Origin of the sequence: Nisaea sp., from assembly GCF_017640745.1 — a bacterium.
Classification (GTDB): Bacteria; Pseudomonadota; Alphaproteobacteria; order Thalassobaculales; family Thalassobaculaceae; genus Nisaea.
The window spans coordinates 1-56,690 of sequence record NZ_JAEPQA010000024.1 but is presented as its reverse complement, the minus strand read 5'-3'; the positions used below and the strand labels follow the sequence as shown (position 1 = coordinate 56,690).

At 64.0% G+C, this 56,690-nt stretch carries 52 protein-coding genes, 2 tRNA genes and 1 pseudogene (1 of these 55 running past the window's edge); 37 read left to right on the top strand and 18 right to left on the bottom strand.

Annotated elements, in window-relative coordinates; translation table 11 throughout:
* The 3 genes in view from JJ959_RS16285 to JJ959_RS16275 are tightly spaced (at most 5 nt apart) and all read right to left on the bottom strand, a layout consistent with a single transcriptional unit that may run on beyond the window.
* A protein-coding gene (locus tag JJ959_RS16285; protein ID WP_292885797.1) for an SHOCT domain-containing protein crosses the window boundary here: on the bottom strand, positions 1-382 show its 5' portion. Its footprint begins 17 nt before the window's first position; 382 of the gene's 399 nt are visible here — the first part of the coding sequence; the start codon lies at positions 380-382; the stop codon falls past the left edge of the window.
* A gap of 5 nt (positions 383-387) precedes the next feature.
* A complete protein-coding gene (locus JJ959_RS16280) occupies positions 388-1,416 on the bottom strand; it encodes a hypothetical protein (protein WP_292885795.1) in 1,029 nt (342 codons plus the stop codon).
* Complete coding sequence (locus JJ959_RS16275) at positions 1,413-2,297, bottom strand: hypothetical protein (protein WP_292885792.1); 885 nt, start codon at positions 2,295-2,297, stop codon at positions 1,413-1,415. Before JJ959_RS16275 ends, JJ959_RS16280 begins: the two co-directional genes overlap by 4 nt.
* Before the next feature lie 389 nt (positions 2,298-2,686).
* On the opposite strand from JJ959_RS16275, the gene JJ959_RS16270 reads away from it, so the two are divergent.
* Positions 2,687-3,505, top strand: a complete 819-nt coding sequence (locus JJ959_RS16270; protein WP_292885789.1) for a ChaN family lipoprotein — start codon at positions 2,687-2,689, stop codon at positions 3,503-3,505.
* Positions 3,506-3,559: 54 nt separating this feature from the next.
* On the opposite strand, the gene JJ959_RS16265 is transcribed toward JJ959_RS16270, so the two are convergent.
* From JJ959_RS16265 to JJ959_RS16235, 7 genes are all read right to left on the bottom strand, one after another.
* Entirely contained in the window at positions 3,560-3,943 is a 384-nt protein-coding gene (locus JJ959_RS16265; RefSeq protein WP_292885786.1) for a cytochrome c family protein, read from the bottom strand.
* 157 nt (positions 3,944-4,100) lie between these two features.
* Positions 4,101-5,228, bottom strand: a complete 1,128-nt coding sequence (locus tag JJ959_RS16260) for a DUF1513 domain-containing protein (protein WP_292885783.1) — start codon at positions 5,226-5,228, stop codon at positions 4,101-4,103.
* Positions 5,229-5,232: 4 nt separating this feature from the next.
* Positions 5,233-6,327, bottom strand: coding sequence for an imelysin family protein (locus JJ959_RS16255; protein ID WP_292885780.1), 1,095 nt, complete (start codon positions 6,325-6,327; stop codon positions 5,233-5,235).
* Between the two features lie 13 nt (positions 6,328-6,340).
* Positions 6,341-7,834 (bottom strand): di-heme oxidoredictase family protein, encoded by a 1,494-nt coding sequence (locus JJ959_RS16250; protein ID WP_292885777.1) that lies wholly within the window; start codon positions 7,832-7,834, stop codon positions 6,341-6,343.
* 143 nt (positions 7,835-7,977) lie between these two features.
* On the bottom strand, positions 7,978-9,267 hold the full coding sequence (locus tag JJ959_RS16245) for an imelysin family protein (RefSeq protein WP_292885774.1): 1,290 nt from the start codon (positions 9,265-9,267) through the stop codon (positions 7,978-7,980).
* A gap of 159 nt (positions 9,268-9,426) precedes the next feature.
* On the bottom strand, positions 9,427-9,708 hold the full coding sequence (locus tag JJ959_RS16240) for a hypothetical protein (protein WP_292885771.1): 282 nt from the start codon (positions 9,706-9,708) through the stop codon (positions 9,427-9,429).
* Positions 9,709-9,817: 109 nt separating this feature from the next.
* Entirely contained in the window at positions 9,818-11,224 is a 1,407-nt protein-coding gene (locus tag JJ959_RS16235; RefSeq protein WP_292885768.1) for a pentapeptide repeat-containing protein, read from the bottom strand.
* Between the two features lie 23 nt (positions 11,225-11,247).
* Here JJ959_RS16235 and JJ959_RS16230 point away from each other — a divergent pair, with 23 nt between their 5' ends.
* Positions 11,248-12,363 carry a hypothetical protein gene (locus JJ959_RS16230; protein WP_292885765.1) on the top strand — a complete coding sequence of 372 codons (1,116 nt, stop codon included), beginning with the start codon at positions 11,248-11,250 and terminating at the stop codon, positions 12,361-12,363.
* Between the two features lie 13 nt (positions 12,364-12,376).
* On the opposite strand, the gene JJ959_RS16225 is transcribed toward JJ959_RS16230, so the two are convergent.
* On the bottom strand, positions 12,377-13,579 hold the full coding sequence (locus tag JJ959_RS16225) for a pentapeptide repeat-containing protein (protein WP_292885762.1): 1,203 nt from the start codon (positions 13,577-13,579) through the stop codon (positions 12,377-12,379).
* Positions 13,580-13,825: 246 nt separating this feature from the next.
* Between JJ959_RS16225 and JJ959_RS16220 the strand changes: the two genes are divergently transcribed.
* The 8 genes from JJ959_RS16220 (at position 13,826) to JJ959_RS16185 (ending at position 19,760) form a co-directional block, all read left to right on the top strand.
* A complete protein-coding gene (locus JJ959_RS16220; protein ID WP_292885759.1) occupies positions 13,826-14,266 on the top strand; it encodes a TIGR01244 family sulfur transferase in 441 nt (146 codons plus the stop codon).
* A 142-nt stretch (positions 14,267-14,408) separates the two neighbouring features.
* On the top strand, positions 14,409-15,023 hold the full coding sequence (locus JJ959_RS16215; protein WP_292885757.1) for a PAS domain-containing protein: 615 nt from the start codon (positions 14,409-14,411) through the stop codon (positions 15,021-15,023).
* Positions 15,024-15,095: 72 nt separating this feature from the next.
* A complete protein-coding gene (locus JJ959_RS16210; RefSeq protein ID WP_292885754.1) occupies positions 15,096-16,232 on the top strand; it encodes a TIGR03364 family FAD-dependent oxidoreductase in 1,137 nt (378 codons plus the stop codon).
* Between the two features lie 18 nt (positions 16,233-16,250).
* Complete coding sequence (gene phnX, locus JJ959_RS16205; protein ID WP_292885751.1) at positions 16,251-17,066, top strand: phosphonoacetaldehyde hydrolase; 816 nt, start codon at positions 16,251-16,253, stop codon at positions 17,064-17,066.
* A gap of 150 nt (positions 17,067-17,216) precedes the next feature.
* Positions 17,217-17,816: a DUF2062 domain-containing protein gene (locus JJ959_RS16200; protein ID WP_366817075.1), complete on the top strand. Its 600-nt coding sequence runs from the start codon at positions 17,217-17,219 to the stop codon at positions 17,814-17,816.
* A gap of 31 nt (positions 17,817-17,847) precedes the next feature.
* Complete coding sequence (locus JJ959_RS16195) at positions 17,848-18,789, top strand: acetamidase/formamidase family protein (protein WP_292885745.1); 942 nt, start codon at positions 17,848-17,850, stop codon at positions 18,787-18,789.
* Between the two features lie 16 nt (positions 18,790-18,805).
* Positions 18,806-19,270, top strand: coding sequence for a hypothetical protein (locus tag JJ959_RS16190; RefSeq protein WP_292885742.1), 465 nt, complete (start codon positions 18,806-18,808; stop codon positions 19,268-19,270).
* 7 nt (positions 19,271-19,277) lie between these two features.
* The gene (locus tag JJ959_RS16185) at positions 19,278-19,760 is read left to right on the top strand and encodes a gamma-glutamylcyclotransferase family protein (RefSeq protein WP_292885739.1); all 483 of its coding nucleotides are present in this window, start codon (positions 19,278-19,280) and stop codon (positions 19,758-19,760) included.
* A gap of 15 nt (positions 19,761-19,775) precedes the next feature.
* Here the strand turns inward: JJ959_RS16185 and JJ959_RS16180 are convergent, their stop codons facing one another.
* The gene (locus tag JJ959_RS16180; RefSeq protein ID WP_292885736.1) at positions 19,776-20,363 is read right to left on the bottom strand and encodes a 3'-5' exonuclease; all 588 of its coding nucleotides are present in this window, start codon (positions 20,361-20,363) and stop codon (positions 19,776-19,778) included.
* Positions 20,364-20,789: 426 nt separating this feature from the next.
* Between JJ959_RS16180 and JJ959_RS16175 the strand changes: the two genes are divergently transcribed.
* Positions 20,790-21,557, top strand: a complete 768-nt coding sequence (locus JJ959_RS16175) for an SDR family oxidoreductase (RefSeq protein WP_292885733.1) — start codon at positions 20,790-20,792, stop codon at positions 21,555-21,557.
* 132 nt (positions 21,558-21,689) lie between these two features.
* Entirely contained in the window at positions 21,690-22,931 is a 1,242-nt protein-coding gene (locus JJ959_RS16170) for an FkbM family methyltransferase (RefSeq protein ID WP_292885730.1), read from the top strand.
* Here JJ959_RS16170 and JJ959_RS16165 read toward each other — a convergent pair.
* Together JJ959_RS16165 and JJ959_RS16160 are read right to left on the bottom strand one after the other, a co-directional pair.
* The gene (locus JJ959_RS16165) at positions 22,928-23,383 is read right to left on the bottom strand and encodes a GNAT family N-acetyltransferase (RefSeq protein ID WP_292885727.1); all 456 of its coding nucleotides are present in this window, start codon (positions 23,381-23,383) and stop codon (positions 22,928-22,930) included. The two genes, JJ959_RS16170 and JJ959_RS16165, sit on opposite strands and share 4 nt — an antisense overlap.
* Before the next feature lie 49 nt (positions 23,384-23,432).
* Positions 23,433-25,682 carry an adenylate/guanylate cyclase domain-containing protein gene (locus JJ959_RS16160; RefSeq protein WP_292885724.1) on the bottom strand — a complete coding sequence of 750 codons (2,250 nt, stop codon included), beginning with the start codon at positions 25,680-25,682 and terminating at the stop codon, positions 23,433-23,435.
* 153 nt (positions 25,683-25,835) lie between these two features.
* Here JJ959_RS16160 and JJ959_RS16155 point away from each other — a divergent pair, with 153 nt between their 5' ends.
* From JJ959_RS16155 to JJ959_RS16100, 12 genes are all read left to right on the top strand, one after another.
* Positions 25,836-27,455: a GspE/PulE family protein gene (locus JJ959_RS16155; protein ID WP_292885721.1), complete on the top strand. Its 1,620-nt coding sequence runs from the start codon at positions 25,836-25,838 to the stop codon at positions 27,453-27,455.
* A gap of 1 nt (position 27,456) precedes the next feature.
* Positions 27,457-28,482: a type II secretion system F family protein gene (locus JJ959_RS16150; RefSeq protein ID WP_292885718.1), complete on the top strand. Its 1,026-nt coding sequence runs from the start codon at positions 27,457-27,459 to the stop codon at positions 28,480-28,482.
* 22 nt (positions 28,483-28,504) lie between these two features.
* Positions 28,505-28,957, top strand: coding sequence for a type II secretion system major pseudopilin GspG (gene gspG, locus JJ959_RS16145; protein ID WP_292885716.1), 453 nt, complete (start codon positions 28,505-28,507; stop codon positions 28,955-28,957).
* Positions 28,954-29,319, top strand: coding sequence for a type II secretion system protein (locus JJ959_RS16140; protein ID WP_292885713.1), 366 nt, complete (start codon positions 28,954-28,956; stop codon positions 29,317-29,319). Before gspG ends, JJ959_RS16140 begins: the two co-directional genes overlap by 4 nt.
* Positions 29,316-29,873: a prepilin-type N-terminal cleavage/methylation domain-containing protein gene (locus JJ959_RS16135; RefSeq protein ID WP_292885710.1), complete on the top strand. Its 558-nt coding sequence runs from the start codon at positions 29,316-29,318 to the stop codon at positions 29,871-29,873. The genes JJ959_RS16140 and JJ959_RS16135 overlap by 4 nt, the downstream gene beginning before the upstream one ends.
* Entirely contained in the window at positions 29,870-30,616 is a 747-nt protein-coding gene (locus JJ959_RS16130) for a hypothetical protein (RefSeq protein ID WP_292885707.1), read from the top strand. Before JJ959_RS16135 ends, JJ959_RS16130 begins: the two co-directional genes overlap by 4 nt.
* Before the next feature lie 66 nt (positions 30,617-30,682).
* Entirely contained in the window at positions 30,683-31,693 is a 1,011-nt protein-coding gene (locus JJ959_RS16125) for a PilN domain-containing protein (RefSeq protein WP_292885705.1), read from the top strand.
* Complete coding sequence (gene gspM, locus JJ959_RS16120; protein WP_292885702.1) at positions 31,690-32,232, top strand: type II secretion system protein GspM; 543 nt, start codon at positions 31,690-31,692, stop codon at positions 32,230-32,232. Before JJ959_RS16125 ends, gspM begins: the two co-directional genes overlap by 4 nt.
* A 1-nt stretch (position 32,233) precedes the next feature.
* Complete coding sequence (locus tag JJ959_RS16115; RefSeq protein ID WP_292885699.1) at positions 32,234-32,749, top strand: hypothetical protein; 516 nt, start codon at positions 32,234-32,236, stop codon at positions 32,747-32,749.
* A complete protein-coding gene (gene gspD / locus JJ959_RS16110; protein WP_292885696.1) occupies positions 32,746-34,803 on the top strand; it encodes a type II secretion system secretin GspD in 2,058 nt (685 codons plus the stop codon). The genes JJ959_RS16115 and gspD overlap by 4 nt, the downstream gene beginning before the upstream one ends.
* 14 nt (positions 34,804-34,817) lie before the next feature.
* Positions 34,818-35,957, top strand: coding sequence for a zinc-dependent alcohol dehydrogenase family protein (locus tag JJ959_RS16105; RefSeq protein WP_292885693.1), 1,140 nt, complete (start codon positions 34,818-34,820; stop codon positions 35,955-35,957).
* A 4-nt stretch (positions 35,958-35,961) separates the two neighbouring features.
* Positions 35,962-37,044 (top strand): hypothetical protein, encoded by a 1,083-nt coding sequence (locus JJ959_RS16100; protein WP_292885690.1) that lies wholly within the window; start codon positions 35,962-35,964, stop codon positions 37,042-37,044.
* A gap of 42 nt (positions 37,045-37,086) precedes the next feature.
* On the opposite strand, the gene JJ959_RS16095 is transcribed toward JJ959_RS16100, so the two are convergent.
* Positions 37,087-38,409 carry a multiheme c-type cytochrome gene (locus JJ959_RS16095; RefSeq protein WP_292885687.1) on the bottom strand — a complete coding sequence of 441 codons (1,323 nt, stop codon included), beginning with the start codon at positions 38,407-38,409 and terminating at the stop codon, positions 37,087-37,089.
* Between the two features lie 69 nt (positions 38,410-38,478).
* Entirely contained in the window at positions 38,479-38,832 is a 354-nt protein-coding gene (locus JJ959_RS16090) for a hypothetical protein (protein ID WP_292885684.1), read from the bottom strand.
* Between the two features lie 42 nt (positions 38,833-38,874).
* Between JJ959_RS16090 and JJ959_RS21360 the strand changes: the two are divergent.
* From JJ959_RS21360 to JJ959_RS16040, 10 genes and pseudogenes are all read left to right on the top strand, one after another.
* Positions 38,875-39,138 (top strand): annotated as a pseudogene (locus JJ959_RS21360) (prepilin peptidase); the annotation flags it as partial.
* Positions 39,139-39,168: 30 nt separating this feature from the next.
* Positions 39,169-39,672, top strand: coding sequence for an A24 family peptidase (locus JJ959_RS16080; protein WP_292885678.1), 504 nt, complete (start codon positions 39,169-39,171; stop codon positions 39,670-39,672).
* A gap of 165 nt (positions 39,673-39,837) precedes the next feature.
* The gene (locus JJ959_RS16075; RefSeq protein ID WP_292885676.1) at positions 39,838-42,231 is read left to right on the top strand and encodes a cyclic nucleotide-binding domain-containing protein; all 2,394 of its coding nucleotides are present in this window, start codon (positions 39,838-39,840) and stop codon (positions 42,229-42,231) included.
* A gap of 2 nt (positions 42,232-42,233) precedes the next feature.
* Positions 42,234-43,061 carry a hypothetical protein gene (locus JJ959_RS16070; protein WP_292885674.1) on the top strand — a complete coding sequence of 276 codons (828 nt, stop codon included), beginning with the start codon at positions 42,234-42,236 and terminating at the stop codon, positions 43,059-43,061.
* A 7-nt stretch (positions 43,062-43,068) separates the two neighbouring features.
* Positions 43,069-44,778 carry a cytochrome c3 family protein gene (locus JJ959_RS16065; protein WP_292885672.1) on the top strand — a complete coding sequence of 570 codons (1,710 nt, stop codon included), beginning with the start codon at positions 43,069-43,071 and terminating at the stop codon, positions 44,776-44,778.
* A 32-nt stretch (positions 44,779-44,810) separates the two neighbouring features.
* Positions 44,811-45,221, top strand: coding sequence for a hypothetical protein (locus JJ959_RS16060; protein WP_292885669.1), 411 nt, complete (start codon positions 44,811-44,813; stop codon positions 45,219-45,221).
* 19 nt (positions 45,222-45,240) lie between these two features.
* Positions 45,241-47,151, top strand: a complete 1,911-nt coding sequence (locus tag JJ959_RS16055; RefSeq protein WP_292885666.1) for a heme-binding protein — start codon at positions 45,241-45,243, stop codon at positions 47,149-47,151.
* Entirely contained in the window at positions 47,136-48,917 is a 1,782-nt protein-coding gene (locus tag JJ959_RS16050; RefSeq protein WP_292885663.1) for a hypothetical protein, read from the top strand. Before JJ959_RS16055 ends, JJ959_RS16050 begins: the two co-directional genes overlap by 16 nt.
* 11 nt (positions 48,918-48,928) lie before the next feature.
* The gene (locus JJ959_RS16045) at positions 48,929-52,705 is read left to right on the top strand and encodes a hypothetical protein (protein ID WP_292885660.1); all 3,777 of its coding nucleotides are present in this window, start codon (positions 48,929-48,931) and stop codon (positions 52,703-52,705) included.
* Positions 52,706-52,784: 79 nt separating this feature from the next.
* Positions 52,785-53,432, top strand: coding sequence for a c-type cytochrome (locus tag JJ959_RS16040; protein ID WP_292885657.1), 648 nt, complete (start codon positions 52,785-52,787; stop codon positions 53,430-53,432).
* Positions 53,433-53,438: 6 nt separating this feature from the next.
* Here JJ959_RS16040 and JJ959_RS16035 read toward each other — a convergent pair whose 3' ends face one another.
* Positions 53,439-54,911, bottom strand: coding sequence for a hypothetical protein (locus JJ959_RS16035; RefSeq protein WP_292885654.1), 1,473 nt, complete (start codon positions 54,909-54,911; stop codon positions 53,439-53,441).
* Between the two features lie 147 nt (positions 54,912-55,058).
* On the bottom strand, positions 55,059-55,874 hold the full coding sequence (rlmB, locus tag JJ959_RS16030; protein WP_292885651.1) for a 23S rRNA (guanosine(2251)-2'-O)-methyltransferase RlmB: 816 nt from the start codon (positions 55,872-55,874) through the stop codon (positions 55,059-55,061).
* Positions 55,875-56,072: 198 nt separating this feature from the next.
* Between rlmB and JJ959_RS16025 the strand changes: the two genes are divergently transcribed.
* The 3 genes from JJ959_RS16025 to JJ959_RS16015 all read left to right on the top strand — a co-directional run.
* A tRNA-Tyr gene (locus JJ959_RS16025) sits at positions 56,073-56,157 on the top strand.
* Positions 56,158-56,266: 109 nt separating this feature from the next.
* Positions 56,267-56,340 (top strand) — tRNA-Gly (locus JJ959_RS16020).
* A gap of 100 nt (positions 56,341-56,440) precedes the next feature.
* The coding region (locus tag JJ959_RS16015) for a GTP-binding protein (protein ID WP_292885648.1) at positions 56,441-56,690 on the top strand (250 nt) is incomplete at its 3' end.

The window sequence follows — 56,690 nt, the reverse complement described above, 5'->3', positions numbered from 1 at the left end:
TCAGCAGCTTGGCCTTGGTTTTGTCGTAGTCGTCCTGCGTGATCAGGCCCTGATCGAGCAGCGCCTTCAGTTGCTGCAGCTTGTCTCCGAGTCCGTTTGCCGCCGGAGCGGAAGCGGCCGGCGAGGCACGGAACCCCGGTTCGGCCGCGACCGGTTGCACGGGGCGATTCCTGGCTGCTTCGCAGAGTGGTCCGATCGCGCCGATCCAGGGCTGCAGATTGGCTTTTCGCTCCGTCATCACCCAACTGGCGCAGGCGGTGTCGAGTGCGGAGATCGTCGCGTCGTCGAGCTTCGTGAAATCCGGCGCCGGAAGCTCGGCGGCGTTCGATGTGCCGGTCAGAATACCGAGGGAAATTGTGAGGCCGAGGATGGCGGTCTTCATCCGTGTCACTCCGCGCATTGGATATGTCCGCATGCCTGTTTGCACCGTTGCGCCGCCGCCTGCATATCGTCGATCAGGTTGCAGGCATAGACCCGCGCGTAATTCTCCATTGCGTTGCGGCAGGTTCGCGTCTTGAAGGTGAGAGGAACCGTATTGCTCACCCCGCTCGCGCAGGTGATCCGCACTTTTTCGGTCGTGTAGCCGCCTGCTGCCGGAGTCGGTGTCTGGCCGGCGTTCGCCGTCGTGGTGGCCGCTGGTCCTGGGCGTTTGGAAGCGACCAGATCGTTCAGCTGGGTGGTCTGTCCCTTGCTGAGCACGTCACTCGCAAACGCGCTGCCGATCTGGATCATATCGCCGGTCGGGATGTCGGCGAAAGCGAGGCCTCCGGCGCCGAGCCCGAGCGCGAGGAGCTGACCGAAGGAGAAGCCGCTCGCCGCCGCGGCGCGGTCCTCGGCCTGCCGTTTGCGGATCATCGCTTTCGTCCGCTCCACGGCGGCCTTGTTGTCCCGTTCGAACTGGGCCAGCCACTCCGGGTCCGCATGGCTCCAGGCCAGTGGTTTCGTCGAGGACTGTTCGGCCTTGAAGATGCCAGTTCTCAGGCTGCCGTCGCGGAGCATTTCCGTCCCGACAAGGATATAGGTCCCTTCCGACGTAACCTCCGTTGCCGCCTGTCTTCGTTCCGAGCGAGGATCGAAGAAGAAATAGAAAGTCCCCGCATAGCGATCCTGCAGACGGTTCACGAACAGTCCTGCGTCGAAGGCCCATTGCTGCAGGCGTCCGGTCGCCGGGGAAACGACTTTCCGGTACCGCCCGACATAGATGGACTGCGCGATGAAGGAGACACCTGTCTTCGTCTCAGGTCCGTCGGCGCGCAGTTCGTGGGTATGCTGGCGCTCGATCCGAGGCGCCATCTTCTGGCTGGTCTGGCGGACCTTCTCCAGGGCATCGGGACTCAGTTGATAGATCTCCTGGGCGTTTGCGGCGGAGACCGGAAACCAGAGCAGGGCGAGAGCGATAAGGGCTCGTATGATCACGGTTCGGGGCACTCCATGCGCTCGACCTTCTTGCCGTCCTCGAAACAGGTGAAGTTGGGCGCGGGCCAGATTGCCGGACCGTGCAGGACCAGATCCGACTGGCGCCGGAAATAGGTCCAGATGACGCGGTCTCCGTCCAGATAGCTTTCGTAGCGCAGGCTGCCCGCCTGCTTGCGCCGGGTCAGGGTTTCGTACTTGAAGTATCCCGGCAACGCGGCGATCTGGAAGCTGGTCCCCGGACCGGTCTCGCGGTTCTCTTCGTAGAAACCGTAATCGAAAATCGTGAGTCCGGTCGCCGGGTATCCGGTGTCCTTCTCCAGAAATCCATTGTCGTTCAGATAGCTGAGGAAAGTCGTCGCCGTCTCGGCCCGGCGGCACTCGCCGTTGCGGATGGAGCCGCGATATTGGCAAGTTTCCCTAAGCTTCACCTCGAAGATGCGAAAGATGCGATTGCCGAACTGGCCCCTGGGCTGGATAGCCACAAAACTGGCGACGACGGTCGCCGGACCCTCGATCATTCCATCGGAGCAGCTGCCGTCCAGTACCCGGATCTCGTGCCGGTCGAATATCGGGAGCACCGTCTCCACGTCCCAGCTCTGCTTTGAAAGCACATAGCCCGGGATATTCCAGCTGATGTCGCGAATGAAGGAGCCCTCGACAAATTCCTTTTGCTGCTCCCGGCTCATGCCGCATTCGATGCCGGTTTGCCCGTCGGCGAAAAAACCTGCCGGATCCCGCTCAAGTCGCGCCCGGTCTTCATCGAATTGGCTGCGATAGGCTGCGAAATCGGGTGTGTTGAGAGGCGGGAAATTGCCCGCAATCGCATCGGCCGGAAGATTGAAGAAGCACGATAAAGCGACGGCAAAGAGGGCGATGAGCACGCACCTCTTGCGTTTCCGTTCCGGTAGGGGAAGAGACAAGCAGGAAACTCCGGACGCTGACTGGGAGGCAAAAAGGATCGCCGATCTTGCGGTCAGTCGAGAATGGGGGCAAGCCTTTGCGCGATGGAAAATGCGTAGTCGCAACGAAACGCCCACCCGTCTGGCCGGAAGGGGGGCTCGATCCAGAGGCAAGCGGCAGGGGCTGCGGATTCGGGCACCTTCTGACATTTCGTCGCAGCGCCCTATCTCTTCTTCCGGGCTATCTGTTCCGAGGCGACTGCAGGAGGGGAAGCGGTGTGTTCTTAAACCTGATACCTGGTCGTCTGCCCGTCCTGCTGCTGGCGTTTGCACTCGTTCCAATGCTCGCGTCGCCGTTACCGGCGGGCACGATGGATCCCGAGGCATATCTTGCCCGGGAACTCGCATCGCACCGCCTCGTGCTGCTCGGCGAAAAGCACGACAATCCCGAGCATCATCGGATCCAGGCGCGTCTGCTCGCGCAGATGGTCGATCTCGGGCGCCGGCCGGCACTGGTGTGGGAAATGGTCCCGCGCGGCAAGCAACCCGCCATCGATGATCTGGCGGCCGGCGGCAATGCCGATCCGGACCGGTTCGCCGACGCCGTCGGCTGGGCGGAATCCGGATGGCCGGACTGGAAATATTACCGGCCGATAGCCGAAGTCGCGCTGGCGGCCGGATTGCCGATGGTCGCCGGAAATATCGACCGCGGGACGGTCAGGCAACTGGCGAGTGATCCCGAAAGCGCCGATAAGGACCTGATGGACGCGCTCCGCCTGAACGACCCCTTACCTGAAGCGGTCAGGGATGCGGTTGAAGAAGAGGTCTATCGGGGGCATTGCGAGCTGGTGCCGCGCGACCGGCTGGAGCCGATGATCCGGGTTCAGGTCGCCAGGGACGCGAGCCTTGCGGAAGCGATGGTCCGCGCCGCGGCGATGGCGGACGGCGCGGTGCTGATCGCCGGCGGACAACATGCGCGCCGGGATATCGGTGCCGGCTATCACCTGATCCGCCGGTTCGGTGCGCTGGAAGTCGCATCGCTGGCGCTGCTCGAGCGCGATGCCGATAACCCTGCCATCCCCGATGCCGCGCTCTCCCGGAAGTTCGATTTCGTCTGGTTCACGGAGCAGGCGCAGCCCGACCGGGACTATTGTGCCGAACTGGCAGCCAGGTTCGGAAAGCACAAATAGAAACCGCGCCACCGGCGGACCGGCAGCGCGGCTCGGAATTTCGGGACGCCGCGGTTACTTCGCGGTCTCGGCCTTCAGGTAGGCGATCACGTTCTCGATATCGTCCTCTTTCTTGAGGCCGGCAAAGGACATCTTGGTGCCTTTGATATAGGTCTTCGGGGATTTCAGATATTCGCTCATGGTCTCCTCGGTCCAGACGAGACCCTCTTCGCCCTTTTCCGTCATTGCCTTGGAATATTTGAAGCTTTCGACGGCGCCGGCCTTGCGCCCGAAGATCCCGACAAGGTGCGGGCCGACCCGGTTCTTTTCCTGGTCAGCGACGTGGCAGGCCTTGCACTTGTTGAAGACCTTCTTGCCCTGGTCCGCGTCGCCGGAGGCGAGGGCCGGGCTGGCGATCAGGGTCAGGACGGCGGCGGCATAGGCGGCTTTGCGCAACATTTCTCTCTCCACAGTTTCTGGCCGGTGGCTCGGTAACGGACGGGATATAGGCAGGCTTTCACACTCAGCCCAGTCGGCGAACTGTCGCACCGCTTTCCGATGCCGACGTTGCATACACTTGCCGATATGACTGGCCGCGTAAAGCCGTGACCGTGTCCTAGATGTGCCGATCAGCCAGGGTCATGTGATTGTCGAAGGCGAGGCCGGCAAAACGGCGCGCACCGTGTTCGGCGATCGTTCCGTCCGGTCCGGCCACACGGGTCAGCAGGCGGCCGAAACCGGTGGAGAAGCGGAAGGCGCCGGGGTGGGAGTCGGTGGCGATTCCGGCGCTGTCCCGGACCGTGTTGAGCATCATCAGCTTGCCGTCCGGGATGGACCAGATCGCGATCCTGTCTCCGCGGGGGAAGGTGCTGGCGCCGAACCGGCCGGAGCCGTCGATCGCCACATCTGCGCAGTAACCCTGCAATTGCGGCGTCAGTGTTTCCGGCGCATCGAACAGAGTGCATGTGCCGTCGGGCCCGACATGTCCGACCAGCGGCGGCGCATCGGTCTTGGCACCCTGATACTGCATGCCGAAAAGCACGCTGCCGTCGGGACCGGAATCGAGATGGCGGATGCTGTTCTTGTGCAGCTCGGAAGGCAGCTCGATCCGGCGGATGAAGGTGCCGTCACGTGCGTCGACGAAGGTCAGGTTCGGCTTCATGTCAGCGATGTTCAGCTTTGCCCGTCCGCTGTCCGGATGGGTGAGGATGCCGCCATTTGCAATCGCCATGACGGTACCGCCCGGCAGCAGCGTCAGATCGTGCGGACCGATGCCGAAACTGTCCCATTCGCCGGCGCGCCGGTATCCGTCGCGGCAGTCCCAGATGCCGATCACGCCGCGGCCGCGATCGAAGTCGTTCTCCGTCGTGAAGAGCAGTTTCCCGTCCGGCGAGAAGCCGGCATGACCGTAGAAATGGCGGCCTTCAGGTGCATTGACGAATTCGCGGAGCGTCCCTGTCGCGATATCCACCGCCAGCATGAAGCGCCCCGGGCGGCGGGCCATGTGCACGGCCGTTTTGCCGTCGGGCGAGAGCGTCGTGGCGTGGCCACGTCCCGGAAGCGGCAGTTCGAAGGTGATTTCCCCGTTCTCGGTGCAGCCGACGAGGACAAAGCTTCCGTCGCTCCTGCGGGCTGCGGAAATCAGCAGGCCATCGTCGCCGCTGCCTGCGGTCAGCGGCTTGGCGAACAGCGCCGTCGCACCCGAAGCGGCGAGGCCTGCGAGGAAATTGCGGCGCGTAATCATGACGTCAGTCTCCGTCCCGGCTGTTGAAACCGGGCGAGATATCGAGCGCGACGGCAAGATCGGTCCCGGCGAGGGCGGCAAGTTCCTTGAGCCCGGCGCGGATGGTCTGCAGCTTCTCGCGGCCCTCGGTCGAGCCGAAAGCGTCGTAGAGCGGCATTCCGATCGTCGAAATATCCTTCGCAATCCGGGTGAAGAGTACCTTGATCCGGTCCGCGAGGGCGTCTTCCCCGCCGGTTCGGAGGGCGGCATCGAAACCGCCGTTCAGGTAGAGGTCCTCGATCCCGCTGACCGACGCCGCCAGGATCTCGCGCGAGAGACCGCTGCGCCAGGCCTCGGCGAGTTTCGGCCGCGCGGTCTCGACAGTCGAGCCGAGAGGATGGCCGAGCCGGGTGTCGCGGTTCGCCTCGATTTCTCCAAGAAGGCTCTGCAGCAGATCGACCGGAACCTGATAGGTTTCGCTATAGGGACCGGTGCCGGTGCCGGCCTCGGCGATCAGATGGGCATAGCCGTCGTTCGGGTTCCAGTTGGTGATAAGCTCCGCGGAGATCGTGGCCAGGTTCCGGGCGATCGCGCGGGTCAGCGCACAGCGAAAAGCCCCGTTGGCACCGGCATAGCCGTCATGGCCCTCGGCCAGCAATCTCTCCAGCGCGGGAAGTCCCTGGATCGCGACGCTGGTGGCGGTGAAGCGCTCCGGGGACAACGCAGCACTGTCGGCGTCGGCGAGGGTGCGGCTGAGCTGCTTGCCGATCTTGTTGCGCGTGTCCGGCCAGAACTGGATCCGGTAGGCTCGGTCGAGATAGGTGATCGGGCCGAACTGGATGTGACGAATGCCGGCCCAGCTGAGCCAGAAATCGCGAAAGGCCCGGTCGAGCGCGAAAAAGGCCGCAGCATCCGGGTCCGCGCAATAGGCGTCCGCGTCGCCGGCGAGCGTGGCACCGGTTTCGGCGAGGTGCTTGTAGCGCGGAAGAATATGGTTGGTGACGCTGGCCGCGGCGATGGCCGTGTAATTCGTCTCGGCATCCTGGGCGCGTGCGCCGTCCGGTTGCGGAAAGAAGGCCATCGAGAGGGCGATGGCCGCTGAAGCTGCGATGCGTATCATTTCTTCCTCCTCTTCAGAGGGAATTCAGGAAACGCAGCAGATGCTCGCGCTCCTGCTTGGTGAGGGCGGTCACCCGGTCGCGGGCGGCCGCGGCCTCGCCGCCGTGCCAGAGGATGGCCTCCAGCAGGTTCCGTGCGCGTCCATCATGCAGGAAATAGGTATGACCGTTGACGGTCTCGGTAAGGCCGATGCCCCAGAGCGGCGGCGTGCGCCATTCCCGTCCGTCCGCGTTTCCGTCGGTGCGGTTGTCGGCGAGACCGTCGCCCATGTCGTGCAGCAGCATGTCCGTATAGGGCCAGATCAGCTGGAAGGATTGTTCCGGGCGCAAGGGATCGCGCGGTGTCACATATTTCGGGCGGTGGCAGGCAATGCAACCGGCCTCGTAGAAGATCTTCTTGCCGGCCAGCACCGACGGATCTCCGACATCGCGCCGTGCGGGGACTGAAAGATTGCGGCTGTAGAAGGTCACCAGATCGAGCAGGTGGTCATTCACCTCGACGTCGCCGGCCTCGGCATCGCCGCCATGCGGGGCACCGAGGCAGACCGGCTGCGCCTTCGTGCAGTCGCCGGCATTGGCGGGATGGAGGCTCGAGGAAATGCCGATGTCGCCGGAAAAGGCGCCGGAGACCTGATCCTTCAGGGTCGGCTCGTTGGCCTTCCAGCCGAAGCGGCCGAGCATGATCTGCCGGTGCATCGCACTCATGACCCGGTTCGGCCGTCCGGATATCCCGTCTCCGTCCCGGTCCTCGGGATCGGCCCAGCTCAGGATATCCTTTTCGGAAAGCGCTTCCAGAAGGCCGAGGCCGATCATCGGCGTGGCGATGCGGGCCGACATCATGAGGTCGTCGCGGAGCGCTCCGAAGGCAGGATCCGCAAGCGTGACCGTGGGTTTGCGGAGCTCGACGACCGTGCCGTCGTCCAGCGCAATCGGCAAGGTTTCGTAACGGATCTCGACCCGCGCCTCGGCATTCTGGCCGGGGACCGCGAAAGGTTGCAGCTGACCGCCATAGACCGGGTCGGGGATCGAGTGGGCCGCCCCGGTCTCCAGAAGTGTCCGCTCCGCGTCGTTCTGCGGCGGAACGCTCAGCCGGATCAGCAGAGCGACGGAATCCGCTTGGGCGCCTTCCGGTGGCGCGCCTCTGCCGTCCTTCAGGTGGCAGCGCTGGCAGGAGCGCGCATTGTAGAGCGGGCCGAGGCCGTCGGAGGATTTCGTGCTGGCGGGTGAGCTCACCCACATTTTCTTGAAGATGCCGTCGCCGAGCTCGAAATAGAGCCGGCGGTCGAAGGCCATATTGGTCGAGGGATGGGAAAAGACGTCGCCATTGACCCGCTTCCGGTGGGTCGTCGCGCCGCCCTGCATGGACTCATATTTCTCGGCGGAGGAGAAATCCGTTGTCGGTGCTGTCACGCGCGCGACCCGCTCCGCGTCGCTCGCGGCGGCGTTCCCGTAAGCGCCGCCGGCGCCGGCGAGCAGCGCGGTCAGCAGCAGGATCTTTCTGTTCAACATGTGCCAGTTCTATCGCAAGAACATGGGCCGTTCCATTGCAAGGGAACGGGACCTTTTAACGCAGTCCGGTCATCTCCCGGAATAAAAGAGGGGGCGGCGTGAGCCGCCCCCTAGTGGGAGAGATATGCTGGTGTCGCACCCGCTTACTGAAAGACAGCTCCCGGGTTGTCGAGACTGTCGGAGCCTTCGAACTCGAGGGCAGACAGACCGAGCGCTGCGACGACACGCTCGATCGACTTGGTTTGCGCGGTAAGGGCGTCGACGGCGGCTTGAACGATCTCGTTCCCGCGCGCGTTTCCTTCCGCGAGCATCTGGTCATAACGGTGTCCCTTCTCGGCTTCGTCCGAGAGGACCGTCATCTTGTTCATGGTGGCGTCCAGGGCGGCGCGCAGCTCGTCGTCGGCAGCCTTGTCCTTGGCGGCGACCAGGGCGGACAGGCTCGCGCCTTTCACGACCGCGCCGTTGGTCCGCTTGTACTCGCCGAGATAGACGTTCCGGATTCCCAGCGCGTCGTTGTAGTGCGAGCGGTGGGTGTTATCGCTGAAGCAATCATGCTCTTCCTCGGGATCGTGGAGCATGAGGCCGAGTTTCATCCGTTCGCCGGCGAGTTCGCCGTAGGAGAGGCTGCCCATGCCGGTCAGGATCGTCGCGATGCCCTTGTCCGCATCGCCCTCGAGGAGGCCGGTGCGCGCGGCGCCGCCGTCGGCCCACTGGGCCGACATCCACTCAAGCTCATCCACCAGCATGTCGGTGGCGACGGCGAGATAGGCGGCGCGGCGCGCGCAATTGCCGTTGGTGCAGTTGTCCGTATCGAAATCGCTGGCCTTGCGGTCTCCTGCGCCCGGATCGGTGCCGTTCAGGTCCTGGCCCCAGAGCAGGAACTCGATCGCATGGTAGCCGGTCGAGACATTTGCCTCGATCTCATCGATCTCGTGCAGCGACTCGACCAGTGCCCGGTCGATGGTCTTGGCATCGATGGTCTTGCCGCCGATCGTCACGGCCGGGTTCGCGATCACGTTCGCGGTGTAGTACGGGTTCGCGTCCGACTCGGAACCGTAATAGTCGGTCTTCACGTAGTCGATCAGGCCTTCGTCGAGCGGCCAGGCGTTCACCTTGCCCTCCCAGTCGTCGACGATCGCGTTGCCGAACCGGTAGGCTTCGGTCTGCTGGTAAGGCTCGCGCGCGGCAATCCAGGCGGTGCGCGCCACGGCCAGATTGGCCTCGGTCGGCGCGGCAAGCAGCGTGGAAATCGCACTGCGGAGAGACTGAACGCCCGCGAGAGAGTCGGCATAGCCCGCAGCGGCGATATCCGCATAGGTTGCGAGCACTGCTTTCTTGGAGCCGCTCTCGTCGGCGCTGGCCGGCAGACCGGTCAGGACGCCGGCGACCGTCGCTGCCGCGATCACCAACTGTGCAAAAATCGTGGTCTTCATATCTCTCGCCTTGATTTGTCCGACCGGTCGGAGCCGTCGGTTCCGGTGTCGATGAGAGAACCTTATTGAAAGTCATTCTCAATTGCAATAGCTAATCAGATACTAAATTGGTCTTCTTTAAATATTAATAATTTCAGTTGGTTGAATGGAGTTTATGGATTAGGTCGACGGAAGTTCGTCAGGGATAGCTTCGAGGACAAGGGAGGCGTAAACGTCGGATTCCAATATCAGCTTCTGAAGCTCCAGATGCGCGAGCTCGATCTTTACGCGGAGGCCCTCATCGTTCTGGGAAATCCGTTCGCAGGCGATACAGGTCTTCGTTCCCGCGAGACGGAAATAGATGCGGGATGAATCAAAAACGGGCAGTGCGCCGACGATATGCATGCCGATGAGCGAGATGTCCTGCACCGCTACAGGCCAGCTTTCCTTGAAGTCCGGCAACGTCGAGATCGTCGCCGTCAGCGATGTCTCGCGACGATTGAAGCTGCGGCGTTCCGGTTGGCCTTCTGGCGCGGGTGATGTGATTGAAGATGCGATTGTCCGGTCCTCGTCAGATAATGCCGGTGCAGTTTTCTATTCTGGCATGTTCCCAGATCGTGTCGACCTGAACCGAGTCGCTGAAAATCGCGCCATCGATCTTGGCACGGCTGAAATTGGTGCCGTGAAGGCCGGCGCCGTTGAACATGACCGGTATCGTCTTGCCAGTCCGCTGGTGTTTCGCATTGAAGATCTCTGCGACTTCGAGACGCGCGCCCATGAACTTCGTTTCCCGCAGATCCGCGTTGGAGAACACTGTGCCGCGGAGGGCCGCACCGATGAAGCTTGCACGAACCAGGCTGGCGCCGGAGAAATTGGCGAGCATCAATTCGGACTGGTCGAATGTCGCGCCGTCCAGTTTGGCACCGGAAAACGTCGCGCCGCGTAGATCGCAACCGGTCAGCTCGATGTTGCGAAGATCCATGCCGCTGAAATCGGCCCTGTCCCCGACCTCGCCGTTGGAGACGATCCACTTGCTGTGCAAGCCAATCATCTCCGCGATGTTGCTAGGGAGGTCGGCGCTATTCTCCAGCGTGATCGCGCCGTCGAGATTGGTATTGTGCAATTTGGCTTTCGACAGGTCGACATTGCGCAGATTGGCTCCGGACAGGTCGCAGTGTGAAAGGTTGGTGCCGACAACTGAAGCGCCGGCAAGTATGACCCCGCGCAGCTTGGACCCTGAAAGGTCGGCCCCGTCCAAGGTGGCGCCGGCGAGGTTGACCGCGTGCATGTCGTCGTCAGTGAACATCGTGCCGATGGCGCGAACATTCGTGAGATTGGCGTCCTGAAGGTCGGCTCCGCGTAGATCGACGTCGCTCATGTTGGCGCCGTCCAGATTTGTGCTCGTGGTGCCGCCATTGCTCTTGCCGGACCAGCGGACGATCTGGCCGGGCCGCATGTCTGCTTCCAGCAGGGAGGCGCCGGTCAGGTCGGCCATCGTGAAGTTCGCGCCGCGGAGATCCGCCTTGGTGAAGATCGCGCCCTTCAGGTCTGCCCAGGCGAAATTGGAACCGTAGAGATCGGATTTGCTGAAGTCGGTGCGCCCGCACGAGCTCTCGGTGAAATCAGCGCAGGGAATGACCGCCTGCGTCAGGGACATGTAGTCGAAGCGGCATTTCGAGACGTCGAGGTCGTTGTGATTGAGCCGAATCCCGCCCGGTCGCCCGGCGATATATGCGTGGTGCGACTTGATCGAGGCCATAACCTCTTCGGGGATGGGGCGATGCTCGGATATCTCAAATGCCACGGTCATGCAGACACTCGAAGTTTCAATACTTGCCGCGCGCGGCGCGAATGCACGTGACGGTGGAACTCCCGGAATTTGCAAAATCGTGCGTCCGGCGAATGCTACAGGACGCATTTTCTGTTCAGGTTCAAGGTAGTTTCCGGCCGCCTTAGTATGGCTTAGGTTATGGGGCAATCCTTTACACTTGGTGAACGCGTATGCAGGAGACCGTGAGATCGCAGCTGACCGTCGGACGCAGGGACGACCTGCGCCTTTCCTTGAATCAGCTTCTCTTCGGTCTGTCGCAGTTCGGCTCGAATGCGGTCGTGGCCTGGCGTCCGTCAGGCAAGGGCCTTGAGATCGTCCTGCTGCCGAAGACCCGCCTCTTTCAGCTGAAGGAGCCGGAGGAACGGATATTCGAGGGACCGCGTTACTGCACGGACGAGGAATTCAAGCTCATCGTGAGTTTTCTGGGCGTGCAGCCTACGGAAATACGGCTGGATTTCCCGATCGGCGGTAGCGGAAACGGGCTGTCGCACGACGATGTCGAATCCGTCATTTCCAGATATTCGATCGGATTCGCCCGCTTCCGTATGGTTTTTCTGATCGATGTCGTCGGATTCTCGAAATACAGCCCGGAAGAACAGGCGAATCATCTGTCAACGCTGCAATTCTGTCTTTCGCTCGCCGAGGCGACCCTGCATCAGAAAGGGCTGCCGATGGTCATGGGGCGCTCGACGACAGGCGACGGGTATTACGTCTGGAACCTCGAGACCGGCATCGAGGAGGATATCAGCCTCTTTGTGCTGATGAGCCTGTTCTCGCTCTACTACAAGAGCCTGCAGCGGGAGATGGCCGACAAGATGCCGCTGCCGGACCTCAGATTGGCACTCAGCGGCGGCAGCCATTACGTATTCTACGAGCCGAGCCCGAAATATGTCGCGCGGCACGAATATATCGTCGGCGACGTCACCATCAATGTCGCCCGCCTCATCGGCAAGGCACGCACGGATCAGATCCTGGTGGGCGACTGCGCGAACCTCACCCTGGGCTCAGACGTCTGGACAGCGCACCGCTATGTCATGGCAGCAAACAAAGTATTGGATGGCTTCAGAGGCTTTAACGTTTTCGGCGACCGGGTCGAGGAAATCAGGTTCTACCTCACCGGGCCGAAGGACGAAGCCCGGTTCCGCAATCAGAAGATCAAGATCGTGGACAAGCACGGTTTCGAGCACATCTGCTACAACGCCAAGGTCAATACCCACATGAAGGAAGCGAAATCGATTTTCGCCGGGTTGCAGCATCAGGATCTGCGGAGTTCGCCGAAGAGCTGAGGCGCGCTGCGCCTTATTTGACGATGCTTTCCATGTCGACGCCGTCAAATTTGACGTTGTTCAGGTTTGCCGCGCTCATGTCGGTCTTGCGCACCTTGCCGGTCCGCTTGCCGTCGGCCCCGAAAATCGGCATGGCGCCGACATGGGCGTTGGAAAGGTCCGCTCCGCTCAGGAATGCGCCTTTCAGATTGGTGCCGAACATCAGCGCTCCGGAGAGCGTGGCATTCATCAGATTGCACTTCTCAAGATCCGCCAGCACCAGGTTGGCGAAAGACAGATCGGCATCGCTCAGATCGCAGGAATAGAGCGATACGCCAGTCAGGTTCTGGCGCCGCAACTTCAATTTACGCAGCGACATCGATTTGATGATCGCGCGGGTTCCCCGTTCGCCGTTTGACTGCAGCCATTCGAAATGCTGGGCCAGCGCGATCCGCAATTCCTGGGGCAGGGATTTGAAATCCCCGGTGGTGTCGAGGTCGATGCTGAGTTTGACGTTGTTGATCTCGTCGAAGACGTGCGAGTCCGTCTCTGCCCTGGCGAGAGCATCCTCGCTGACCATGCTGTTGGCGAGGCGCGCGCCCTTCAGGATCGTGCGCTCGAGCTTGGCGTCGGTCAGGCGGGTGTCCGAAAGATCGGCATCCTCGAGATTGGCGCCGGTGAGGTCCACTCCGGACAGGTCGGATCCGAAAAGCTCGGCACCCTTCAGATTTGCTTCCCGCAGGCTGGCGCCACTCAGATCCACGTTGGAGAACTTGGCCCGTTGACCGCGGGCGAAATCCATCAGGCAGGCACTGAGATCGCTCTGCTCCATGCCGATCGTTTCACCCGGCGAGTCTCCGAGGACCAGGCCGCCGCGGAAATCCGCATCCTCGAGATCGGCGTGGGACAGGTCGGCATTCTTCAGGTTGACGCCGCGCAGGATCGTGCGTTTCAGCTTGGCCCGCTTCAGGTTCGCGCCCTGCAGTTTTGCGCCGAACAGATCGGACTCGCTCAGGTCGGCGCCTTCCATCTGGGCGTTCTGTAGACCGGTTCCGACCAGAATGGCGCGCGGGAGCAATGCGTTCTTAAGGTCGATGCCGGCAAGATCCAGGCGCGACAGATCGCACTGCTTGCCGCCGGGTTTGCGCTGCAGCCACTTCTTGTGCTCTGAAAGGAATGTGCCCATGAATTTCTGGGCGTCTTCCTGCAGAAGATGCTGGTCAATCGACCGTGACACTATAGGTTCCCCCAAACCCACGTCCTATTCCAGACTTACTGGAAGCACTGGAAGTGAAGTGCGCGGCATGGTGATCATGAGCATATTTTATATCAGATCGCATATGATAATGAACCAAGTAGACAAAATTGGCGGTGCGATTCATCACGTAACGGATAACCTGTGACTGGTTGAGAGTCGTTTTGAGTGCGGCTTTGTGAGAAAAATCAGTCGGGTTTCTGGGTTGTTGAGGCGGAGTAGGTTGTAATGAATATAAGAGAGATCAGCGAGCAATATGCGGTTGATGGTCAGGTATTTCCTTCAGATATGCAAGCTATAGCTGATCGAGGCTTTAAATTCGTGATCAACAACCGGCCGGACGGCGAGGAGCCGGGACAGGCTTCTGAAGCCGATCTGAGGTCCGCTGCCGAAGCCGCCGGGCTGTCGTACCGGTTTATTCCGATGACCATGCCGACGCTCACCCCCGAACTGGTGGCAGAGCATAACGCGGCGATCGAGTCGGCCGATGGACCCGTCTTTGCGTTCTGCCGCAGCGGGACCAGGTCGACGATCCTCTGGGCGCTTGCCAAGGTTTGTTTTCATGGCAAGTCGATCGCCGAGGTTTCTTCGGCCGCCGCGGCACAAGGATACGACCTTTCCGGTTTCGTGCCGCTTCTCGAGGGGTACCGGACGGAATTTGGCCGCTGAAGAGAATCCACGCCTGAACGAGTTTCTGATCAATATCCGTTAAAGGTGCAGAAATAAATTCTCTGCACCAAATAGGTTTGTATTTTCTTTGTTTTTCAATGCGAAAAGAGTTTGAGTTAAATTAAAATGAAATGATAGATTCGTGTTTGGACCGGAGCGAGCTAATGCTGGCTCTCCTGCATCGCGTTTGGGGCGTGTTGCGTTGCGGAATAGCACGGAATCTGTATTGGGGAACGGCGTTCTCGGTCGCGCGTTCGACTATTGGACTCGCATCGGCAACGGGGCGGCGATGCCAATGCGCCGCGATCTGGACCCGATGGATATGGGGCCGGCGCTGCTTCCTCACAGTCTGCTGACGGATGTTGATCTCGCGGTCGGGAACGTGCGCCACAGGGTGGTCGGAACGAGCGTGGCCGAGAGTTTCGGCCGGGACATTACAGGCATAGACCTCTCCGAGGTTCTGCGGGGAAGCTACTACGACTTCATCCACGGCCTCTTCATGCTCACCTGCAAACGGAGACTTCCGGTCTTCTCGCACAGCCAGTTTCGCTGGGACGAAGGGCGTATGCTGCGGACGTCCCGCCTGATGATGCCGCTTTCCCGCGACGGCAGGAACGCTGACATGGCTTTTATGGTGCAGGTTTTCGAGCACGAAATGCCGCCCGCCTTGCCGCATGTCCAGATTTTCGAGGACGGCTCGTGGCTTGACATCTCCGAGCAATACGCATTTTTCGCCGTTGATGCGCCGGTGCTTTAGGCACTACTGAGTAACCTACTTGTCATGTCGGTATGCTATCCGCAGCCGGCACCTCAGTTCGGGCGGGCGAAAATGGCAAATTCCTACGATCTCGCGATTGTCGGCGGCGGCATCTGCGGTCTGGCGACGGCGCTGGCGGCTTCCAAGCGCGGCAAGCGCGTCATTGTCATCGACCGTGACGCCCAGTCGAACGGCGCCTCGGTGCGGAATTTCGGCTTCGTCACCGTCACCGGTCAGAAAGCGGGCGAGACCTGGGGGCGGGCGCGCCGGTCCGCCGAAGTCTGGCGCGATATCGCCCCCAAGGCAGGCATTCCGGTGCTGCATGAGGGGCTTCTGGTCACGGCACAACGCTCCGAAGCGGTCGCAGTGCTGGAAGAGTTCACCGCGACCGAAATGGGCCGGGAATGCAGGCTGTTGACGGCGCAGGAGGCGGCGGCGAAGGCGCCGGTGCTGGCGGCGGACCGTCTCGCCGCGGCGATGTGGAGCCCGCACGAGGCGCGCGTCGAACCGCGCCAGGCGCTGCCGAGGATCGCGCAGTACCTGCAGGCCGAATGTGGCGTCGACTTCCGTTGGTCGACCGCCGTGATCGGTGTTTCTGACGGGGGCGTGGAGACGACCGCGGGCACGGTCGAGGCAGAGGGGGTGGTCGTCTGTCCCGGGCCCGATCTGGCAACCCTGTTTCCCGAACGTCTCGCTGCCTACGATCTTCGGCTCTGCAAGCTGCAGATGCTGCGCGTTGCGCCGCAACCTCCGGAATGGAAGCTGCCCGGCGCGGTCATGTCGGATCTCAGCCTGGTGCGCTACGAGGGCTATACGGGGCTTGCAGCCTCCAAGGCCCTGCGGGCGCGTCTCGACCGGGAACAGCCGCAATGGCTGGCCCATGGCATTCACCTGATCGTCGTGCAGGGGGCTGACGGCTCCCTCGTGGTAGGTGATTCCCATCACTATGCCGCGACGCCGGATCCGTTCGCGCCGGCCGCGGTGGAGGATCTGATCCTCGAGGAAGCGGGCCGCGTGCTGGCGTTGAAGAACAGCAAGGTCATCGAGCGCTGGACCGGGGTCTATCCGTCCGCCGCCGACCGCACGGCCTTCATCGACAGTCCGTCCGAGGGTGTGCGCATTCTTGTCGTCTCCAGCGGCACGGGGATGAGCACCGCGTTCGCGCTCGGTGAGGAAACCGTCGCATCGCTCTACGGCGCGGCGTCATAAATTCGGAAGGAGTTCCAGATGTCCGCGGAAACACTCGAGCTGAAAGCCGTCATTTTCGATTGGGCCGGTACGATCATCGATCATGGCAGCCGGGCCCCGATGGGGGTTTTCCAGCGAGCCTTCGCGGCCTTCGACGTTGAGATCACCATCGATGAGGCGCGCGCGCCGATGGGATTGCCGAAATGGGATCACATCAAGGCCGTCGGAACCCAGCCGCGGATCGCGGAAGTCTGGGAGAAAGCGCACGGCGCGGCATTCACCGATGCCGATGTCGACAGGATCTACGAGGTCTTCGTACCGATGAATGTCGACGTGATCCCGGATTTCGCGGACATGATCCCGGGGGCGCTTGAAACCGTCGGCACCTTGCGGGAACGCGGTCTGAAGATCGGCTCCACAACCGGCTACAACCGCGAGATCATGGAGCGGCTGGTGCCGATCGCCCGCGATCTCGGCTACGCGCCGGACAATCTGGTCTGCGCGGGAGATCTTGCACATGGCCGGCCGACGCCGCTGATGATGTACAAATGCTTCCTCGATCTCGACGTCTGGCCGGCGGCGGCCTGCATCAAGGTCGACGATACCGAGCCCGGTATCGCGGAAGGCAATGCTGCGGGCTGCTGGACCGTTGGCGTCACAGTCTCGGGCAATGCCTTCGGGCTCTCCCGCGAGGAGACCGAAGCGCTTGACGAGGCGAGCTTCGCCGCGCGCAAGAAGAAGGCGGAGAAGACCCTCAGGAGCGCCAATCCGCACTATCTGATCGACAGCGTTGCCTCGCTGCTCGACGTCGTCGACGATATCTCGGCCCGGCTGGCGAAAGGCGAGCGTCCATAGCTATTTCGTCGCAGGGGTCTTACTAAAGCTGGATGCGGTCACGAAATGTAAAGACAATCGTGCAAATCTCTCTTTGCGCGCGGCCGCTGCGGCTTGCTATGGCTTGACCGTGACGCCGATTGGCAACTTTCGACCTGTTTGACCGAACATATGATCACTCCGCTCAGGCGCCTCATGCGTTACCGGCTCGTTATTCCCATTCTGCGGGGAACCGATTTGCCGGACTATACCGCCCGCGGGGTCGGCATCGGCGTCGCCGTTTCCCTGACGCCGCTGGTCGGGATTCAGATGCCGATCGTTGCCGGGATCTGGTCGCTTATCCGCCTGTTGCGTCCGAACTGGACCTTCAATCTCGTCGTTGCACTGGCCTGGACATGGCTGACCAACGTCTTCACGGTGCCGATCGTCTATTACATTTTTCTGCAGACAGGTAACCTGATGCTGGGGCGCTGGGACAATCTCAGCGCGTTCGAGCATTTCGCGGCGCGTCTCGATCAGATTCTCGGGCAGGACATTTCCGGGATCATGGCGGTCTGGGTCTATTTCACCGCGATGCTGGACGAGTGGGGACTGCCGCTGTTCGTCGGCTGTCTTCCCTGGATGATCGGCGGCGGCTGGCTGAGCTACCGCTGGAGCCACGTCTATATCGAGCGGTTCAAGAAGGCGCGGCGGGAGCGCCAGGCCAGGAAAGCGGCGCGGAAGAAGGCGGCGCCGAAGTCGGGGCAGGCGATCGCGGAAAACGGTCGCTGATTGTTTTCTTTTCGTCGGGTGGGGGAGCCAGATGAGCGAGCACAGACTTGATAGCAGTCCGAAGACGGTTCACTGGGGCTTCTTCGACGCAGCGCTGGAACCGGTCCTGCGGGTGGCCTCCGGCGACGAAGTGATAATTTCGAGCATATCCGGCGACAAGCCGGTCCTGCCGGGCCCGGGTTACACCGTTCTGCCGGAGCACCTTGAAGTCATCGAGACGATGCGGCCGGGCCTTCCCGGGCATATCCTGACCGGGCCGGTCCATGTCGAGGGCGCGAAGCCGGGCGACGTGCTGCAGGTCGATATCCTAGACGTCAAGCCGCGCCAGGACTGGGGCTTCAACTACAGTGCGCCGCTCAAGGGTACGCTGCCGGACGAATTCGACGAGATCAGCCATGCGACTATCGCAATCGACATGGAGCGCAACGTGGGGCGTCTGCCCTGGGGGCTCGAGCTCCCGCTCGCGCCGTTCTTCGGCGTCATGGGCGTCGCGCCGCCGCCGGCCTGGGGGCGGGTGAGCACGATCCAGCCGCGGGCCAATGGCGGCAATCTCGACAACAAGGAGCTGGTCGCGGGCAGCACCCTCTATCTGCCGGTTTTCGTCGAGGGTGCGCTGTTCTCGGCGGGCGACGGGCATGGTTGCCAGGGCGACGGGGAAGTCAATGTCACGGCTATCGAGATGGCGCTGCAGGGCCGCTTCCGTCTGACCGTGCGCAAGGACATGAGCCTGAAGCTGCCGCGCGCGGAGACGCCGGATCACTTCATCACCATGGCCTTCAACGAGGATCTGGACGAGGCGGGCCGCGAGGCGCTGCGCCAGATGCTGGACCTCATCACCGAGCGGACCAACCGCAGCCGGCCCGAGGCCTACATGCTTTGCAGCCTTGCGGCGGACTTGCGCGTCACCCAAATGGTGAACGGAAACAAGGGCATCCATGTTATGCTGGCGAAGCATCTGCTGGCCGCCGGGTAATTTCGGGAAGATCGTTTTGGCTAAACCGTTCCGCAATCTGTCTCTTGCCGTGATCTGCATGGCCGTGCTGGCGGGCGCGTTCGGTGTCGCCGGTCCGGCCACGGCGGAGCGTGTTTCTCCGGACAAGACGAACCCGCGGCACATGTCGCGCGCGCCGGAGCGGCCGGAATGGCGGATGAAGCGGGTGACCCTGGAAAAAAGCACGATCTACGAGAACGCGGCGAAGCGCGGCCTGCTCATGCTGGAGAGCCGGGCCTTGAGACAGGTGGCCGATTTTGACAAGCAGGCGACGGACGCCTGCCGCGACGGTCGCTTCAACCGCTTCGGCGGCGGCATCGCGCGGATCGGCGGGCGAACCTACAGGGCTGCCCGCGCGCGCGACATCCGGCGGCCGCGCAATTACCCGATCGAGCAGGGCGTCTACATCTTCACCCGGGAAGGCTCGACCCGCTGCACGGTACATCTCGCCGCGGACAGGTAACGCGACGATGCGCCTTCCCTATTTCTTCTTCGGGACCCTGATGGATCCGGACGTGTTGCAGCTGGTGCTCAGGCGGTCGCCCGGGGCGCTTTCCTCCTCAGCCACTCTGCATGGGTACGCGCGCGTCAGGGTCACGAACGAGCCTTATCCCGCGCTCGTCAGCGCGCCCGGCGCCCGCGTCGACGGGCTGCTGCTGCGGAACTATACCGACGAGGACGACCGGCGGATCCGCTATTTCGAGGATTTCGATTTCGCCATCGAACAGACCGTGGTCGAAACGGCGGCCGGCCCGGAGGACGCCCATTTCTGCGGCGCGGTGAGCAATATCGCGCCGACGGATCTGCCCTGGTCCTACGAGGAATGGGTCCGCACCGAAAAGCAAAGGTTCCTTCAGGTCGCCGAAATCTACATGGCTGCGTACGGCACCCTCGACGGCGAGGCCGCGGACAGGCTCTGGCTGGATACGGTCGCGGAGCTTTTCGGCCGCTGAGACCGGCCTTCCGCTTCAATCGAAATGTTCGTGCGGCAGGTAACCAAGGCCGAACCGTTCGCGCCAGGCAAGGAACAGCCGCGCGGTGTCGATCGCGTCTCCCTCGGCCCGGTGCGCGGTACCGGCGCGCTCCAGCTTCATGACCTCGAGCGCCTCGTCGAGCGAGATTCGGCGTCCGCCGGCGAGCACGTATTCCTGCACCTGGCAGAGATCCAGATAGCAGTGAGAGGAGGGGTCGACGGCTTTTTTCGCCCGGACCTCGGTATCGAATAGCTCGTTGTCCGAGCCCCAGCCGAGCCAGAGTTTCGAACTCGCCCCGTATGTCTTGCGCAGCCGGTGGCAGGCGTCCTGGAACCGGATCCCGTCGGCGGCGATCATCTCCGCGGTGATCCCCGTGAAGTCGGAACAGAATGCCGAGATCTGCGAGTCTACCGGCTTGGTCAGGATCGAGGCGGTACGGACGATCTCGTCGCGTTTCAGGTCAATTTCGGCGAGCCCGATCTCGATGATCTCCGGACGCTCGCCCTCCGGCGGCGGACCGTCCCAGCAGGTCAGTTCGAGATCGACGACCAGAACGCGGTCGTGCCGGAGATTCTTGTGCATCGATGCCGGTTTCCGTTCCGTGCGGGCGACGGCGGAGGGCCGAAATGCAAAGCCCCACCGCGCGTCTGCGTCAGGTGGGGCATAGCATTTTTTAACGTCTGTTGCATAAGACAGACTGTCGAGCCCAAGGCTCTCTGCTTTTCATATTTCTGCGGACTTACCGGCGGCCCGGGCCGCCTCGTTGCCGTCGCGTCCCTTCGTCAGAGACGCGCTTCCTGCATCGGTGGTTCCATCGCGTAACGATCTCCCTCTTTGGGTTTCGCCTTGTCCGGATGGGACGAAGAAAGCGTGACTCCGAACGGACCGCGGGTCAACCGGATGGGGGCGAATCACCTTGCATAGCAAGTTTCCCTGCTTTGCGCGCTCCGCATGCCGGTGCTACCAATCCAGTAAAATCATGGCGCTAATAAACAAGGGAGCAAAGGGATGGATCTCGGACTGAAAGGCAAGCGCGTCCTGGTGACGGGCGCGTCGAAAGGCATCGGCCTCGGATGTGCGCGCGCGTTTGCGGCTGAGGGCTGTACTCTCGATCTCGTTGCCCGCGACAAGGACCGGCTGGAACAGGCGCGGGACCTGCTGGCCAGTGCGGGCGCGGACTGCGCGATCCATCCGCTGGATCTCTCCGCGCCAGGCGCCGTCGAGCGGCTCAGCGAGGCCGTTCCGGTGCCGGATATTGTCGTCAATAACGCGGGTGCGATCCCGGGCGGCGACCTGCAGGCGATCGACGAGGCGACCTGGCGTCAGGCCTGGGATCTGAAGGTGTTCGGCTACATCAACATGGCCCGCGCCTTTTATCCTATGATGAAGGCGAAGGGCGGCGGCGTGATCTTCAACGTCATCGGCCTCGCCGGCGTGAAGCTGGATCCGAAATACATAGCGGGAACGGCGGGCAATGCCTCGCTCAATGCCTTCACCAAGGCGATGGGGTCGAACGCGCTCGCCGACGGCATGCGGGTACTCGGGGTCAATCCGGGTCTGGTCGCGACCGACCGGCTCGTCACCCTGTTGAAGACCAAGGCATCGGCGGAAAAGGGCGACGAGAGCCGCTGGCAGGATTTCCTGGCGGGCCAGCCGCTCGGACGGGCCGCGACGGTTGAGGAGATCGCCGACGTCGTGACCTTCCTTTGCTCGCCGCGTGCCGGCTGGGCGACCGGAATCGTGGTCGATCTCGACGGCGGCCAGACCTACCGCTGAAACTTACCATGAACCTCGTGGAAGCGGCCTCTCCGGAGGCCGCTTTCGTTTTTGCCGGAATTCTCGGAATCACCCGCATGTCGGCGTGTCGGATCTATTTACAAGCCCCCCGAAATCTGGAACCAAGGCGCCATGTCATATTCGAGCGCTGCCTACAGGGCCGTCTCCCATCCGATCCACCTGCCTGTGAAGCCCTATTGGGTCTATGGCGCCGATGCCCTGACACAGAAGCTGGTCCGGCTCGTCGCGCGGCTCCGCCCGGGGGCCGATTGCCTTGGCGTGATCGGACCGGACCAGGAGCTTCCCGCGCCGCAGGGAGCGGGCTTCGTCTTGATCACAGATGCGGACTGGGAGGAGCGGGCGCGCCGGCTTTCCGGGGCCGGTTGGTCTGCCGAACAAGTCATGGTCCTGCCGCTGGCGGTCGATTGCCCATCCAGCGGCTTTTCCCGGTTCCTGAACGAAATGTCCGATCTCGTCGACGTATCGGACGGTCCGGATAGGGTTCACCTGCCACAGGACATGGCAACTACGATCCTGATGCGCGAGGGCATCGCGAAGCTCGAAGGTGGCCGTATCGGGATCTCTTCCACGCTCTATCCGTCTGTACACGAGCCCAATCGTCTCAAACAGGGCGCCGGCGACATCCGCCGGGTCCACGATGCGCTCGCCAACGAACGGAGCCGGAGCGCCTATCTGTCCGTTCTGCGGGATCCGCCACACGCGCGGCTCGATGCCTTCGTCGGCACCATGCTGCGAGGGCAGCAGTATTTCGAGCATGTCCGGATCTCGCCGGGCGACACGGTGCTGAATTTCGGCGTGTTCGACGGATTCGAAATACCGGGTTTCGCGGCCCTGATGCACGGGGAAGGGCGTCTGATCAATATAGACCCGCTCGGCCATACCTATCTCAGCCGCTATGTCCGCGATGCGATCGACCAATATGAGGGGCTCGTCGAGCTGTTTCCCTATTGCGTCACTGACCAGGACGGGGAGACGGACTTTCTCCAGTACGACGATGGCCAGGCCGCTTCGCATGCTCATGCCATGAAGGCCGAGGCGAAGGCGCGGAGCGGTAAGCCCCTCCCTGTCTATCCGACGCGCAAGCTTTCTACCCTGATTGGAGAGATCGCGCCCGAGCGGATCGACCTGATGAAATTCGACGTCGAGGGCGCGGAGGAAATGCTGATCGACGACCTACCGGAGATCGTCGCCCGCTACCGCCCGCAGATCGCGCTCAGCGTCTATCACGCGACCCGGCATCTCTGGGAAATGCCGCTGCAAATGATGGCCATGTGCGAGAATTACGAGTTCCGCTTCGGGAGCTATTCGATGACGCGGTACGAGTCGATCCTCTATTGCCTGCCGCGGGGCTAGAGCTTCAGCTTGAAGCCTTCGTGGCTCGCCGTGAAACCGAGGCTCTCGTAGAACCGGATCGCGTCGGTCCGGCTCTTGTCGCTGGTCAGCTGGATGATGCGGCAGCCGCGCTCCCTGCAGGTCGCGATCGCCCATTCGAGCAACTTGCGGCCGATACCGCCGCCCCGCGTGCTCGAGGATACCCGCACCGACTCGATCTGGCCGCGCCAGAGGCCCTGATGCGAGAGGCCCGGCAGGAAGGTCAGCTGCAGGGTTCCGACAATCTCGCCCCCGCGTTCGGCGACGGCGAGCAACTGGTTACTGTCCTTGTCGATTGCCGAGAAGGCCTCCCGATAGCAGTCCGCGACCGGAACGCTGGTATCCTCGCGCTGTCTGCCGAGGTCGTCGTCGGCGAGCATGGCGATGATGGCCGGGAGATCGGCTTCGCTGGCGCGGCGGAAGGTCAGGGACATTGGCTGGCTCTTCGGATCGGTCAGGACGGACGGCTTCTATAGCGCGCCATCATTTCTCGCGCGAGACGTAAACCCCGTCCCAGTCCGCCGGTGGCGGATCCATCCTGAAGCTGGCGATCCGCGCCTCGTAGAGATCGTAGAATTCGTCCAGCCTTTCCCGGAGCCCGCCGGCGCGTTGTCGGGCGGCCGCCAAATGCTCCGCCGCATCGTCCCAGCGCTGCGCCCGGAAGGCGTCGATCATGGCCGCGTTCTCATCCGCAAGCGCCTGGAAGGCGGGATCGGCGGCTTTCCCGGAATCGCCGAGCACGGTGAAGATCCGGATCGGGACCGTCTTGCCCTTCACGGTGATCAGATCGAGTTCCAGCACTGCGTAGTCCTTGACCTCGTCTTTCGTGCTTTCGCTGACGACGATCTCGACGCCGTAGGTCTTGCATTGGCCTTCCAGACGCGAGGCGAGGTTCACACTGTCGCCGAGTGCGGAATAGTCGAAGCGCTGGTCGGAGCCGACATTGCCGACACAGGCTTCGCCGGTATTGAGCCCGATGCCGATGCCGATCTCGATATCCGGCTGGCGCCTCGCCGCCGCCTCGAGCTTCAGTTCCGAATTCAGCAGCACCAGCCGTTCGCGCATCGCGAGGGCGGAATCAACGCCCTGCCGGCCATGGTCCGGCACGTCCAGAGGCGCGTTCCAGAAGGCCATGATGCAGTCGCCCATATATTTGTCGATCGTGCCCTGCCGGCTCATGATGATGTTGGTCATTGGCGTCAGGAAGCGGTTGATCAGGTGGGTCAGTTCCTCCGCGTTCAGCTTTTCCGAGATCGTCGTGAAACCGCGGATGTCGCAGAAGAGCAAGGTCAGGGGCCGGATCTCGCCGCCGAGCCGGAGCTGGCCCGGATCCTGTGCCAGGCGCTCGATCAGGGCGGGCGCCATATACTGGCCGAAGGCGGTGCGGATCTGCTTGCGCTCGCGCTCGGTCGAGACGAAGCGCAGGAGCGAGGCGCTGGTATAGACCGCGATCCCCATGATGCCGGGATAGATCGGGTCGAGCAGAAGGGCATGGTCGGTATAGGCGTACCAGCTTGCGGCGACGCCGGCGCCGACGATGCCGAGGCTGAACAGCGTCGCCGGCAGGGTCGCGATCTGCGGCAGGGCGAAGATCAGGATGATCAGGCCGCCGAGGAACAGCAGCAGCAGGATTTCTGCTCCGTCGGCCCAGTCCGGGCGGAGCAGGAAGTCGCCGAAGAAAGCCTGTTCGATCACCTGCGCGTGGACGGTGACTCCCGCCGCGTTGGGATCGAGCGGCGTGGTCTGCTGGTCCTTCAGGCCGACGGCGCTGGTGCCGATGATCGCGATCGCACCTTCGAGTCGCGGCAGGGGCTCCGTCGCCTCGAAGACCTTCCAGGCGGCAAGCGAGCGATCCGGCACCGGCCCGGTATCGTGCAGCAGGACTCGTCCGCCCTTGTCCGTCGGCAGGACGATCTGGCCGACCTTGACCTCGACGATCCCGGTCGCCTCGCCGAACGCCTCCTGGCCACTGGCGCCGGAGGATTTCACGACGAAGGTCGAGGCGCCCTGGGCGACCCGGAGAATCTCGGCCGAGAGGGACGGGTACAGCCTGCCCTTATGTGCGACGAACATCGGCACGCGCCGTACCACGCCGTCGCTGTCGGTGAAGGCATTCAGACTGCCGATGCCGGATGCCGCCTCGTCGATCTCCGGCAGGTTCGGCGTGGCGCCTGCAAATTGCGTGAGAAACTGGAGCGGATCGTCGCCGGTGGTCGCAAAGCCTGCTTTGACCGGAGGTGTTGCCCCGATGTCCTGCTGCGTCAGGATAAAACCTGAAACGGTCGCCGCCGGGACCGACGCCATGGTCTCGGCGAGCAGGGCGTCGTGGTCGAGCGTGCCGCTCTCCCGGATCAGCGCCGAGATCCTGCCGGAACTATCCCGGCCGGCCAGTTCCGCGAGCAGTCGGGCCGGAGATGTCCTGTCGGGTTCCGAGAACACGATGTCGAAGGCGACCAGCGCCGCGCCGTGATCGCTCAGACGCTGTACCAGCTCGGCGATCCTCGTGCGCGGCCACGGCCATTGACCGTGCCGTTTCATGGTCTCCTCGTCCAGATCCACCACCACCACGGGCACGTCCTGATAAAGTCGCGGCGATAGGCGCTGGTAGTTGTCGAAGATGCGGAGACGGAACTCTTCCAGCAGGATCGGGTCGGCTATGCGGAAGGCAACGGCAAGAAACAGGACCACGGCAGGGAACAGGATCTGCAGTTTCTTACCGCCCAGAAATCTCATGCCTCTCCGCCCGTCGGAACCACGCCGAGCAGACAGTCTGCCACGGCTGCTGCCGCTAGAATACTGATTCCCGACGCTTTTGCGGCGCCGGGGCGATTGCGGGACGCGGTTCTGCAGCGTAGAGTCCGGCCCAGTCTTTCGCGAGAGCCGACGATGATCGACTATACAGGATTGCGGGACCTACTGCGCGAACGCGGGCACGACGTTCCGGATGGCGATCCCCCGGCCCCCGGGCGTCCGGACCGGGCTCTGGTCTCCGCCGGTCTCGTCGGCGAGGCCGAAATGGCTGAGGCCCTCGCCGCCTATCTGAACATTCCGTTCGCCGGACCGGAGCGCTTTCCCGCGGCACCTCTTGCCGCCGGCGGGGCGACACTGTCTTTTCTCCGGCAGTCCCGAGTTCTGCCGGTTGCGGAGGATGCGGGCAGCCTGACCCTCGCCATGGCGGATCCGCTCGACCGCGACGCTGTGCAGGCGATGGGTTTGCTCGTCGGCAAGGAAATCTGTCTTGAGGTCGCAAGTCCCTCGGATCTCGACCGGGCCTTCGACCGTCTCTACGGCAAGAGCGGGGATGGCGTATCCGTGCGGGGCGGCGAGGCCGCGGCCCGGACGCCCGCCGAGGATGGACCGGCCGTCCGGCTGCTGGAGGATCTGGTTCGTACCGCGATTTCGAACCGCGCCTCCGACCTGCATCTTGAACCCGCGGCGGGAGGACTTCGCCTTCGCTACCGTATCGACGGGAGGCTGATGGAACTCGGTGCCCGCCCGCCCGCCTATCTGACAGATATGCTGATCGGCCGGATCAAGGTGCTCGCCGGACTCAACATCGCCGAGAAACGGCTGCCGCAGGACGGGCGGGCGAGCATGAACGTGGCGGGCCGGAAAATCGATATCCGGGTCTCGACTGCGCCGACGCTGAACGGGGAAAGCATCGTTCTTCGCCTGCTCGATCCGGAGCGCGGCCCGACCGATATCGAGAGTCTCGGTCTCGCCGGGCCGGTGGCGTCTGCCCTGACTGATGTGCTTTCGGCGCCCCACGGCATGGTGCTGGCGACCGGCCCGACCGGCAGCGGCAAGACCACGACGCTTTACGCGGCCCTGCGCCGGCTCAACCTCGCCGAGCGCAAGATCGTCACATTGGAGGATCCGATCGAGTACCGGCTCGACGGGGTGAACCAGATCCAGGTCAATCCGCGCATCGGCCTTGGCTTCGCCAACCTCCTGCGCTCCGTTCTCCGGCACGATCCGGACATCATCATGGTCGGCGAGATCCGCGACGAGGAGACGGCTCGGCTTGCTGTGCAGGCGGCTTTGACCGGGCATCTCGTGCTCTCCACGCTGCACACCAACGATGCGCCGGGCGCCGCGGCGCGGCTGATGGATATGGGGATCGAACCCTATCTCCTGAGCGCGTCGCTGAGAGCCATTCTGGCGCAGCGTCTCGTCCGCCGGCTCTGTCCCGACTGCAGGACGATGGAACCGTCAGAGGCCTCGGTTGCTGAACGTCTCGGGCTTGAGCCCGGAACGGAAATCGGCCGCGCGGTCGGCTGCGCGCGGTGCCACGAGACAGGGTATCGTGGACGTCTTGTTCTCTCGGAAATCATGCCGATGGACAGCCGCCTCGAGACCGCGATCGCCGAACGGGCGGATGCGGGGCGGCTGCGTTCGGTGCTCGACCCCGATCTCTCGATGCTGGCAGACGCGCGCCGGCGTCTCATTGCGGGCGAGACAACGGCAGAAGAGGTGCTTTCCGTCCTCGGCGGCGCGCGGATCTGAAATGGCCGTTTCGCAGGGTGATCTCCGGCTGTTCTTCCGTCAGCTTTCCACCCTGCTTGAGGCCGGTCTTCCGGTGGATCGCGCTTTCCGCGTGGTGGCCGGGGACCGGTCGATGGCCGGTCTTTCGGAGCTGGCGGCCGGAATCGCCGGACGGATCGAGGCGGGCGAAAGTCTCTCTGCGGCGATCGAGGCGTTGGACGGACCTTTTGACGGGTTCGACCGCGCCGTCATCGCGGCTGCGGAAAAGACCGGGGAACTCGGCCCCGGCATCGCGGCGCTTGCCCGCCACCACGAGGCCCGCCACGCGGAGCGGGAGAAGCTGCGCTCGGCGCTGACCTATCCGGCGGTCCTGACCGTCGCCGCGCTCGCGGCGATCACGGCGCTGATGGTCTTCGTCATTCCCCGCTTCGAGCCGATCTTCCGCCAGGGCCGGACGGACATGCCGGCTCTGACAGAGGCGCTTCTGACGCTCTCGCAAGGCATTCGCGATTTCGGCTGGATCGGCCTGATGCTGATCGGTGTTCTTCTGGCCGGTCTGTTTACCCCGGCGGGACGCCGACAGGCCGACGAGGCCCTGCTGCGACTGCCTCTCTTCGGGCGTCTGCTCGAAAGCCTCGAGGTCGAGCGCTGGGCGCGCGGCCTTGCTTTGCTGGCCGGGCGCGGCGTTTCCCTGCCGGAGGCTCTGCGCATCGCGGCGGCACTTTTCTCGAACGCGGTGATGCGGGAGGCGGGAGATATCCTGGCGGACCGGGTGCGGGAAGGGCGTTCGCTCTCCACGGCGGCGGCGGAAAGCGGGCGCTTCCCGGAGGCGGCGATCCAATTGATCCGGATCGGCGAGGAGAGCGGAAATCTCGATATGATGCTGGAGCGCGCGGCGGAGTATCACGGCGGGGAGGCGCGTGGCCGGCTCGCGCGGCTGACGGCTTTGATCGAGCCGGTCATCATCCTAGTATTGGGCGGCATCGTGGCCATCGTCACCGTCGCCCTGATGCTGACCGTGACGAGCCTGAACGATGCATTGCTCTGATGGGGGCTCTGGGGAGGAGCGTATGATCCTGAAGCGAAGGTCCGGACCGGACAGCCGCAGACGTCGGGGCGAGGAAGGCTTCACCCTGCTTGAACTGCTGGTCGTGCTGGTCATTCTCGGACTCCTCGCCGCACTTGTCGGTCCCCGCGTCATGGGTGTGCTCGGCAAGGCGAAGGGCGATGTCGCGGCGGCGCAGATGGACAATCTCGGGACCGCGCTCGATCTGCTCCATCTCGATGCGGGGCGCTATCCAAACACAGAGGAGGGGCTTCGGGCGCTTGTCGCGAAACCCTCTGGCATGGAGCGGTGGAACGGTCCCTATCTGCAGAGCGAGACGGTGCCGCTGGATCCCTGGTCGCGGCCCTATCTCTACCGGCAGCCGGGCGAGAACAAGGCGCCCTATCGCCTGTCGACACTCGGCGCGGATGGCGCGCCGGGCGGTGAGGGCGAGGATTCCGACCTCCACAAACCATGAACCGGGACGACGGGTTCTCCCTGCTTGAAACCCTGGTCGGCCTGACGCTGATCGCGCTCGTGGCCATGCTGCTGGCGGAGACGCTTGGCGCGGGGATATTCGCCTCCGGAAAGGCGGAACGGAGCGCGGGGGCGATGAGCGCGGCGCGGTCCGTTCTGGCGGAACTCGGTGTCAGCCGGCCGCTTCGTCCGGGCGAGATGTCCGGCGAGTTCGGTGCGGGCGGCGGCTGGACCGCGGCGGTTGCCGAACGGGTGCGGACGGGCCTTCTCGTCAGCTACGACATCAGGCTTGACGTGACCCTCGATGGATCCGGCGTGACCCTCGATGCGGTCAAGACCGTGCCGCTCGGAGAGAGCCGGTGAAGCGGTCCAGCTCCGCCGCCCGCGATGCCGGCTTCACCCTGATGGAGCTGCTGGTCGCCCTCGCTCTGATCGGTCTGGTCTCGTTGCTCGCGACGGGTCTCATCCGGTTCGCCGCCGACGGCGAGCGCCGCCTCGCTCAGCGAGCCGCGGAGATCGGGGACCGAATCGCCTTCGAACGCCGGCTCCGACGGGAGATGAACGCGGTGCTGCCCCTGCTGGACTACGAGTCCGGCCGGCCGGAGAGCAGTTTTGCGGGAGACAGCCTGAGCTTCCGATTTATTGCTGCGGCAGGGGACGGGCCACGCCGCCGGGTCCTCTCCATTGCCGGAGAGGGCGCGGTCGAGTTGCGCGAAGGTCGCTTCGCGGAAGCGATCGCGCGTTTCGCCCCGGGTGCACAAAGTATCTCCTATTACGGCCTGAGAAACGGTGAAACGGAACCGGGATGGCATGAGGTCTGGGCGGGCGAGCTGGTGCCGCCGCGCCTGATCCGGCTCGAAATGGACGAGGCTCCGGGGCTGGTCGTCGCCATCCCTGCGGAAAGGGCGGACCAGTGACGCGGCGCGGTTCGACAGGCGAAAACGGCACGGCGATGCTGTTGGCGCTGGTGCTTCTGGCAGTTGCGTCCGGCCTCCTCCTCGGATTGACGGGGCTGGGGCGTTCAACGGTCGGCAGTACGGGAACAGCCGTTGCGCGCTCCGGGAATGCGGTCCTGCTTGAGAGCGCGATCCAGGCGGTGATCCCGGAATTGTTCGACGAGACGGTGGCCGGGAAGATCGGGGAACGGGCGACTGTCCGGACCGTGCGTGTGGGCGAGGAGGACGTCGAGGTGAAGGTCGCGGATATCTGCGGGCGCTGGGACGTCAATCGCGGCAATCTCGATGTCCTGGCGGAACTGTTGGCCGGTTTCGGAGCGGAAACATCGCGCGCGGCCTCTGTCGTCGATCTCCTGAGAGAGGCGCGCTTTGCGCAGGAACCCTTCGTCGACGTCTCGCAAATGCTGGCACTTCCGGGGCTGAACGCCCACGAGCGGGAAGGGCTCGCGAACAATGCGACGGTGCATTGCGGGGCTGAGTTCGTCGATACCGATCATGCCGCGCCGGAGCTGGCAGCGGCGGTGCGGCGGGCCGAGCGGACCGACGGTGTCGGGATCAGTGGACGTGGCGGCGGGCGCACGTGGCACCTCTCCGCCGAGCGCGAGACCGGTCCCGGCACGCTGGTCGCCGTGAGCGCTGTAATCGCACTTTCTCACGACATCCAGCGGCCCGTGCGCATTCTTGAATGGCGGTCAAGTGAGTAAGTCCGTTTGCCGCTTCTGTCCGGCCTTGTACCATGGCGCGAAACGAACCCAGGGGCGGGAGGACAGGTGACGGGGCTCGGTGCAATTATCGGAGCATGGGGAGAGGGGCTGGCGGCAGGTTTGCCGCGGCGCCTCCGTTCCATGCTCGGCCGTTCCCTGACAATCGTCGAGCCGGTAGCCGGCGGATTTCTGCTGTTTGCCGCGCGTAGCGGGAACGTTCAGCCGAAAGGCACAGCAAGCACTGGTGACCTGGCAAGACATCTGGCTGCCCTCGGATCGCCTGTCGCGCTCGTGGTGCCGGCGGCCGACCGGGTGAGCGCACCGCTGTCCGTCCCCGCATCCGCCCGCCGCGCGCTCGGTTCCCTGCTGGATGGCGAGGTGGAGCGGCTGACCCCTTTCAAGCGCGGGGAGGTCAGGCTGGCCTACGATCTGCTGGAGGAGCGCGACGGTAAGCTGCAGATCCGTCTGCACGTGGTTCCCAAGACCCGGCTTGAAGCGGCGCTCCGGCAATTCGAGGCCGCAGGCGGCGGCAAGCCCGCCCTGATGATCGCCGGGGCCGAGCAAATCCGGGCATCCTCAGCGCTCGATTTCAATGCTGCGCCCGTCACGGCGCAGGGCCGGCGCGGCTTCCTCTGGCCCGCAATGGCAACCCTCTCGATCCTGCTGGCGCTGCTCTCGCCACTGCCGAAGCCCTATGTCGAATTGCAGGACGTTTCCGCCGGGATCGACCGTCTGCGGTCCGAGGTCGCGTCGGTTCAATCGGCACGGGCCGCGCTCGACCGGCACCGGACGCTTGCGGAACAGCTTCAGACAGCCCTCGCGGCGAGCCCGGACGCGCCGGGGCTGCTTGATGCGGTCACGCAGGCGCTGCCGGACGATGCCTGGCTGACCGGCTTTGAGGTCCGGCCCGGGCGGCTTACCCTCGAAGGCTTCGCGCGTGACGCGAGCGGTCTGCTCGAGGAACTCCAGGCCCTGCCAGGGGTGACGGAAGTCAGGTTCGAGGCGCCGGTCACCCGCGATCCCGGCGGCGGCGAACGCTTCCGGATCGGCGCCGCTCTGGAGCCTTCGGCACGATGACGGGCGTAAACCGCATTTCTCCGCTGCTCTCCTGGGCTCTGCTCCTCGCCCTGCTCGCCGCCCTCTGGGCCGGGCTGCTGTCGCCTTTGCAGGACTGGAGCGCCGAGGCCGCCCGGCAACTCGACCGGCAGAAACAGATCCTTGCCCGGCAGACGGCCCTGCTGGGACAGGTGGAAACGATCGAGACGGCGCGCGTCCGCGCGGTTGAGGCCGAGAAACGCTGGGACATTCTCCGCTCCGGCGGCGACGGCGCCGTGCAGGCGGCCTTTCAGGCTCAGCTCCGCGATCTCGCATCCGCCGCGGGTGTCGCGCTCACCCGGCTTCAGGTCGGCGAGGTCGAGACGGAGGAACTGTATCGCCGTCACGCGCTCAGGATCGACGGCGACGGATCGCTCGAACAGATCCAGTCCCTCCTGATCGCGCTCTCGAACGCGCGTCCCGTGATCCTCCTCGAGGAGGTCTCGATCCGGACGGTATCGGCGGAGCGACCGCTTCGCCTGTCGCTCGGTCTGCGCGCACTGTCCGCGAAGGAACATTGAGATGCGCGGATTGAAATTCCTGATGCCTGCGGTTGTCCTGTTCGGGCTCGGGACCGCCGCCATGCCATGGTTGCAGGCTCCGGAGCCAGTCGTATCCGAGGCGCCGGAATGGGCGCCCCCGCCATTGCCGGAACTCGTGCTGCCCGGAGCGGAGACAAGCTATCCCGAGACCCTGCGCCGTCCACTGTTCCGCTCGACCCGGAGGCCCGTTCCCGATGCGCCGGTCGTTCAGGCTCCCGCTCCGGCACCGCCGCAGCTTGTCGGCTATCGCCTGACCGGTATAGTCAGCACGGGGGCAAGAAGCATGATTCTGTTGGAAACACCCGGCGGTTCGTCGGTGCAATTGGTCGAGGGGGAAAGCGTGGACGGCTGGACGGTCGAGAGCATTGCGGAGACGGCTGTGATTCTCTCCCATGGGGAGACCCGCGTCGATCTGTTGAGTGACGCCGAGGAGACATCCGCCGGGAGCGGCGGGCGCAACACGAGATGGCTGCCGGCCGCCGGACAGAAACAATGATGGCGTCTCTTCGCTTCGCGCTTCTGGCCGCGATTATTGTTACCGGTCTCGCCGCGTGCGACCGGATTGGCGGGGGGCGTCCCGAGGCCGGACGCGACGTTCCCTCGATCGCGAATGCGCTGGACGAAGGCGATGCCGGAAAGCCCGGCGCCACACGTGTCGATTCCGAGCTTTCGAGTACCGATCCCGCGACGCTCGCGCCGGTGGACGAGGTTTATCCGGGAACCGCGCGCGGCGCCGGTCGCGTCGCCGAGACCTCGCCACGTCCGGTCGGCACGCTCTCCGTCTCCTTTGACGGTGCCGGGCTTGAACAGGCTCTGAAGGTCATCATCGGCGATCAGCTCGGGCTCTCCTACGTGCTGCCGCCGGATCTGACCGGCCGGGTCACGCTCCGCACCGCGCGGCCCCTGACACGGGGCCAGATGACGGTCCTGCTGGAAGGATTGCTGGCCTCGCACGGGCTTTCTGCTGTCTATGAGGGCGATCTCGTCCGCGTGGTGCGCGGGGCGGCAGGCAGCGAAGGCGGCACCGGCATCGGACTGGCTGGAGGTCCGGGCTCCGGCGCCGAGGTCTTCTCCCTCAGCTATGTCTCGGCGACGCAGATGGTACGGTTGCTCGAACCTTTCGTCCGTGCCGGACGTGTCCTGCCGGTGGGGCTCGCGGACGATCTCGTGCTCGTCTCGGGACCGGCGACCGAGCGCCGCGCGGCGGAGCGGGCGATCGGGCTGCTGGACGTGGACCGGCTCGCGGGACGGTCGGTGGCGATCATCGGGCTCGCCAATGCCTCCGTCGACGCGGTGATCCCGGAACTGAACGAGCTTTTCTCCGCCGGTGGCGAGGGGGCGAACGGCATCGTCCGCTTCACGCCGATCGACCGGCTCAACGCCATCCTGGTGATCGCGGCGGACGAGGGGCAGGTGGTCCGGGCGCGGACCTGGATCAAGCGGCTCGACCGCACCCGCAACGCGGACGAGCGCCGACTCTTCGTCTATTTCGTGAAGCATGGCGAGGCCGCCTCGCTGGTGAAGACGCTCGAAGGCGCCTTCAAGGATGACGGCTTCCTCGGTGGTTCTGTCCCGGACAAGAATGCGGCCGGCGTTGCAGGTGGCGATGGCGCAGAGAGGGTCCGCGGCAGCGGGCCGCGCTTCAACGCCGACGGGTCGAGCAATGCGATCTTGGTCTGGGCGACCGGGCGGGAATACGAGCTGATCTCCGAGGTGCTCGCCAAGCTCGACATCACGCCGCTGCAGGTGCTGATCGAAGGCACTGTGCTGGAGGTCTCGCTGCAGGACGACCTGCGCTACGGACTGCAGTATTTCATCGAGACCGGCGAGTTCAGCGCGATCTTCACGCGCGGGACGAATGCGAACACGGTATCTCCCCTGACCCCCGGTTTCGGGATTTCGATCGGCGGGCCGAACAGCAGCAAGATCGTGATCGACGCGCTTTCCGAACTGACCGATGTCCGGGTCGTCTCCTCGCCGCAGCTTTTGGTGCTCGACGGCGGCACGGCGCGGCTCCATGTCGGCGACCAGGTACCGATCGTGACCCGGACCTCTTCGGCGACGGTGACCGACGACAACCGGATCGTGAACGAGATCGAGTACCGCGACACCGGGGTCACGCTCAATGTCACGCCGAAGGTGAAGGCGAGCGGCGTGGTAACGCTCGAGGTCTCGCAGGAAGTCAGCGATGTGGTGCGGACGGACAGCTCCGACATCGACTCGCCAACGATCCAGCAGCGCCGGGTGGTCAGCACCGCGGCGGTGGAAAGCGGGACGACGGTGCTGCTGGCCGGGCTGATCCGTGAGATCCAGAACGACGTGAAGTCCGGCATTCCGGTCCTGCATCAGCTGCCCGTCGTCGGCGATCTTTTCGGTACGACGGACAAGTCGACTCAGCGCACCGAGCTGGTCGTGCTGATCACCCCCAGGGTGATCCGAAACCGTGAAGAGGCGACGGATGCGACGCGCGCGCTTTTGCGCCAGTATAGGGGACTGATCGACCAGTTCCAGGCGCCGGACACTTCTGCTCCGGTCGCACCAAAACAATAATCAGGGGATGAAACATGAAGATGCGGGCGGCCGTGCTGCGGCAGAGCGGGGCGAAAGCGCCATATGAGACATCGCAGCCGATTTCGGTCGAGGAGATCGAACTCTCGAAGCCCGAGGCGGGCGAGCTGCTGGTCCGGGTGATCGGCGGCGGGCTCTGCCATTCCGACCTTTCCGTGATCAACGGCAGCCGGCCGCGTCCGCTGCCGCTGGTGCTCGGCCATGAAGGCGCGGGCGAGGTGGTCGAGGTCGGGCCCGGCATTCGCGACCTGAAGCCGGGCGATCCCGTGGTTTTCCAGTTCAGCGCCAATTGCGGACGCTGCCGCCGATGCCTCGAAGGCCGGCCGCAGATCTGCGAGGTCAATGCAGCGGCTCGCGCCAAGGGCGAGCTTATGGGCGGCGGCCGGCGGCTGAAGGCGGCCGACGGTGAGATGCTGGCGCATCATTCCGGCGTCTCCTGCTTTGCCGAATATGCCGTCATCGACCGGGGCAGCTGCGTGAAGGTCGACAGCGACATCCCGCTGGAGACGGCGGCGATCTTCGGCTGCGCGGTGATGACCGGCGTCGGCGCCGTGCTGAACACCGCCCGGATCCGGGCCGGCGACACGGTCGCGGTGATCGGGCTCGGCGGAGTCGGGCTGAACGGGCTGCTCGGCGCGAAGGTGGCCGGTGCAGGCGCCGTCATCGCCATCGATCTGAACGACGATCGGCTCGGCCTCGCGCGCCAGCTCGGCGCGACCCACACCTTCAACGCGGCCGACCCGAAGTTGACGGAACAGGTCCGCGACATCACAAGGGGCGGAGTGGATTTCGCCTTCGATTTCGCCGGCGTGGTTCCCGCGCTGGAAACCGGCTACAGCCTGCTGCGCACCGGCGGCGAACTGGTGATCGCCGGGCTCGCGCCCGCCGACAGCAAGTTTTCCTTCAGTCCGCCGCAACTGGTCTCGGACGAGAAGGCGATCCGCGGCAGCTACATGGGCGGCTGCGTGCCGGTCAGGGACATTCCGCGCTTCATCGATCTCTACCGTCAGGGGCGTCTGCCGATCGACGCATTGATCAGCCGCTCGGTCGGGTTCGAGGACATCAACGAAGGCTTCGACCGCCTCGCCGACGGATCGGCCATCCGGCAGATCCTGACGCCGCACGCGGCGGCCTGAGGACATGACGATGCGCGCCGCCTCTCTCCTGCTGGCAGGCGGCGCGCTTCTGCTCGTGGCGCTGTCACCGGTCTCGGCCGCGACGATCCGCGCGGGAGCCGAGAGAGTTCTCGGTGAAGCGCACAATTCGGGTTCCGTGCTCGGCACGCTGATGTTCTACGACGCGGGCGAGGATCTTGCCGGCGGCGAAGGCGGGCAGCCTTACGGTCCGGGAGACCGGGCCTGGGCCGAGCGCTGTCTCGGGATCTACGACCTCTACCGTCAGCTTGGCGGGGAAAAGCCGGAAGGCCGTCTCCGCTTCCGGCGCGACGGCGAACGCTATTTCTTCTCGCTCGCCGGGGCGCCCGGCCGCTGGTTCGACGCACCGGAAGCCGCCCTGTCCGATCTGTTGCGGCTGTTGCTTGCGCGCAGCATGGCGGTGCCGGAGAGCCTTGCCGAAATCGCCCGCTCAACTCCGGTCGACGCGTCTCTTGCCTCTCTGGCGGGCGCGCTCGACGAAGCGCTTGCCGAAAACAGCGGGCCCATCATTCTCGATCCTGGCGGGGCTCGGACGCTGACCTTCTCCGAGGCCGATATCGCGGTCGGGACCGCCGGACTTGAGGTGCGTTCGGAACCGCTCGAGGGGGGCGGTGTGGCCGCCAGCATCTCGGCTGTTCCGGGAGCGGAAGGGCGTCAGGCCGTACTCGGGTACCGTGAGGGCGTGCGGTTTCGGCCTGTTGCAGAACGCGACGTCTCGGTCCGCGACGGAGCCGCGCCCCGGACGCCCGGGCGGGAGCCGCCCGCTTCCGCCGGACCGAGGCCTCTGCAGGACGGTGTCGCGGCGTCGATCACCCAGGCCGGGGAGACGGTCCGTTTCACCCTTCCCGCAACCGAAGGCGGCCGGCTCGCCGTCACGTCGACCGGTCCGAGCGATGTCGAGGCGGTGCTGCGTTCGGCGGACGGGACGGTCGTCGCCCGAAACGACGATGGCGGCGACGGCTACAATTTCGCCCTCGAAGCGGATCTGGCGGCGGGGGCCTATACGCTTGAGGTCCGGCACTGTTGCGCCGGAACCGGGCCGTTCGGCCTCAGCGTCAGGGAGGAATAGAAAGGCGCCGCCGAGCCTCGATCGGCCCGGTGGCGCCTCTCGTCAGTTCGGGACCGGGATCGCCTCGATGGCGCTGCGGAAGCCCGGGTAATCCCAGGCATCATACTTCGCCAAAGCCGCAAAAGCCTTGTCCAGCGGGTCCTTCGCGGCTTCCGCCAGTTCCGTCATCCCCATCTGCGTGGCGGCGGAGAGCACCGCCCCGATCGCCATGGTGGCCTGCTCGGCGCCTGCGTAGTCGGAGAATTCCGCTTTCTTCGCTTCCTCGATCAGGCCGCCGAGAAGCTTTGAGACGTCGGTCTTGCCGAACGAATGTCCCGAGAACATTGCGACGAGGTCACCCGTGGTCTGTTTCAGGTCCTTCGCTGCCGCATGGAAGGCCTCCACGCTCTGGGTGCTGGCCGTGTGCAGCTGTTTGGTCTGCTCCACGAGCCTGGCGCCCTTGTCCGGGTCGAGGCTGCTCACCAGCACCCGCAACATCAGCAGATTGGAATCGTCGAAACGGACGACGCCGGGGCCGAGGCCGGTGCTCGGCCGCGCCTGCCAGCGCGGTTCGGTCAGCGAATGGTGGCAGGCCTGGCAGTCGAACAGCACCAGTTCGGGGAAGATCCCGTCCATTCCCCGCTTGGGGTCGAGCAGGGCGTCGATCCGGCGTTCCAGCGCGATTGCCTGGCCGATGGCCCAGGTCTGGATCCCGTTCGCCACCTGCTTGCGTTTGCGGTAATCGTCGTCCACCACGTAATGCGCGGGCTGGATGGCCGTGAAGGTGTCGAGCTCGAAGCTCATGCGGGGATGGCCTGCGCCCATGATCCGGTGCGTCACGAACTTGCTTTCGTCGCCGAAATGGCAGGAGAGGCAGAGTTCGGCGCGCTTCACCGGATCCTCGGTCGGATACATGCCCGCGGCGACGTTCTCCGCATGTCCGGCGATGCCGGCGACATGCAGGCCGAGCCAGCGTTCCGCGCCGCCGTGACAGGCTTCGCAACCGACGCCGTCGGAAATCTGGAACACCCTTCCGCGCGCTGCCGGGGCAACGTTGTCTGCGTGGCAATCGAGGCAGACATCCGCTTCGTGCGCGTTCGGCAGACCGAGATTTGCCGCGATCCGCTTCGAGGCGTCGTTCATCAGGACGGTATAGGCCTTGGAGTGGCTGTCCTTCTGCGACCAGGTCACGTACTCGTTCTGGAGTACCGTGGATTTTTCCCAGGCGCTGGCTGCGCCGTGGCAGGTGCTCCCGGCGCAGGACGTCACGCCGAGATGGATGTCCGACCGGTTTTGCGGGAGGTCAGGGGTGGCCAATCCATCCCGTGGCCCCGCGCCAAGCAGCAGGACTGCGACGGTCCCAGTGACGAAAATACGCTTCAGCATAGTCCCTCCGGAGCTCCCCATCCGTTGTTCTCGTTTCGCCGCTCGGCTCTTTTCGGCCGATGATAGCGCCTAATGTTTTCCTTTTTGCTGCGCCCGGGCCTGCAGCTCCATCACGGCACGTTTAGTTTCGGCATCGCCGGGGTTTTCGATGGAGGCAGAGACGTAGGCCGACACGGCTTCCTTCAGTTGGCCGGTTTCGGCGTAGAGTGCACCGAGCCGCTTCAAGGCTTCGACGTCGCGCGGATCTTTCTGCAGATGAACAAGAAGGTTCTCGATCTGTGCGTCAGGTAAAGACGGCCCGGATCCCGCCGTTGGCCGTGCGACATCCCGTGGCAAACCCGCAATCCAGGTCCCGGCGCCGACAAAGACGGAGCAGGCCGCGGCACTCGCGAGCAGAAGTGCTAGCGTATCGTTTCTCGACATAATCCGCCCCGTTCGTTACGGGGAGTTTCACACCTTAAACTCGTGGGTGACAAGAGCACGGGCATCGGGAGACTGGTTTTTTTGGCTGAAGACCGCTTCATTCATGGTGCGATTTTGCTGGCGGCAGCGCTGGCAATCGGCAGTTTTCTGGCTACTTGCGTCTCGCGCAGTGCCCGCCATGTCCCCGTTTTCGGCGCCAGACGGTCGCATTGCGCAGAGTGCGGCGATCCGGTTCCGGTTTTCGCGCTGGTGCCCTTGCTCGGATACATTGCATTGCGGGGGCGCTGCGCGACATGCGGGAACAAGATCGATCCATTGTTCCCGTTGATGGAGGTGATGGCTGCCATAATTGTCGCATCCGCACTGATCGAGGCGGGTTGGACGTTCTCTCCCCGCGTCGCTGCCGGTATCGCATTCGGGCTCGCGCTCGTCTTTCTCGGCTTTCACGATCTGCGCACCGGTCGGCTCCCGGACGCTGTCACTCTGCCTTTGCTGGTCGCCGGGCTGGGATTCTCGTTCGTGGCGGGGCCGGTATCTCCGGTCGAAAGTGCCGCCGGAGCAGTGCTCGGCGGCGGCGGCGCCTGGCTGGTCGGAGTCGCTTACCAGCGTTGCCGGGGAACCGACGGGCTCGGATTGGGCGACGTGAAACTGATTGCCGGGCTTGGTGCCTGGATCGGCGTCGGCGCCCTGCCCCTGATGATCCTGATGGCCTCCGGCGGGGCGCTTGCGGTGCTTGCCGGCGCAGGAATCGCGCGCGGATCTATTGCGCGCAATGCCCGAATTTCCTTCGGTCCCTTCCTTGCGTTGGCGGGCTGGGTCGCCTGGATTGCGGGCCTTTGACCGAAATACATCCGGACGAGGTGCAAGAACGTCAAATTTTCATGTGATTTCAAGAACCTCAATTTTGACAGCATGTGAGTTAACGCATATCGTCGTCTTGTCGTTAAAGGGCAATCAATAGTCCGAATAAACTTGAGAGATATATCTGGGGTCTAGCGGTGAGCCGTGATTGATCGCTTTGAAATTGTGATCGTCGGATCTGGTCCCGCTGGGCTCAGCGCTGCCGGACGTGCGGCCGAACGAGGCATTCCGCATCTGCTGCTGGAGCGCACGGACCACGCCGCCGACACCATTTTCAAATACCAGAAAAAGAAATTCGTCATGGCGACGCCCGACATCATGCCGCTGCGAAGCGACATGAGTTTCGAGGCTGGCGTTCGCGAGGACATTCTCGGCACCTGGGACCGGGAGCTGGAAAACCTCGGGGTAAATATCCGGTACAAGGCGGAGGTCACCGGGATCAGCGGCCAGAAGGGCGATTTCACGGTCACGCTGGCAAATGGAGATACCGTCTCCGCCGGACATGTCGTGCTGTCCATCGGATTGCAGGGGAACCTCCGCAAGCTCGGGGTTCCGGGAGCTGAATGGGAGCGTGTGCAGTATCAGCTCGACGATCCGCTGGAATACGAGGACGAAACGATTGTCGTGGTCGGTGCAGGCGATGCGGCGATCGAGAACGCCATCGGGCTCGCGGCCCAGAACAATGTGGTGATCGTCAACCGGCGCGGCGAGTTCGCGCGCGCCAAGCCGGGCAACCTGTCGCTGATCACGGAAGCGATCGAAAGCGGCAGGATCGAATGCTTCTACGATGCCGCACCGCTCAGCGTCGAGCCGGGCCGGATCACGCTGAAAGTGCCGGAAGGTGAAAGTGTGGTGGCCTGCGACCGGGTCATCGCCCGTCTCGGTGCGAACCCGCCGCGTAAATTCGTCGAAGCATGCGGTATCAGTTTCGCGAGCGACGATCCGGGCGCGCTGCCCGAGCTCTCCCAGACTTATGAATCCTCCGTCCCCGGCCTCTATGTCATCGGCGCGCTGGCAGGCTATCCGCTGATCAAGCTGGCGATGAACCAGGGGTACGAGGTCGTCGAGACGATCATGGGCAACGAGGTGAAGCCCGCCGACGAGCCGCTCCTCGAGAACAAGTTCAGGGTCCTCGGCAATGTGAAGGTCGAGGACGTCCTGGGCGCGATCCAGTCGAACGTGCCGCTTCTCTCCTCCATGACGATGCTGCAGCTCCGCGAATTCATGATCGACAGTACGGTGCATCTGAAGCAGCCGGGCGACGTGATCTTCGAGCGGAACGACTACACCAACAGCGTCTATTCCATCGTGAACGGCGCCGTCGATGTGCAGATCAATCCGCTGGATCCGAGCGAGGTCGTCACCCTCGGTGCGGGCTCGTTCTTCGGAGAGATGGGCCTGATCGCGGGCCGTCGCCGGACGGCGACGATCGTCGCCCGCGAGCAGTGCTTCCTGGTCGAGACGCCGCGCCGCGCCATGCTGCGCCTGATCAACTCGGTCCCGGCGGCGCGCCGGGTCCTCGACCAGGCCGCGATCTCGCGCCAGATCCAGATGCATCTGGCGCCGAACATCGATCCGGAGATGCTGCGGGAGGTTGTCGAGACCGCCGAGATCGAGAGTTTCTCAGCGGGCGACACCGTGATCACCGAAGGCGAGACGAGTAACGACGTCTATCTGATCCGCACCGGCTCGATGACCGTTTCCCGGCGCATCGCCGGCCGCGATATCGTGCTCTCCTACATTCCTGCCGGAAACTATATCGGCGAGATGGCGTTGCTCGGGAACACGCCGCGCTCGGCCACCGTGAAGGCGACGGTCGCCTCCGAGGCAATCAGGATCAATGCCGCGGCCTTCCGGAGCCTGCTGGACCGCGAGCCGGATCTGCGGCGGGAGATCGAATCCCGCTTCCAGGACCGGCTGGTCGAGAACGTGCAGACGGAAACCCGGCCCGAGTCCGGCGATATCATCGACTTCCTGGTCAATCAGGGCGTCGGCGAGGCGACCGACATCCTGCTGATCGACGAGAGCCTCTGCGTGCGCTGCGACAATTGCGAGAAGGCCTGCGCGGAGACCCATGGCGGTGTCTCGCGCCTCAACCGCGAGGCCGGCCCGACCTTCGGCACGCTGCATGTCCCGACCTCCTGCCGGCATTGCGAGCATCCACATTGCATGGCGGACTGTCCGGCCGACGCGATCCACCGCGCGCCGGACGGCGAGGTCTTCATCGACGACAAGTGCATCGGCTGCGGCAATTGCGCCCGCGACTGCCCCTATAACGTGATCCAGATGGCCTATCCGCGCCCCAAGAAGCCGGGGCTGCTCTCGTGGTTGCTGTTCGGAAGCGGTCCGGGACCGGGCGAGGACAAGCGCCCGGTGGTGAAGCCGGACGGCGCCCGTGAGTCCGCAGTGAAATGCGACATGTGCAAGGACATCACCGGTGGCGCGTCCTGCGTCAGCGCCTGCCCGACGGGGGCCGCGATCCGCGTCAGACCCGAGGAGTTTCTCTCCATCACCAACCTCGCACGGTTCGGGAGGTAGGGATGCACGAGGGGTTCCTGGTTCACAGCAATTTCAAATTCCTGAAATGGGCGAGCGCGCTCTGCATCCTCTCGGCCGTCGCCTATGCGATCTACGATCCGCTCGACGTGCAGAGCGGCGGGACCTGGCTCGGCTACGGTCTCGGGACGATCGGGGCCGTGCTGATCGTCTGGCTGATGTGGTTCGGCATCCGCAAGCGGCGCTACGGCGGCGCCTTCCGTCTGCGTTCCTGGCTCTCCGCTCATGTCTATCTCGGGCTCAGCCTGATCGTGGTTGCGACCCTGCATACCGGATTTCAACTCGGCTGGAACGTGCACACGCTGGCCTACGTGCTGATGATGCTGGTGATCGCGAGCGGCGCTTTCGGGATCTACGCCTATGCCCGTTATCCGCGGATGATGACCGAGAACCGGCGGGGCCTGTCGCTTGACGAGTTTCTCAGCCAGATCGGCGATATCGACCGGGAATGCCGTCAGGTCTCGGCCAATCTGCCGGACGAGATCGCGTCGCTGGTGTTGAAGTCCAGCAACGAGACCCGGATCGGAGGCTCTTGCTGGAGGCAGCTTTCCGGCAGGGATCGCAAATGCGCGGCTGCCGAGGCGTTCGAGGAGCTGCGCCGCGTGAGCACCAATGTCGGCCCGGAGCATGGACCGTCGGTGCGCAAGCTGCTGACGCTGATCGGCAAGAAATGCTCGCTGCTCGCGACCGTCCGGCGCGATATCCAGCTGAAGGCGCTGATGGACATCTGGCTGCATCTGCATGTGCCGCTGTCTTTCGCGCTGCTCGCCGCGCTGACCGCGCATATCATTTCCGTCTTCTACTACTGGTGACCGGATCATGGACGCGCGGATCACCACACTGACACGACGGGCCAAGGGCGGGATCGGCCGGAGGGAAGAGCTCGTCTCCGCGGAAGTCCTGCGCATCGGGCGGGGCAGCGACAACGAGATCTTTCTGCCGGATCCCCGTGTGCCGCTCCATCTCGGTGTCATCCACCTGAACAATGACGGGTTATTCGTCGAGGCTGTCGGGAGCGTCGACCTGCGCGTGAACGGCGCAGTGACCCGGACGGCGTTGCTCAAGTCCGGGGACACGCTCGGCGCCGGTCCCTACGAGATCGTCGTCGAGAAAAAGCCGGACGGTTTCGATCTCGGGGTGACGCTGGAACTGACGCAGCCGCTTGGCGACGATCTCGAGGAACTCCGCCGCCGGTCCTGCCTCTCGGTCGCCGAATCGGGCATTAGCAAGCGCGGGACCGCGTGGGTTCTCTCGCTGCTCATCCTTGCTATGTTCCTCGCCGTACCGGTGATCTGGCCCTTCCTTGCGCCGGAGAAGGACGCGCCGGTGGATGCCGCCGCCGCGGGTGCCGCGATGGCGAAGGGGCATGAGATGGGGTTCGACATCAGTTGGAATCCCGGCGAGATGATGAACTCGCACAAGTTTTTCGCGGACAATTGCAGCGCTTGCCACACCAAGCCTTTCATCCAGGTCGAAGACGCGGCCTGCGCCTCCTGCCACACCGCACAGCATGCGCATGCGACGCTGGACGCCTCTGTCGCGACCGGCATCACGGAGACCCGCTGCGCAACCTGTCACACGGAGCATAATGGGCCGGAGCCGATCCGCTCCGAGCGCCAGCGGCTTTGCTCTTCCTGTCACGAGAGTCTCGACAAGGCGTGGCCGCAGACGGCGCTTCTGAACGCAGGCGACTTCGGCACGGCGCATCCCCAGTTCCGGGCGACCGTCTGGACCGATCCGGGGGCCGGGAAACAGGCGCGCATCAGCTTGGACGACACCCCGAAGGAAGTTTCGAACCTGCGCTTCCCGCACAAGACCCACCTCGACCCGAAGAAGATGAAGGATCCGGAGACGGGCCAGAACACACAGCTCGAATGCGCCAGCTGCCACGTGCCGGAAGCCGGCGGCGCACTCATGAAGCCGTTGGTCATGGAGGACAATTGCGGCGGGTGCCACAAGCTGACCTTCGATCAGGATGCGCCGAAGCGCACCGTCTCCCATGGCAAGCCGGAGCTGGTTTATCGCGAGGTGCAGGAATTCTATGCCGCCCGCGCGCTTGACGGCGGCGTGCAGGAGCCGGAGGCGCCGGCCGTGGTGCGGCGGCGTCCGGGCACGCCGCTGACGGCGGAAGAGCGGCCCGAGGCGCTGGCCTGGGCCCGGCAGAAGGCGGACTGGGCGGCGCGCTATCTGTTCTCCAAGAGCCAGTGCGGGAGCTGTCATGTGCTCACGAACACGGAAGGTGCGCCGCAGGAGCTTTCCGTCGCGCCGGTGAAGGTCGCGGCGGTCTGGCATCCGAAGGCACGTTTCGATCACGGCGCACATGAGGATGTTGTCTGCGCCGATTGCCACGCGGCGGCGGAGTCCGTCGAGAGTTCCGATGTGCTGCTGCCGAAGATCGCCGTCTGCCGCGACTGTCACGGCGGGGAGACCGTCTCGGACCGGGTACCCAGCCCCTGCGTAACCTGTCATGCTTTCCATCTGGACGGCATGCCGCCGATGCATCCGGCAAGGGAGACTGCGGCGCAATGAATTTCCGGCACTTATATCGCGGCGGCCTGGTCGTGTTTTCTCTTCTCGCCGTGGCCTGCGGAACCGCCTTTGCCGATCCGGTTGTCCTCAGCGAGGACGGCGCACGGCTGGCCCAGGTGAATGTCGACAGTGCGAGCGTCTCGGTGGAGATCGAAGTCTCACTCGGGGGCGACCAGCCGACCGCCAATTACGTGAGCGCCCGGACCGGGGACGGGGACGTCCTGCAGCGGACCAATCTCGGCTACTGGATCCCGTGGGACGGCCGGCTCGACAGTCTGGTGGACAATCACTCTCCGGTTGCCGGCAACGTGATGAAGGTAAAGGTCTTCAGGGGAGAGGACCTGAGAGGCGAGCTGTTCCCGATCCGGGTGACCATCGCCTACGAGACCGCATCCAGCTTCAAGTTCGGAGTGGTCGAATTGGTGAATCCAGGCACGCATTGACGGGGAAGTGCGGGGGGTGATGAAGAGAGTGTTTCGAGCTCTGGGGATCGGCGTTCTGCTGGTATGCCTCGCCGCTGGCTTCTCCGCGAAGGCGCAGGAGAGCCTGACGGTCGCGGAGGTGAAGCGAGTGCTCGCTCAGGCGATCCAGGAAGCCCAGGCACGCGGCGCGCCTGCGTCGATCGCGGTGACGGACCGGGTCGGCAACGTGCTCGCCGTCTACAACATGATCGGTGCAAACCGGCAGTTCAGTATCTCGGGCACCGACTGCACCGTGTCTCTTGGCGGGGTGCCCACCGGCTGCATCGTCGTGACCTCTGGCGACCCGAACAAGGGCGGTCTCGAAGGGGTGGACGTACCGGGACCGGTTGCGGCTATCGCAAAGGCCATCACCGGCGCCTATCTCTCCTCGCGCGGCAATGCCTTCACCACCCGGACCGCGAGCCAGATCGTCCAGGAGCATTTCAATCCCCGCGAACGGTTCGCTCCGAGCGGACCGCTCTTCGGTGTGCAGTTCAGCCAGCTTCCCTGTTCCGATCTCTCCATCGCGACCAACAGCGCGGCGGTGACGATTGGCCCGAAGCGCTCTCCGCTCGGGCTCTCCGCCGATCCGGGGGGCGTGCCGCTCTACAAGAACAACGAGCCGGTCGGCGCCATCGGGGTGATTTCCGACGGCACCTACAGCGCCGACCTGAATGTCGGCGATGTCGATTCCGACAGTGACGAGTTGATCGCCGTCGCCGGGTCGGTCGGGTTCGAGGCGCCGGCGAATGTCCGGGGCGACCGGATCACGGTCGAAGGCAAGACCTTCCGCTTTACGGACCGGGGTTCCGCGGCGCTTCGCTCGACGCCGGGCGCCGCGCCGTCCTTCGACAGTCTCTCCGCTTCGGTCGGCGGTTTGACGCCGGTCGCGACCTATTTCGACGGCACGATCCGGGCCGGGACGGTGTTCGGCGCAGCGGCGAGCGGGTACCGGCCCGATACCAGCGGCGTCTTCGGCAATCTCGACGCCTATGTCCTCGTCAACAGTGCGAACCAGCCGCGCTTCACGCCGAAGGCGGGGACAGAAGGAACCGCCGACGCGCTGACGGCGGTCGAGGTCCAGACCATTCTGCGCAATGCGCTCTCCATCGCCTTCCGCGCCCGCGCACAGATCCGCCGTCCGCTCGGCAGCCATGCCCAGGTAACCATCTCGGTGGTGGATACCAATGGCGACATTCTCGGGATCGTGCGGACGCCGGACGGGCCGGTCTTCGGCACAGACGTCTCCCTGCAGAAGGCGCGCACCGCCGCCTTCTTCTCCAGCACCACCGCCGGGACCGAGCTGATCCAGGGCAATCTCGGAACCTACGTTCTGAACGCCCGTGCTTTCATCGGGCCGACGGCGCTTGCCGACGGGACCGCCTTCGCCGACCGTTCCGGCGGTAACCTCTCCCGCCCGTATTTCCCGGACGGGATCGACGGAACGTCGAACGGACCGTTCAGCCAGCCGATTAGTGTCTGGAGCCCGTTCAATACCGGCCTCCAGCTCGACACCGTGATCGGGAACATCGTACAGCACCGCTCCTTCCTGCTCGGACTGAGTGCGACCGATACCCAGCAGAATTGCAGCAACCTTCCGGTCCAGCCGGAAACCGGGAAAAGCCGGGCGGCGAACGGGTTTCAGATCTTCCCCGGCAGCGTGCCGATCTATCGAGGCAGCACGCTCGTCGGCGGCATCGGCGTCTCCGGCGACGGCGTCGACCAGGACGACATGATTTCCTTCCTCGGACTGCACAATGCGGGGATCGAACTCGGCACCGGCATCGGCAATGCGCCGACGGGTATCCGTGCGGACAATCTCGTTCCGCAGGGAACGCGCCTCCGCTATGTCTCCTGTCCGTTCGCACCGTTCCTCGATTCCGGAGAGCAGACGCCATGCAACGGCAAGTGACGAGCATGCTCCGCGTCCTGCTTGCCGGCGGATTGCTGGCGGCGGCCGGCTATGCGTCCGATCTCTCCGCACAAGGCATCGAGCGTCAGCGGCCAGGCAGCACGCCACCCTCCGAGGTCGAACAGCGCGCGCCGCTGTCTTCCGCGATCAAGCAGCGCGTCGCGCCTCCGGGCCGGAAAGATCCGTCTAATATCGCGCCCATTCCGGACCGCTGGCGTCTGATCGAGGCGGTCGGTGTCGAGGAGTCGATCCTCGACCCCTACAACCGGAACCCGATCAAAGGTGACCGTCCGCTGCTCGGAACCAAGGACTGGTTCGTCAATATCGCCGCGATCTCCGACACGGTCGCCGAACCGCGCAGCGTGCCGACGCCGATCGGCGTCCAGTCCTCCGACAATGCCGGGAACTACGATCTCTTCGGTGAGACCGATCAGTTCGTCTTCAACCAGAATTTCATCGTCAGCGCGTCGCTCATCAAGGGCGACACCGCCTTCAAGCCGCCGGACCTCGAATTCCGTCTGACGCCGGTCATCAACTACAATTACGCGGACGTGCAGGAGCGCCGGGTACTCTATGCCGATCCGCGGCAGGGGACGGAACGCACTGACACCCATTTCGCGCTGCAGGAAGCCTTCGTCGATTATCACATCCGGAATGTCTCGGACCGTTACGACTTCGACTCGGTCCGTGTCGGCATCCAGCCTTTCTCCAGTGACTTCCGAGGCTTCCTGTTCCAGGACAACCAGCTCGGCGTGCGTTTCTTCGGCGACCGCGACAACAACATCTACCAGTACAATCTCGCCTGGTTCCGCCGGCTGGAGAAGGATACCAACAGCGGCCTCAACGATGTCGACCGCAAGCTGCGGGAGGACGATGTCTTCGTTGCCAATCTCTACTGGCAGGATTTCCCGGCGCTCGGTTACCAGAGCCAGATCACCGGCATCTACAACCGCAACCGCGAAGGCGACGATTTCTACTTCGACAACAACAATTTCATCCAGCGCCCGACCTCCTTCGGGGCGGAGCGCGGACGGAACTACGATGTCGGCTACATCGGCTACAATGGCGACGGTCATTTCGGGCGCCTGAACCTGACGACCTCGGTCTATTACGCCTTCGGCTCGAACCGGAACAGCCAGTTCACCAACGAGGAAGCGGACGTCAGCGCCTTCTTCGCGGCGGCGGAGCCGTCGATCGACTTCGACTGGGTCAGGCTGCGCGGTTCGCTGGTCTATGCCTCCGGTGACGACGATCCGTTCGACGGCACGCAGAGAGGCTTCGATGCGATCTTTGAGAACCCGCAGATCGCCGGATCCGACACCAATTACTGGATCCGCCAGGGAATTCCCCTGATCGGCGGTGGCGGCGTCGTGCTTTCGAACCGCAACGCCATGTTGCCGTCATTGCGCGGCTCGAAGGAACACGGTCAGTCGAATTTCGACAATCCGGGCTTCCGCTTGATCGGCGCCGGTGCGGATTTCGACATCCTTCCGGAACTCCGGCTCTCGACGAACCTCAATTACATGCAGTTCGACGACACCGCAGTGCTCGAAGTGGCGCGCAATCAGCAGGATATCTCGCGCGATATCGGTTGGGACCTGTCGGCGGCACTCATCTACCGTCCGTTCTTCACCCAGAACGTGGTGTTCCGCCTTTCGGGTGCGGTGCTGTTCGCAGGGCAGGGCATCAAGGATCTCTACGGCGAGCAGAACCGCAATGACGACACTTACTACACGGTTCTCGCGAACCTGATCCTGACCTACTGACGGGAGCGGTCATGCGACGCGGCACTCCACTCATCCTGGCCCTGCTTTTCACGCTCCTTGCGGCTGCGCCGGGAGCGGTGATGGCGGCATCAGGCGAGAAGCCGCGCGATATCCACTACACCGCGACGCCGCCGGCGCCGAAATGGCAGCCCAAGGAGGCGATCGACGCCAAAAGCGTCGGGTGCATGAGCTGCCATACCGAGACGGACGAGCCGAGCATGCACCGGAGCGGCGGCGTCCCGCTCGGCTGTACCGACTGCCATGGCGGCAATGCCTCGGTGATGAAGCCGTCGGAAGGCGCGCCTTCGCAAACGGCTTACAGGACCGCCCTCGACAAGGCGCATGTGCAGCCGCTCTATCCGGAGAGCTGGCAATATCCGGCCAGCGCCAATCCGGAGCGCTCCTACACGCTGCTGAACCGGGAGAGCCCGGAATTCATCCGTTTCGTCAATCCGAGCGACTACCGGGTCGTGGACGAGTCCTGCGGCGCCTGCCACGCGCGGGAGATCCGCGCCGCGAAGAACAGCCTGATGGCGACCGGCGCAATGCTCTGGGGCGGAGCCGCCTATAACAACGGTATCCTGCCCTACAAGAACTACCTGCTCGGCGAAGCCTATACCCGCGACGGCCAGCCGGCGGCGCTGACCAATCCGGTGCCGCCGACGGACGAGATGAAGGACGCTGGCGTGCTGGAGAAACTGGTGCCGATGCCGGCCTGGGAAGTGATCCCGCCGGGCGACATTTTCCGCGTCTTCGAGCGTGGCGGCCGCAATATCGTCAACCTGTTCCCGGAAATCGGCCTGCCGAATGCGCTCGGTCAGCTGCAGCGGCTGGAGGAACCCGGCCGCCCGGATCTGAAACAGTCGAACCGCGGCCCCGGAACCGGTCTCCGGATTGCGGTGCCGGTGATCAACATCCACAAGACCCGCCTGAACGACCCCTTCACCTGGTTCCTCGGCACCAACGACCAGCCGGGCGATTTCCGCTCCTCAGGCTGCGCCTCCTGCCATGTGGTCTATGCGAACGACCGCGACCCGCGCCATTCCGGGCCCTACTCGAAGCACGGGCACATGGGGGTGACGGACAGCAAGGATCCGACGATCCCGCGCAACGAGCCGGGCCACCCGCTGCGCCATGAGTTTACCAGCGCGATCCCGACCAGCCAGTGCATGGTCTGCCACATGCACCAGCCGAACGTCTTCGTGAACTCGTTCCTCGGCTACACCATGTGGGACTACGAGTCCGACGCGCCGCACATGTGGCCGAAGGAGCAGAAATATCCGAGCAACGCGGAGATGCACGCGATCCTCGAGCGCAACCCGGAAGAGGCGGCGATCCGCGGTCTCTGGGGCGACAGGGCCTTCCTTGCCAAGGTTTCGGAGATGAACCCGAAACTGAACAATACCCAGTTCGCCGACTATCACGGGCACGGCTGGAACTTCCGCGCGATCTTCAAGAAGGACGAAGCCGGCAACCTGCTCGACAAGGACGGTAACGTCGTCTCGCCGGACGACCCGGACAAGTTCAAGAAGGCCGTGCACATGTCCTCGATCCATCTCGATGTCGGCATGCATTGTGTCGATTGTCATTTCGAGCAGGACGCGCATGGCAACGGCCATCTCTACGGCGAGGTCGCAAACGCCATCGAGATCACCTGTCAGGACTGCCACGGCACGGCGGACGAATATCCGACCCTGTTGACCTCGGGGCCTGCGGCGCCGGAGGGCGGCAACGACATCTCACTGACCCGCAATTCGGATGGCAGCCGGCGTTTCGAGTGGCGCGGCAAGACGCTGGTCCAGCGTTCCGCGCTCTGGCCGGGCCTCGAATGGCAGGTCAGCCTGGTGAAGAACACGGTCGATCCTGCGAGCGCGGACTACAATGCCAAGGCGGCGCGTGCGAAGCTGATGAAGGGCGATCCGGACGATATGTCCTGGGGGCCGGGCGTGCCGAAGGAGGCGCGGGCGCACAAGGACGACGAGATGGAGTGCTTCACCTGCCATCTCTCCTGGACCACGAGCTGCGCCGGCTGTCACCTGCCGATCCAGGCGAACTGGAAAACCGAGCGTCATCACTACGAAGGCGGCGAGACCCGCAACTACGCGACCTATAACCCGCAGGTCGTGCGCGACCAGATGTTCCAGCTCGGCCGTCACTCGACAGCGAAGGGCAACACGATCGCGCCGGTCCGCTCCTCCTCTGCGCTGATCCTCTCCTCGACCAACATAAACCGCGAAAAAATCTACATCCAGCAGGCGCCGATCGCGGCCGCGGGCTATTCCAGCCAGGCCTTCGCGCCGCATTTCCCGCACACGGTGCGCAAGGAGGAGACCAAGACCTGCTCCGACTGCCACCTCTCGGAGAAGAACGACAACAACGCCCGGATGGCCCAACTCCTGCTGCTCGGCACCAACTTCGTGAATTTCGTCGGCTACAACGCCTGGATCGGCGGCGAGGGCGGTGTCGAGGCGGTGCGTGTGACCGAATGGGACGAGCCGCAGGCGGTGATCGGCTCCTACCTGCAGCGTTATGCCTATCCGGACTGGTACGAGGACCACCAGAAGGCCGGACGCGAACTGAAGGAAAGCTACGCACATGACGGGCCGGGTGCGGCCAACTGCCTGCAGCTCAGGGGCGAGTATCTCTATACCGCCGAGGGGCCGGGTGGGTTCCATATCTATGATGTCGCCTCGATCGCCAACAAGGGTTTCAGCCAGCGCATCATCACCGCGCCCTTCTCCGAACTCGGCCACGACACCCAGGTGGAGACGGCGAATGCGACCTGCATGGCGCTGCCGAGCACCCAGCCGATCCATCCGCCGCGCAATGAGGGCGAGCTGATGCGGGTGGCCAACCAGGAACAGCCGTTCCACCCGATCTACAATTACGCGCTGGTCACGGATGCCGAGGAAGGCCTGATCCTCGTCAATGTGAACACCATGGCCGACGGTGAACCGCGCAACAATTTCCTCGACCGGGCAGTGACCTGGAACGAAGACGGCGTGCTCGACGGTGCCCGCCATGTCACCGTCGCCGGTCATTTCGTCTATGTGACGACGCCGGACAGTCTCGTGGTGCTCGATCTCGACGATCCGCTCGCGCCGACGCTGGTGAAGCAGGTTCCGATGGACGATCCGCGGGCGACGGCGGTGCAGTTCCGCTATCTCTTCGTCAGCGACCGCGAGGGCGTAAAGGTCTTCGACGTCACCGATCCCCGGAAGATCTCCAGGGTGCCGGGCGCAGTGGTCCCGCTTGCCGACGCGCATCGGATCTACGTGGCGCGGACCTATGCCTATGTCGCCGCGGGCAGGGACGGGCTGGCGATCCTCAACGTGAAGAATCCGACGATGCCGAAGCTGCATCAGATGTTCGACGCGGACGGGGCGATCTCTGACGCCCGTGACGTCGTCGTCGGCTCCACCAACGCGTCGCTCTTCGCCTATGTCGCGGACGGTGTGAACGGTTTGAAGGTGATCCAGCTGACCGCGCCGGACACGCAACCGCGCTTCTACGGCTTCAGTCCGGAGCCGAAACCGGAGCTGATCGCCTGGAAGAAGACGGCCTATCCCGCTCTGGCGCTCTCGAAGGGGCTCGATCGGGACCGCGGTGTGGACGAGACCGGGGGGCAGATCGCGATCTTCGGGCGTCTCGGTTCGCGTCCGTTCACGCTGGAAGAGATGCAACATTTCTATCTGAACGAGTCCGGCGCGCCCTACTTCGTCAGTGACGAGATCCGGCAAGAGGATTTCGTCGCCGCCGGCGACAGGCGGCAGGCAAAGGCCAATTGACCCGCGTCTTGGCCGGATCTGCCGCGATGGCGTATGATCCGGACCATGTCAGACATCTCACCCATTGCGGAGGCGGGCGATGAGCCGGACCGGCGATGAGCGGCGGTCCCGCAGGCTGGCGCGAATGCGGGCACGGGCGCTCGGCGGAGAACGCCGGAGCGACCGGTTATTGCGGGAGATTGTCGACGAGGCGGAAGAAGAGATCGAGGCAGCGGAACGGAGCCTTGCGGCAAACATCTCTCGCAAACTTGGTCCGAAAGGCCGCTTCCTCGCCTTTGCGACCCTGATCGGCGTCGCGATCACGGCGGCGTCGATCTATTACGAGCGGCGGGTCGTCGAAACCGCGGTCCGGGCCGACTGGCAGGATCCGGTCCTGGTCTCGGAAGGCCGTGCGCTCTACCGGAACAATTGCGCATTCTGCCATGGCGATGCCCTCGAAGGGCAGGCTGGTTGGGACGGTGACTATCCGCGCGGCCACAGGCCTGCGCTGCCGCTGGACGGCACCGCCCCGATCTGGCGGCTCAGCGACGACGATATTTTCGACGTTATCAAATATGGCGGTCAGCCGTTCTCGCCGCGCAGTTACAAGAACGACATGCCGGGCTTCGAAATGCAGATCTCGGACGCCGGGATCTGGGCGCTGGTTGCCTTCATGAAGAGCAAGTGGTCGGAGGAAACGCGGCAACGGCAGGAGGAAGAGGCGGCGTTGCGGCGTCCGCCGGGATAAAGAGGGTCAGGCGAGACCGGCGGCCTTGAGACGCTGTTCCAGGTCCTTGAGCATCGATTTCTTTTTCTGCGCGTCGCTGCTGTCCGCGAGATAGCTTTCGAGAAAATCTGGCTTCTTCATGAAATCGTGCGCCGCCTTGCGTGCGGTCTTTACATTGCCGGAGCCGACCACGGTGCCGTCGGCCAGCAAATCGATCACCTTGAGCGCCTTCGCCGCGGTCGTGGCGGCGCGGGCTTCGAGCTTCTTGTAGAAGTCGGCTTGTTCCAGCATCGAGGCCTGCAGTTCCTCGACGATATTGCAGATCCGGTCCTCGATGCGCGGCGGGAACTTGTTTGCCCTGGCCTCCTTGAAGACTTTGGCGAGCAGCGCGAGCTTGTCCTCGAGTCCGCCTTCACTGTTCCGGACCGCGCGCTCGAAGTCCGGCTGGCCCATCACCGATGTCACGTATCGCGAAAGATAGTCCGAGCCTTTCTCGCTGATCGCGCCCTTGCGCAATTGCAGGGCCATCAGGATCTTGTCCTGGACCTCGATGCGTCCGCCCACGACGAGGTCGATGGTCTCGTCGCTCAACAGGGAGGCTTCCCGTTTCTCAAGCGCGATGCGGCATTCGTCGCCGCCGAGGAAGCCATTCGGCGTGTTCATCTTCCTGTAGATTGTGCGGACCTGTTCGAGTTCGGCGCCGAGATTCCCGTTGGTCAGCTTTCCGCTCGATTCCAGCGCCCGAACCAGAAGCCGGAGGATGACGTCGCGGGTCTCCGGGATGTAGCCGGACTTCGCCAGCATATAGAATTTCTTGGCGTTCGCCGGTTTGTCCGGGGCCTCGAACGGCTCGATCTCGCCACGATGGAGCGCCATCAGCCGCTCGACCTCTTCGCCGGTCGAGCGCATTTCGCCGAAGATGTTCTTCGCGGCGTCCGGTGCGCGAAGGATCTCGGCGATGAAGGGATCGAAATGTCCGAACGCCTCGATCCCGGTGATGGTGTGGCCGAGTTCGTAGAGCGTTTCGAATTTCTTCACCCAGTCGTTTACGCCGTCGAGCGTTTCCGTCAGGACGGCGCGAACCCTGAATGCATGATCCGCCGGCTTCTCGCCGCTGCGCATGGCCATCAGGTCCGGGAGATTTTCCTTGTCCAGTTTCGCCGGCGGTTCCTTTTCCAGCTTTTCGAGACAGTGCTTGTGGAGACTGTCGGTCAGCTCATAAAGCCGGCGTACCCGTTCGCTGACGGGCATCTGGGTTCCCTTCACCTGTGCGATGGAGGTCTTCTGCACCGCCTGCATCAGGGTCTGGCCCGCATCGCTGAAGGCGCGCTGGTGGCGCGTGGAATGCAGCAGTTCGGTTGGGGTCAGGCGGACGGACTGCAAGTAACGCCCAGCGGCCCGACCGATCGCGTCACGGGATTTGCGAGAGTAGAAGTCCGCCACATCCTCGCAGATCGCGTCCTTGAAGCTTTGTGCCTCGGCTTTTTGCTGATCTGTCATGATGTTTACGGGTGTTACCTGCACAAAACTTGCTGATTGCTAGGGAATTAGCGTGGTTTACCTTCGAATTAGACCACGAATAACCCGCGTGTTCTATAATGCGCAACCCAATATGCGTGTGGGATAAGCCACGCGGCTGCCGAGATGTTAACCCTGTTTCTGCCGCGCCACTTCATAGAGCGTGGCGGCGGTTGCCGCGGAAACGTTGAGGGTTGCGACCGGCCCCATTGTCGGCAGCCGGACCAGCAGGTCGCAATGCTCCCGCGTCAGACGCCTGAGGCCGCTCCCCTCCGACCCCATGACGATCGCGATCCGTCCCTTGAGATCGGCTTCGTCGATTTTTTTCTCTGCCTCCCCGTCGAGCCCGACACACCAGAAACCCGCGTCCTGAAGCATCTCCATCGAGCGGCTGAGATTGGTCACGTAGACCAGGTCGATGGCGTCGAGGGCGCCGGACGCGGATTTCGCCAACACTCCGGTCGTGGGTGCCGCATTCCTGTCGGTGGCAATGACGGCGCGGGCGCCGAAGGCCGCGGCGGAGCGCAGGACCGCGCCGACATTATGCGGGTCGGTAACCTGATCGAGCAGAACGAGAAGGCATTCCTCGCCCGCATCCTCGAGAACATCCTCGATCGCGACCTCCGGAAGCGGTCGGACCTCGGCAATGATGCCCTGGTGAACGGCTCCTTCGCCCGCGAGGGCATCGAGTGTGTCCTTGTCCCTGATGAGCGGTTGCGGAAGATTTTCGCGACGCTGTTCGGGAAGGGCGGCGAGACGTGCTGCGAGGTCCGCTTCGCTCCGCGCGGTACAGAGCAGGCCCTTGATCTGCCGTTTGTCGTTCGCAAGCGCCATCGAGACAGCGTGCCAACCCCAAAGCAGGTCCTTGCCCGAGGCCGTGGGTCCCGATTGCGGTTTGCCGCGAGCACGCCCTTGCGCGGGTTTGCGGGATCGAAATTTGCTCATGAGGCCCACCTGGTCATAAGATCGCTCCAGCCCGTCGCAGACAGAGCGCCGTTTCGCGGAATGAATGCCGCGTGACCGCTTTTGCCATGTTTTTTGGCGTTGACAAACAGAGACTATTTCTCATATTTCGCACTCCCTTCAAACGCGGGGACCGAAACAGCCACGAAAGTGGTCGACGGAATTCGCGTCCGGGAATCGGGTGGGGTGCCCGAGTGGCTAAAGGGGACGGGCTGTAAACCCGTTGGCTATGCCTACGTTGGTTCGAATCCAACCCCCACCACCATTCCGCTTGCCGTGCCGGCTTCCGGCCGGAAAGTGGGATAAAAAAGTTAGTGCTTGGCCGGTGTTCGGGGCGGAAGCCGCGGGCACCGCCGCGGTGTGCGGTAGGCTGGGCGGGTGTAGCTCAATGGTAGAGCAGCAGCCTTCCAAGCTGAATACGTGGGTTCGATTCCCATCACCCGCTCCACCGCATCCCGCCGCGGCAGGCTGAGCAGAGGGATCAATTCGGGTCATGCACGGTGCGGAGCGCCAGCGTGGCCGGCAAATCAAGCAGGAACACGTGCGCGATGGCGAAGGAAAAGTTTCAGCGGAATAAGCCGCACTGCAACATTGGGACGATCGGCCACGTCGACCACGGTAAGACGTCGCTGACGGCCGCGATCACGAAGGTGCTGGCGGAGTCTGGCGGAGCGTCGTTTACGGCGTACGACCAGATCGACAAGGCGCCTGAAGAGCGCGCGCGCGGCATCACGATTTCGACGGCGCACGTCGAGTACGAGACGGCGAACCGTCACTATGCGCACGTCGACTGCCCGG

Excerpts from the sequence above, each read along its gene's own strand:
- JJ959_RS16080 (WP_292885678.1), top strand. The coding sequence starts at position 39,169 with ATGGCTGCCATAATTGTCGCATCCGCACTGATCGAGGCGGGTTGGACG.
- JJ959_RS16250 (WP_292885777.1), bottom strand. The coding sequence starts at position 7,834 with ATGTTGAACAGAAAGATCCTGCTGCTGACCGCGCTGCTCGCCGGCGCC.
- JJ959_RS16210 (WP_292885754.1), top strand. The coding sequence starts at position 15,096 with ATGGCAAATTCCTACGATCTCGCGATTGTCGGCGGCGGCATCTGCGGT.
- gspM (WP_292885702.1), top strand. The coding sequence starts at position 31,690 with ATGACGGGCGTAAACCGCATTTCTCCGCTGCTCTCCTGGGCTCTGCTC.
- JJ959_RS16195 (WP_292885745.1), top strand. The coding sequence starts at position 17,848 with ATGAGCGAGCACAGACTTGATAGCAGTCCGAAGACGGTTCACTGGGGC.
- JJ959_RS16090 (WP_292885684.1), bottom strand. The coding sequence starts at position 38,832 with ATGTCGAGAAACGATACGCTAGCACTTCTGCTCGCGAGTGCCGCGGCC.
- JJ959_RS16150 (WP_292885718.1), top strand. The coding sequence starts at position 27,457 with ATGGCCGTTTCGCAGGGTGATCTCCGGCTGTTCTTCCGTCAGCTTTCC.
- JJ959_RS16100 (WP_292885690.1), top strand. The coding sequence starts at position 35,962 with ATGACGATGCGCGCCGCCTCTCTCCTGCTGGCAGGCGGCGCGCTTCTG.
- JJ959_RS16070 (WP_292885674.1), top strand. The coding sequence starts at position 42,234 with ATGCACGAGGGGTTCCTGGTTCACAGCAATTTCAAATTCCTGAAATGG.
- JJ959_RS16265 (WP_292885786.1), bottom strand. The coding sequence starts at position 3,943 with ATGTTGCGCAAAGCCGCCTATGCCGCCGCCGTCCTGACCCTGATCGCC.
- JJ959_RS16260 (WP_292885783.1), bottom strand. The coding sequence starts at position 5,228 with ATGATTACGCGCCGCAATTTCCTCGCAGGCCTCGCCGCTTCGGGTGCG.
- JJ959_RS16055 (WP_292885666.1), top strand. The coding sequence starts at position 45,241 with ATGAAGAGAGTGTTTCGAGCTCTGGGGATCGGCGTTCTGCTGGTATGC.
- JJ959_RS16105 (WP_292885693.1), top strand. The coding sequence starts at position 34,818 with ATGAAGATGCGGGCGGCCGTGCTGCGGCAGAGCGGGGCGAAAGCGCCA.
- JJ959_RS16065 (WP_292885672.1), top strand. The coding sequence starts at position 43,069 with ATGGACGCGCGGATCACCACACTGACACGACGGGCCAAGGGCGGGATC.
- JJ959_RS16165 (WP_292885727.1), bottom strand. The coding sequence starts at position 23,383 with ATGTCCCTGACCTTCCGCCGCGCCAGCGAAGCCGATCTCCCGGCCATC.
- JJ959_RS16140 (WP_292885713.1), top strand. The coding sequence starts at position 28,954 with ATGAACCGGGACGACGGGTTCTCCCTGCTTGAAACCCTGGTCGGCCTG.
- gspD (WP_292885696.1), top strand. The coding sequence starts at position 32,746 with ATGATGGCGTCTCTTCGCTTCGCGCTTCTGGCCGCGATTATTGTTACC.
- JJ959_RS16180 (WP_292885736.1), bottom strand. The coding sequence starts at position 20,363 with ATGCACAAGAATCTCCGGCACGACCGCGTTCTGGTCGTCGATCTCGAA.
- JJ959_RS16230 (WP_292885765.1), top strand. The coding sequence starts at position 11,248 with ATGCAGGAGACCGTGAGATCGCAGCTGACCGTCGGACGCAGGGACGAC.
- JJ959_RS16050 (WP_292885663.1), top strand. The coding sequence starts at position 47,136 with ATGCAACGGCAAGTGACGAGCATGCTCCGCGTCCTGCTTGCCGGCGGA.
- JJ959_RS16245 (WP_292885774.1), bottom strand. The coding sequence starts at position 9,267 with ATGAAGACCACGATTTTTGCACAGTTGGTGATCGCGGCAGCGACGGTC.
- phnX (WP_292885751.1), top strand. The coding sequence starts at position 16,251 with ATGTCCGCGGAAACACTCGAGCTGAAAGCCGTCATTTTCGATTGGGCC.
- JJ959_RS16155 (WP_292885721.1), top strand. The coding sequence starts at position 25,836 with ATGATCGACTATACAGGATTGCGGGACCTACTGCGCGAACGCGGGCAC.
- JJ959_RS16175 (WP_292885733.1), top strand. The coding sequence starts at position 20,790 with ATGGATCTCGGACTGAAAGGCAAGCGCGTCCTGGTGACGGGCGCGTCG.
- JJ959_RS16170 (WP_292885730.1), top strand. The coding sequence starts at position 21,690 with ATGTCATATTCGAGCGCTGCCTACAGGGCCGTCTCCCATCCGATCCAC.
- JJ959_RS16045 (WP_292885660.1), top strand. The coding sequence starts at position 48,929 with ATGCGACGCGGCACTCCACTCATCCTGGCCCTGCTTTTCACGCTCCTT.
- JJ959_RS16200 (WP_366817075.1), top strand. The coding sequence starts at position 17,217 with ATGATCACTCCGCTCAGGCGCCTCATGCGTTACCGGCTCGTTATTCCC.
- JJ959_RS16220 (WP_292885759.1), top strand. The coding sequence starts at position 13,826 with ATGAATATAAGAGAGATCAGCGAGCAATATGCGGTTGATGGTCAGGTA.
- rlmB (WP_292885651.1), bottom strand. The coding sequence starts at position 55,874 with ATGAGCAAATTTCGATCCCGCAAACCCGCGCAAGGGCGTGCTCGCGGC.
- gspG (WP_292885716.1), top strand. The coding sequence starts at position 28,505 with ATGATCCTGAAGCGAAGGTCCGGACCGGACAGCCGCAGACGTCGGGGC.
- JJ959_RS16160 (WP_292885724.1), bottom strand. The coding sequence starts at position 25,682 with ATGAGATTTCTGGGCGGTAAGAAACTGCAGATCCTGTTCCCTGCCGTG.
- JJ959_RS16255 (WP_292885780.1), bottom strand. The coding sequence starts at position 6,327 with ATGATACGCATCGCAGCTTCAGCGGCCATCGCCCTCTCGATGGCCTTC.
- JJ959_RS16270 (WP_292885789.1), top strand. The coding sequence starts at position 2,687 with ATGGATCCCGAGGCATATCTTGCCCGGGAACTCGCATCGCACCGCCTC.
- JJ959_RS16115 (WP_292885699.1), top strand. The coding sequence starts at position 32,234 with ATGCGCGGATTGAAATTCCTGATGCCTGCGGTTGTCCTGTTCGGGCTC.
- JJ959_RS16040 (WP_292885657.1), top strand. The coding sequence starts at position 52,785 with ATGAGCCGGACCGGCGATGAGCGGCGGTCCCGCAGGCTGGCGCGAATG.
- JJ959_RS16185 (WP_292885739.1), top strand. The coding sequence starts at position 19,278 with ATGCGCCTTCCCTATTTCTTCTTCGGGACCCTGATGGATCCGGACGTG.
- JJ959_RS16095 (WP_292885687.1), bottom strand. The coding sequence starts at position 38,409 with ATGCTGAAGCGTATTTTCGTCACTGGGACCGTCGCAGTCCTGCTGCTT.
- JJ959_RS16035 (WP_292885654.1), bottom strand. The coding sequence starts at position 54,911 with ATGACAGATCAGCAAAAAGCCGAGGCACAAAGCTTCAAGGACGCGATC.